The sequence below is a fragment of the Pseudomonas sp. EL_65y_Pfl2_R96 genome, from assembly GCF_963970905.1.
Taxonomy (GTDB): Bacteria; Pseudomonadota; Gammaproteobacteria; order Pseudomonadales; family Pseudomonadaceae; genus Aquipseudomonas.
Genome location: NZ_CAXAQH010000018.1, coordinates 1 through 56,654, shown reverse-complemented (window position 1 = coordinate 56,654; position 56,654 = coordinate 1). Strand labels below are relative to the sequence as shown.

The following is a 56,654-nucleotide window of genomic DNA, read 5'->3' as shown; positions in this document are numbered from 1 at the left end:
CGGGCATGGAAGCCACGATCCTGGCCCACGACATGCTGATCGCCGGCAGTGCCGATGTGGTGGTCGCTGGCGGCATGGAAAGCATGTCCAACGCCCCGTATCTGCTGGACCGTGCCCGCAGCGGTTACCGCATGGGCCACGGCCGGGTGCTCGATCACATGTTCCTTGACGGTCTGGAAGATGCCTACGACAAGGGCCGCCTGATGGGCACCTTTGCCGAGGATTGCGCTGAAACCAACGGCTTCAGCCGCGAAGCTCAGGACGCCTTTGCCATCGCCTCGACCACCCGCGCGCAGCAGGCGATCAAGGACGGCAGCTTCACGGCCGAGATCGTGCCGCTCACCGTGACCGTCGGCAAAGAGCAGGTGCTGATCAGTCACGACGAACAGCCACCGAAAGCCAAGCTGGACAAAATCGCCTCGCTGAAACCAGCGTTCCGCGACGGCGGCACCGTGACGGCGGCGAACTCCAGCTCGATCTCGGACGGCGCGGCGGCACTGGTGCTGATGCGTCGTTCCGAAGCCGAAAAACAAGGCCTGAAACCGCTGGCGGTGATTCACGGCCACGCCGCGTTTGCCGACACACCGGGGCTGTTCCCGGTGGCACCGGTGGGCGCGATCAAGAAGTTGATGAAAAAAACCGGCTGGTCCCTGGACGAAGTCGAGTTGTTCGAAGTCAACGAAGCCTTCGCGGTGGTGAGTCTGGTGACCATGACCAAACTGGAAATCCCCCACGAGAAGATCAACGTCCACGGCGGTGCCTGCGCTTTGGGTCACCCGATCGGTGCTTCTGGCGCGCGGATCCTCGTGACCTTGCTCTCGGCCCTGCGCCAGAAAGGCTTGAAGCGCGGCGTTGCAGCGATCTGCATTGGCGGCGGTGAAGCCACGGCCATGGCTGTGGAGTGCCTGTACCAGGGCTAACGCCAATCCCTGTGGGAGCGGGCTTGCCCGCGATGGCGGTTTCCTAGTCGGCAAGGATGTCGTCTGACAGATCGCTATCGCGGGCAAGCCCGCTCCCACAGGTCTTGCGTTTCAACTCGATTTTTAAGGACTTGGCATGATTCCCAATGACGAACAACTTCAGATCAGCGACGCGGCCCGGCAGTTTGCCCAGGAACGGCTGAAACCGTTCGCCGCCGAATGGGACCGTGAACATCGCTTCCCCAAGGAAGCCATCAGCGAGATGGCCGACCTGGGTTTCTTCGGCATGCTGGTGCCGGAGCAGTGGGGCGGTTGTGACACCGGTTATCTGGCCTACGCCATGGCCCTGGAAGAAATCGCTGCCGGCGATGGCGCCTGCTCGACCATCATGAGCGTGCACAACTCGGTGGGTTGCGTGCCGATCCTCAAGTTCGGCAACGACGACCAGAAAGAACGCTTCCTCAAACCGCTGGCCAGCGGCGCGATGCTCGGTGCGTTTGCGCTGACCGAACCGCAAGCCGGCTCCGACGCCAGCAGCCTGAAAACCCGCGCCCGGCTGGACGGCGATCACTATGTACTCAACGGCTGCAAGCAGTTCATCACCTCCGGGCAAAACGCCGGGGTGGTGATTGTGTTTGCGGTGACCGACCCGACTGCCGGCAAACGCGGGATCACCGCGCTGATCGTGCCCACCGATTCGCCGGGCTATAAAGTCGCGCGGGTCGAAGACAAGCTTGGCCAACATGCTTCCGATACCTGCCAGATCCTCTTCGAGGATGTGAAAGTCCCGGTGGCCAATCGACTGGGTGAGGAGGGCGAAGGCTACAAGATCGCCCTGGCCAACCTCGAAGGCGGCCGCGTCGGCATTGCCTCGCAATCGGTGGGCATGGCCCGCGCCGCGTTCGAAGCGGCCCGCGACTACGCCCGTGAGCGCGAGAGCTTCGGCAAGCCGATCATCGAACACCAGGCGGTAGCCTTCCGCCTGGCAGACATGGCCACCCAGATCGCCGTGGCCCGGCAGATGGTGCATTACGCGGCGGCATTGCGCGACAGCGGCAAGCCGGCGCTGGTCGAAGCGTCTATGGCCAAGCTGTTCGCTTCGGAAATGGCCGAAAAGGTCTGCTCCTCGGCGTTGCAAACCCTTGGCGGTTACGGTTACCTGAACGACTTCCCGCTGGAGCGGATCTACCGCGACGTGCGGGTGTGTCAGATCTACGAAGGCACCAGCGACATTCAGCGCATGGTCATTTCGCGCAATCTTTGAGAAGGAATCCACCTATGAACTACGAAACGATTTTGCTGGAAACCCACGGCCGCGTCGGGCTGATCACCCTCAACCGTCCGCAAGCGCTGAACGCGTTGAATGCCCAACTCGTCAGCGAACTGAACCACGCCCTCGATGGCCTGGAAGCCGATTCGAACATCGGTTGCATCGTGCTGACTGGCTCGAAAAAGGCCTTCGCCGCCGGTGCCGACATCAAGGAAATGGCCGAGCTGACCTACCCGCAGATCTACCTCGATGACCTGTTCAGCGACAGCGATCGCGTGGCCAACCGCCGCAAGCCGATCATCGCCGCAGTCAACGGTTTTGCCTTGGGCGGTGGTTGTGAACTGGCGTTGATGTGCGACTTCATTCTGGCGGGCGACAATGCCAAATTCGGTCAGCCGGAAATCAACCTCGGCGTACTGCCTGGCATGGGCGGCACCCAGCGCCTGACCCGTGCAGTGGGCAAGGCCAAGGCCATGGAAATGTGCCTGAGCGGGCGTTTGATTGATGCAGTGGAAGCGGAGCGTTGCGGCATTGTGGCGCGCATCGTGCCGGCGGATGAGCTATTGGAAGAAGCATTGAAAGTCGCGACGCTGATTGCCAAGAAGTCGCTGCCGATTGCGATGATGATCAAGGAAAGCGTCAACCGCGCCTTTGAAGTCAGCCTGTCGGAAGGCGTGCGCTTTGAACGTCGGGTGTTCCATTCGGCGTTTGCGACGCAGGATCAAAAGGAAGGGATGGCGGCGTTTATTGCCAAGCGTGAGGCGGAGTTCGTCGGCAAGTAACCCACACTGATCGTTCCCACGCTCTGCGTGGGAACGATCATGTCTGCGGCGACGCTCTAGACCAGGTAGTGCTTGAGCTCCCGGGCAATCACCATCCGCTGTATCTCGCTCGACCCTTCATAAATCTGCGTGATCCGCGCATCCCGGTAGTAACGCTCCACCGGGTAATCCTCCAGATACCCGTACCCGCCATGAATCTGTATCGCCGACGAGCAGACCTTCTCGGCCATCTCGGATGCAAACAGCTTGGCCTGTGAAGCCTCCGACAGGCACGGCTTGCCGGCACTGCGCAAGCGCGCGGCGTGCAGGATCAGCAAGCGCGCGGCGTTCAACCGGGTGTGCATGTCGGCCAGCATGTTGGCGATGCTTTGGTGCTCGATGATCGGCTTGTCGAACTGCACCCGATCCCGCGCGTAGGCCAGCGCCGCTTCGAATGCTGCCCGGGCGATGCCCAAGGCTTGCGCGGCGATGCCGATGCGGCCGCCTTCGAGGTTGGAGAGGGCGATGGCCAGGCCTTTGCCGCGTTCACCCAGCAAATTCGCCTCGGGAATCGTGCAATTGTTCAGGGTGACGGCGCAGGTATCGGAAGCGCGGATGCCCATCTTGTGTTCACTGCGGTCGACGATGAACCCCGCTGTTTCGGTCGGCACCAGGAACGCCGAGATGCCGCGTTTGCCCAGCTCCGGATCGGTCACGGCGAAAACGATCGCCAGTTTCGCCCGTTTGCCATTGCTGACGAATTGCTTGGCGCCGTTGATCACCCACTGGCCGTCGCGCAGTTCGGCGCGAGTGCGCAGGTTATGGGCTTCGGAACCGGCCTGGGGTTCGGTGAGACAGAAGCAACCGATGGCCTGGCCGCTGGCAAGGTCCGGCAGCCATTGCTGTTTCTGTTCTTCGGTGCCGTAATTGAGCACCGGCCCGCAGCCCACGGAGTTGTGGATACTCATCAGTGCGCCAGTGGCGCCATCACCGGCGGAAATCTCTTCCACTGCCAGCGCATAGGCCACGTAGTCGACGTAGGTGCCGCCCCATTCCTCGGGCACCACCATGCCCAGCAGACCCAGTTCACCCATCTTCGCCACCAGACCGTCATCGATCCAGCCAGCCTTTTCCCAGGCCTGTGCATGGGGCGCGATTTCGCCGCGGGCAAAATCCCGGGCCATGTCGCGGATCATCACTTGCTCTTCGCTCAATTCGATATCGTGCATGGTTCAGCTCCAGCTTGGGTCGAACCCGGTGAAAAAACTCGCTACGTGCTCGGCGTCCAGCGCCTGCAAGGTCGGCGGGTTCCAGCGCGGGTTCTTGTCTTTGTCGATCAGCAAGGCGCGCACGCCTTCGATCAGGTCGCCGCGTTCGAACCACTGGCGATCCAGGTGCAGTTCGAGGGCGAAGCACTGTTCCAGGCTCAGGTGCCGACCGCGCCGCAGCATTGCCAGGGTCACGCCCATGGCCAGCGGTGAACGGCTTTCCAGCAAGTCGGCGGTGGCCATGGCCCACTCATGGCTATCGGCGACGGTCACTGCACGCAGTTGTTCCACCATACTCGGCACATCGGGCAGGGCGAAGAAGTGATCGATAGCCGGGCGCAACGCAATTAATGGCGCATCGGGCAGTTGTTGCACGGCGAGTTTCGCCAGCACACCTTGAAGATCCTTGAGCGGCGTGTTGTGCCATTCGAGGTGATCGAGTTGCTCGTCCAGCGTGCCCAGTTTTTCGCTTTCCAGGTACCAGTCAGCGAGGCCGCAATAGAGCGCATCGGCGGCGCGAATCTGTACGCCAGTGACGCCGAGATAAATACCCAGCTCACCGGGAACGCGTGGCAGGAAGTGGCTGCCACCGACATCCGGGAAATAACCGATGGCCACTTCCGGCATCGCCAGACGGCTGCGCTCGGTGACCACCCGCAAATCGGCGCCTTGCACCAGCCCCATGCCACCGCCCAGCACAAAGCCGTCCATCAAGGCCAGGACCGGTTTGCGATAGTGATGGATGGCAAGGTCGAGGGCGTATTCCTCGACGAAGAAGTCTTCGTGCAGGGTGTCGCCGCTTTTGAAACTGTCGTACAGCGAGCGAATATCGCCGCCGGCACAGAACGCTTTCTCACCGGCACCGCGCAACACCACCGCGCGCACTTGCGGATCTTGTGCCCAGGCATCGAGCTGCTGTTGCAGGCTGCGAACCATCTTCAGGGTAATGGCGTTGAGGCCGGCGGGGCGATTGAGGGTGAGGTGACCGATGTGATTGCGAACCTCGGCCAACACTTCGTTTTGCGTGGCATCCATGGGCTGTGTTGTCGGGGATGAAACCTGAGCAGTCATCACTAACTCCCTGCTTTTATTGTTCTTTATAGAGAAGCTCGCGCGCGAGCGATGCTGGATCGTATCAGTGCAAATTTGTGATGTACAACCGGGATACGTGCAGGTGCTGCTTGCATTTTTACCTTAACGTAAAATCAAAAGATCGCAGCCTTCGGCAGCGCCTACATTGACCGCGTTCGCGTATGAACACCGATCACGCAGGAGCCACCGAAGGCTGCGATCGTTTGATCTTTCTTTTGATCTTCAACCCTTGCTGGAAAACACATCCCCGATGCTGCGCCGCTTGGCATGCAACTCACTGGCATGAATCAGTTGTTCGAGGTCTTCGGGGGTGACGTCGTAGAACGCTTCCATGTCGGTGAGGGCCAGTTTCAGATCCGCGGCAGTGATCGCCTGGCTGGCGGGGACGGGCATCATCGGCACCGGCTCAGCGGGACGTTTTGGGTAACGAATGCGCGTCAGGTTGTTGTACGCCAGTGCGCTGAACAGCATCGTCGAGCCACTGAGCATCACCGGGCCGAGGGCTTTCCAATCCAGGGCAATGGTCGCCGGGTCCGCCAGCACCAACAGCAATGCCAGCGCTCCGGCCGGCGGGTGCAGGCAACGCAGCCAGCACATCAGAATCAGCGACATGCCCGCCGCCAGGCAGGCGCTGCCGAGGGTGCGTCCGAGCACGTGAGCGACCAGCAACGAGACCACCCCGGCGCTCAAATAGCCGCCAAGTATCGACCAAGGCTGGGCGAGGGCGCCCGAGGACACAGCAAACAGCAATACTGCGGATGCACCCAGCGGACCGATCAGGTGCTGCGCCACTTCCATGCCAAATACCTGACTGCAGAGCCAGACGCTGAACATCGTTCCCAGCGACATGCCGATAGCGGCGCGGCTCCATTCTGAAGGACGGGTATTGATGGCGGCAGGTAACCAGCGAGCGAACATGAGGCAAACGATCCGTAGAAAAATCGAGGCAAAAAAAAAGGCTTAGCTGGGAGACCCAGAAAGCCCTTGAAGTAGTTCCAACTATTGGGGGAGGAACGCCGCACAGTGTGCCGATCATTCCAGATACTGACAAATTCATATTAATGCAGTTTCAGTGCATTATTTTTGCAGTATGGCCACCCGCCGACCACTCATGAAGCAGAGGAAACCGCCCATCGCCGTCAACGCACTCAGCGCATAGAACATGGTGGGCGCAGGCGTGTGCATCAGCAGGAAGCCGCAGATCACCGGGCTCAGCGCACCGCCGAGGGCCGCGAGGTTCTGCGCGCCGTAGTAGCTGCCACGCAGTTCTTCCGGGGCCAGGGTGTCGACGAAGAGGAACTCGGCCGGGTAAATGATCATTTCACCGAGAGTGAAAATGAACATCGCCACGCACCAACTCACGAGGCTGTCGGCCAGGCTGAAACCGATCAACCCGAGGATGAACAGGCTGGTGCCACCGGCAATCCAGTAACGCAGTTGTTCACGTTTGAGGAACCGGCCGATCTGGTATTGCAGCAAGATCACGCTGATGGCGTTGCAGGCGAGCAGGGCGGCCATGGTTTCCAGCGCTCGCTTGGAATCGTGGGTCACCAGCAGGTATTGCGACAGGTACAGGGTAAAACGACCGTGCACCACGGTGCTGAGCAGGCAGCCGCAGGTGAACATGATCAGTGTGCGGTCGTTCTTCAGGGTGATCAGGGTTTTGAGAAAGCTCTGGGGCTGGCCAATGGCGGGTGTCTGGGCCGGGTCTTTGGGAATCCCGCTCATCAGGAAAATACTGAAGAAGGCGATGCCACCGGCAATCAGGAACGGCGCCAGCGGCTGCACCCCGGCGATCACCACACCGAGCATGGGACCGGTGGCGTAGCCGATGTTGGTCAGGGTGTAGCGCAGCGAAAAGGCCTTGGCGCGCTGACCCACGGGCAGGTTTTCGCTGAGAATCGCCTTGGACCCGATCAGGAACAGCGCCGAGGCGGTTTCGGTGATCACCAGGGTGGCGGTGGTCAGGTACAGGTTTTGAGCGAACGTCAGCAACACGAAGCCGATGGCGCTGGAGAGCATGGCCAGGATCAGCAGTCGACGCTTTTCAAGGCGGTCGATAATGTAACCGCCGTAAAGGGCGAGCAGGGTGGCGATGAACACCGCGATGCCCAGCAGCAGGCCGACGTCCTGTTGGTTGAGGCCGAGTTTGTTGCTCAGAAACAGGGTGAGCAACGGGCTGGTAATGGCGCGGCTGACGACGATGGTCAGCGAAACGATCATCAAGCGGCGAATGACGAGGGAGTAAGTGGCCACGGTGGGGCAAATGTCCTTATTCAGATTCTGTGGTATCGACGCGATACCGAGTTGCTGCCAATCGCGGGCAAGCCCGCTCCCACAGGCTTTGTGTCGAGCATTTAATCGTGGCTCGACGTGAACCTTGTAGGAGCGAGGCTTGCCCGCGAAGAGGCCCGCACAGACATCGCAACATTCAAGTCTGCCACCGATTCAAGCGCTTCCAGCCGCCACAACTGCGCAAGCAATTCTTGCACTTGCTGTCGCGGCATCACCCGCCCCGCCAGGCTGAAAAACTTCTCCTCCAGCGCCTCATCGCTCAGCGGATTCCCCGGCGCACCCAACGGCACCTCAACACACAAACTAGCGTGCCGACCATCCACGGTCTGAACGCTGACCACAGGCTCGCCATCCTCCGACAGTCGCGGGTCGACTTCAAGGCGAATGCGCGACATCCAGTGTGCAATCCGCGGGTGGTGGCGCTGTTCGTCGTCGTAGGCCTCCAACCGGCAATGACCATGGACCAACCGGGCCGCGAGGGCATAAGGCAAGCTCATCTGCGCCGCCGCCAGGCCGTTGATGTCCTGACCGCCACACATGTCTTGCAGGAATCCGCACAACGAAACCTCAACGCCCTCGACCTGATCCGCGCAGACCTGCAATTGATTCAGCAACAGGCCCAATGCATCGATCGCCGAATGCGTTCCCCGACATGCCGCGTAGGGTTTGAGCGAGCAGCGGGCGAGTTTCCAGACCTGCCCCAGTTCGGCATCCAACGCCTCAGGCACGGCGGTATCCGCCGCTAGGGTCTTGAGAAAACCGCCCCAGACATCATCGAACAATTTGGTCGGCCCGGTGATGCCTTGTTGAGCAAACCGCGCCGCCAGCAATCCACCTTCGGCGGCCCGACCGCTGTGGAGTTTTTTGCTTTGCGAGCCGTCATGAATGAAGGCCCAAAGACCGCCACTGAAGCTACCGGCGATGCCCAGGGCCGCCAGGGTTTGCTGTGCATCCAGCCCCAGAATTCGCGCACTGGCCGCTGCCGCACCAAACACCCCGCACGTCGCCGTGGAGTGCCAACCGGCGCCGTTATGGGCCGAGTAACTGCCGCAGGCTTCGAGCACCCGACGGCCGATTTCGTAGCCGATCACTATCGCGGTGATCAACTCGCGGCCACTTACCGGTGTTTCAGAAACCGATAGCTCAGACATCGACACAGCGGCCATCACCGCCGGCAGCACCACTGCGCCGGAGTGGTCGCAGCCGCCGGTGTCGTCCAGTTCCAGGGCATGCGCGGCGATGCCGTTGAGCATGGCGGCCTGCGCCGCGCCGACCCGCTGATCAGTGCCCCAGATCAGCGTGCTGCCGGCTTCACCCTTGAAGACCTGACGCGCTTGTTTCGCCACGTCGCTGTCAGCCCCGGCCAGCGCCGCGCCGAAGGTGTCGATAATGTGCCGCCTGGCTTGTGCGACCAACGCGGGTGGTAAATCTTCAAAGCGAGTATCGACGCAAAACTGCGCCAGCCGCTCCATCCGCATCACCCCATCGTAGGCGCTGCCGAAGGCTGCGGTCTCTTGATCTTTCATACGCCGTAATCCCGATAATGACGTTCGTACACCGCCGCCGGGTGATCCTCGCTCACGGGCGCTGCCGACTCGGCCCACCATTGAGCGACCTCGGCCCCGGTGGCGATCCAGACGTCGTCGTGCTGTTGAATGCTCTGCAGCAATTCCCGCAACACGCCGATCCGTCCCGGCGTGGCGATGATTTCCGGGTGCAGCCGCAGTACGTAACACAGCCCGAACCGATGAAACCCGGCGAAGTCCATCTGCAGGTTGCCCAAGGTGTGGCTGTAGGAGGCGATGCGCGATTGCGCAGGCGGCACCGCCGGGCTGAGGTTAAAGGCGAAGTAGGGTTCGTCTTCCAGTTCGTAGTGCAACGGCAGCTCGATCACGTCGCATGCCGTCGGGTGAGCGAAGGGCAAATCATCGCCGCGCCATGACGAGGACCAGCGAATGCCGTGATCGCGCAACGCCTCGATGAAGCCCGGCGCACCGTTGCCGGCGGGGATGCGAAAGCCTGTCGGACGTTGACCGGTCAGCGCGCTCAAGGCCGAGCAGCCCTTGGCGACTTCGGCGCTTTGCTCGGCCAGCGTCAGGTTGTCGTAGTGCTGATGGCGATACCCGGCGCAGGCAATTTCATGCCCGCCGGCCAGGATCGCCCGGATGTGCTCCGGGTTTTCCTCGGCGACGATGCCGGGAATGAACCAACTGCTGGAAACGCCCAGGGCTTCGAACAATCCGAGCAAACGCTCCACACCGCGTTGCGTGCCGTAGCGCCACACCGATAAGGTCTTGTCGCGCCCGGTGACTTCCGGGGCCTGGGTGAGAATGCCGTGGATGTCGTTGTAATCGACGGTCAGCACCACGGCACAGCGGTAGCCGTCAGGCCAGGCAGTGGAATCAGCCATGATGATGCTCCTTCAGCCACCAGTGGGCGACGTCGCGGCAGGTGGCGAACCAGACGTCGTCGCGTTGGCGCATGTGTTCGAAGAGTTTTTCCAGCAACAGGATGCGTCCCGGTTTGCCGGTGATCTTGGGGTGGAACAGGGTGGTCAGGCACAGCCCTTCATCCATGGCGCCGTCGAACTCGCGGCACCAGTTGTCGAGGGTCAGCGCGTAGCTGGCCGTGCGGTCGAGCCCCGAGGGAAAGTCTGGCGCGCGGGTGTAGGCGAGGGAGGCGTAGTCGTCCATTTCCCAGCGACCGGGGATTTCCACCAACGGCGTGTCGAAACCCGGCACTTTCACCAGGTACGGCCGGTCGTCGCCGCGCATGCTGCTGGAATAGGTCACGCCGGCTTCCACCAGCATGGCCGGGGTTTCGGCTCGCCAGTCGCCGGATGGCGTGCGAAAACCTTCGGCGCGGATGTTCAGGTATTTCCAGAACACCTCGCGGGATTTGTTCATCACGTCCTTCTGCTGCTCCAGCGTCAGGGCGTAAAAGGATTCGTGTTTGTAGCCGTGGTACGCCACCTCATGCCCGCGCTCGACAATCGCCTGGCACTGTTTCGGCCAGTTTTCCACGACCCAGGCCGGAACGAAAAACGTGGTCGGGATCCGGAACTCATCCAGCACGTCGAGAATCCGCGGCAGCGCCCGATAGGGGCCATAACCACCAAAACCGAAATACTCGGGCTTGCGCCAGATCGAGCCGTTGAGCATCGCATCGCCGGTCGGGCCATCAAGGTCGAAGGCCAGGGCGAGGCAGGCTGTGTGCTGATCCGGCCAGGTCGGTTGTAGCGAGGAGGACATGTGGTGCTCCAACTATTTATAAGTAAACGCCAGACCCTGTGGGAGCGAGCTTGCTCGCGATGAGGCCGGTACATTCAACATGCGTGTCGCCTGACAGACCGCTATCGCGGGCAAGCCCGCTCCCACAGGTTTTTCGGTTGGCCACAAAATTGTGATCGACCCGGGTTCAGTGTGGGAGCGAGCCTGCTCGCGATGAGGGCGGTGCATTCAACATCTATGTCATCTGACAGACCGCTATCGCGAGCAGGCTCGCTCCCACAAAGGCATCACACCGATCCATTATTTCCCGGCGTTAATGGTCACGGTCTTGATCGCGCCCAGTTCCAGGTCCCACTTCTTCAGGATCGCCTGGTAGCTGCCGTCATCGACCATGCTCTGCAACGCGACTTTCACCGCTTCACTCAGCTCAGGCTTTTTCTTGCTCACGCCCAACCCGGTGAACTGCTTGGAAATCGGCAGGCCCACGGTTTTGTACATGTCCTTTTCCTGGGTCTTGAGGTACGGCAGGGTTTCGCTGCCCTGCATGGCCGCGTCGATGCGGCTCTGGCGCAGCTGTGCGCGGGCGTCGGCCGAGCCTTCGGTGCCGATCACGTTGATCGCAGGCTTGCCGGCGGCTTCGCAGTTGGCCTTGCTCCACGCGGCGATTTCCGCCGGGAAGGTCGTACGTCGGCTGGTGCCGACTTTCTTGCCACACAGGTCGATGATCTCGTTCGTTTCCTTGTTTTTCTGCAAGGTGTAGAACTGCGGACCGCTGGTGAAGTAGTCAACGAAGGTCACACTGGCCTGACGCTCGGCGGTGTCGGTCATGCCCGACATCACCATGTCCACGCGGTCGGTGGTCAGCGCGTTGATCATTTGCTCGAAGCCGGTTTCCTGCCATTTAATCTTCACGCCCAGACGTTCAGCCAAGGCGTTGCCCAGGTCATAGTCGAGCCCTGTAAGGGTGTTGGTGGCCGGGTCCTTGAAATCCATCGGCGGGTAGTTCGGCATGATTGCCACAACGACCTCGCCTTTGTCCTTGATGCTGGCCGGTAGCTCGGCGGCCCAAGTGAAACTGGAAGCCATAACGCCTGCGAGTACTGCGGGGATAACAAAATTCTTCATGGTCGTTCTCTTATGAGTGTTGTGAGGTCCGCTCTTGGTTTACGAGCCAGGGCCTAGGTTCGAACGGCAGAAATGAAGCTTTGGGTGCGTGGGTTTTGCGGACTTATTAGTATTTCTTCGGGGCTTCCAGCCTCCACGATCTGCCCGCCGTCCATGAACACCATGCGGTTGGACACCTCGCGAGCGAAGCCCAGTTCATGGGTGACGACGATCATGGTCATGCCGGTCTGCGCCAGATCTCGCATTACCGACAGCACCTCACCGACCAGTTCCGGGTCGAGTGCCGAAGTGGGTTCATCGAACAGCATCAGCTTGGGTCGCATGGCCAGCGCGCGGGCAATCGCCACCCGTTGTTGCTGGCCGCCCGACAGCTCGATCGGGTAGCTGTTGCGCTTGTCGGCCAGGCCGACGCGCGCCAGCAATTCCAAGGCTTCTTCGTGCGCTTCTTTGGGCGAACGCTTGAGCACCTGGCACGGCCCTTCGATGATGTTTTGCAGCACGGTCATGTGCGGGAACAGGTTGAAACGCTGGAACACCATGCCAGTGGCCAGGCGCTGACGGGCGATCTGCGACTCGTTGAGCTCGTGCAGCTTGTTGCCGGCGATGCGGTAACCCACCAGTTCGCCGTCGACCCACAGGCCGCCCTTGTCGATCTTTTCCAACTGATTCACGCAGCGCAGCAGGGTGCTTTTGCCGGAGCCGGACGGGCCGATGATGCACAGCACTTCGCCTTGCTCGACCTCGATGTTGATGTCCTTGAGCGCGTGGAAATGGTCGTAATACTTGTTCAGGCTCACGGCCTTGACGATGCTTCTCATGTGGGGGCTCCTCAAGAACGCTTGCCGGCGCCGCGAGCGAAACGACGCTCCAGACGGCTTTGACCAAAGGACAGGACGGTGACGGTGGCCAGGTACCAGATACCGGCGACGATCAGCAACTCCATCACGCGGGCGTTGGCGTAGTAGATGTTCTGGGCGTTGTAGAGCAGTTCCGAGTACTGGATGACACTCGCCAGGGACGTCATTTTCACCATGCCGATGAACTCGTTACCCACCGGCGGAATGATGATCCGCATGGCCTGGGGCAAGATGATCCGGCGCAGCGCTTGCAGGCGCGGCATGCCGATCGACTTGGCGGCTTCGTACTGCCCGGTGTCCACCGAGAGCAGACCGGCGCGCACCACTTCGGCGGTGTAGGCGCCCTGGTTGATGCTCAAGCCGAGGAGGGCGGCCACGAACGGCGTCATCAGGCTCACGGTGTCCATTTCGAACAGGCCGGGGATGCCGATGGTGGGGAAGATCAGCGCCAGGTTGAACCACAGCAGCAGCTGTAGGATCAACGGCGTACCGCGGAACAGCCAGGTGTAGGTCAATGCCACATAGCGCAGGATCGGGTTGGCCGACATGCGCATGATTGCCGTGATCACCCCGAAGACAATACCCAACGCCATCGCCAGCACTGCCATGACGATGGTGTTGAGCAGGCCCCACATAATTGCCTGTGAGGTCAGGAATTGGCCGATGTACGACCACTCGATCTTGCCTTCGGCGAAGGCCCGCACCAATCCTATGATCGCGATGACTATTACAGTGGCGAAAAAAATCCGTCCGTAGTAACGCCGTGGCACATGCTGGTACTGGGTGATATCGAACTGGTTTTCCGCCAGTTTGCGCTCCGCCTGGAGTCGTTCTGCCTGAGTCTGGCTCATGTTGTTTCTCCGTACGCCGCGCTCAATCAAGACGGCGTTTATGGTTTTTCAGGTTAAGCGCAATCCCTGTGGGAGCGAGCCTGCTCGCGATGGGGGCGGGTCAGTCAACATGGATGTTGAATGTAATACCGCAATCGCGAGTAGGCTCGCTCCCACAAGTTTTGCGCTCTGACTTAAAGACGGAAGCCCTGATAGTTCTCGGTCCACTGCTGCTGGGCGGCGAGGGCAGTCTTCAAACGGCCGATCTGCTCGCGCACCTGTTGCGGCGCGGTACCACCCCAGCCACTGCGGGCGGCGATAGCGGCTTCGAGGGTCAGGCTGTCACGCACTTCAGGCTTGAGGCGCGGATCGATCTCGGCCAGCAGCGCCGGGGACGCTTCCCACAATTCGATGTCATGCTTCTCGCAGGCCTGGACCAATGCGCCGGTGATTTCGTGAGCTTCCTTGAACGGCACGCCGCGCACCGCCAGCCAGTCGGCCACTTCGGTGGCGAGGGTGAAGCCCAACGGTGCCTGACGACGCAGCTCTTCAACGTTGACCTTCATGGTCGCAACCATCCCGGCCATGGCCGGCAGCACCAGCAGCAGGGTGTCGACGCTGTCGAGCACACCGTTTTTGTCTTCGCTGAGGTCACGGTTGTAGGACAGCGGCAGGGATTTGAGGGTCGACAGCAGACCGGTCAGGTTACCGATCAGGCGGCCGGCCTTGCCTCGGGCCAGTTCGGCGATGTCCGGGTTTTTCTTCTGCGGCATGATCGAACTGCCAGTGGCGTAGGCATCGTCCAGTGCGACCCAGCGAAACTGCCGCGACGACCACAGGCAGAATTCTTCGGCGAGGCGAGAAATGTTGATCCCGAGCATGCTGGCGATAAACAGGAATTCGGCAACGTGATCGCGGCTGGCCACAGCGTCGATGGAGTTTTCGCAAACACCGCTGTAACCCATTTCCTTGGCCGATTGCTGCGGCAGGCGAGCGATGGCGGAGCCGGCCATGGCCGCTGCACCGAGTGGCGACAGCGAGGTGCGCACATCCCAGTCCACCAATCGCTGCACATCGCGCAGCATCGATTGGGCGTGGGCCAGCAAGTGATGAGCGAAGACGATCGGCTGGGCCTGTTGCAGGTGAGTGAAGCCCGGGCAGATGCTTTCGACGTGTTGCTCGGCCTGCTCCACCAGTGCCTGCTGCAAGGCCAGCACTTCAACGGCCAAAGTACGGACGTGATCACGCAGGAACAGCCGCAGGTCGTTGGCGGTCTGGTCGTTGCGCGAACGGCCGGCGCGCAGCTTGCCGCCCAGTGCGCCGAGGCGTTCGGTCAGCAGGCGCTCGATGAAGGTGTGGACGTCTTCGTCGTCCAGCGTCGGCGCGATGCTGCCAGCACGGAAGTCATCACCGATGCGTTCCAGAGCGTCGAGCATGGTCTGGGTTTCCTGCTCGCTCAACAGCCCTGCGCGCTGCAATTCCCGGGCATGCGCCTTGGAGCCGGCGAGGTCGTACGGGGTGAGGCGAAAGTAGCGCTCGGGGCAACGGGACAGGGCCGCGAGAGCTTCGGAAGGGCCGCTCTTGAAGCGGGCACCCCAGAGACGGTCGGTGGTTTGAGACATTGTTGTTTTCCTCGTCATTGCTCGGAAGTTAAAAAATCGGGTGTCAGGCCAAAGAGCTTTGCCAGCAAGCCGGATCGCCGCACCGATCGCGCCTACAGGTCGAAAAGATTCAACCGGGCGTGGTTAGGCCAAAGCAGTTTTCAAGAGGGCAGTTACGAAGTGGCGAGAGCTGATCGAGGTGTCAGCTTTTAATAGTTCGAAATCAGTGAGTTGGCACTGATCTGTTGAATTTATTAACGGTTGCCAAGCCTTGTTTTCTGTGTTCATTATTATTGGTCGGCTATGTTTTTGTTGTTGGACACAGATTGTTGAATAGGGCACCTGAGGTAAATAAGCATTATGGAAACCCCACTTTCCAATTCTGGAAACCCGCCGCCAAAAACGGTACATCGGGCACCACTGGCCCTCAGCGGTCTGGACTTCAAACTGCTCAAAGTGTTCAAGGCCGTGGTCGAGGCCGGTGGTTTCAGTGCCGCCCAGAACGAACTGAATGTGGGCCTGGCGGCCATCAGCAAACAGATTTCCGACCTTGAAATCCGCATCGGCATGCGGCTGTGTACTCGAGGCCGAGAGGGGTTTCATCTGACCGAAGAAGGGCGTCTGGTGTATCAGGCCTCGATTGATTTATTTGCCTCGGTCGACAACTTTCGTGATCGGCTTAGTTCGGCGCAGAACGAACTTATTGGCGATCTTGGGGTAGGCGTTATTGACAATACGATCACAGATTCAAGCTCGCCGTTAGTTGCTGCGCTTAGAAAAATAAATGAAGAATCACCGAAAGTAAGATTTCAACTTCAGGCGTCTCAATTAGATGAGGTGGAAAGAGGCGTCGTCGAGGGACGGTTAGTGGCCGGGATCGTGCCGGTTTATCAGAAAAGAGAGGAGTTCGATTACTTCCCGCTCTATGAAGAGCGCTCGTACGTGTATTGCGCCGTCGGCCATCCTCTGTTCTCAATGCCAGAGGCGGACATGGGCGGCAATGTGCTGGAGGATTACGAGTGCATCAACCACCGCTACGCGATCCATCGGGACAAACTGAATTTTGCCCGCTACGACAGCTTTTTGGCCTCGGCGACTCAAGTGGAAGCCGTGGCGCTGCTGGTCAAGACCGGCCGTTTCGTGGGTTTTCTGCCCGAGCATTACGCCGCAACCCTGGTGGCCCAAGGACAGTTTCGGGCGGTGCGGCCGGACCTGATCAACATCGTCACGCCGTTCAATCTGATCCTGCGCCACAACACCGTGCGCAGTCCGCTGGTGAAGGCGTTTGCCCAGGCGTTGGGGGTGGATTTGAAGGCGCCGGCTTGAGGCTAACGCAGCTTCAAACGCATCGCACAGCGTCGCTCCCCTGGCAAACCGTGGTTGATTTCGTTGTTCAACACCGACGTTAAACGTGGGCCGATTTCAGCCGGGCTCAATGTTTCAAAGCCGAACCGCCGATAAAACGGTTCATTCCAGGGTAAGTCGCGAAACGTGGTCAAAGTCAGAGAGTGGAGTTTTCGTTTGTCTGCGTGTTCGAGTGCCGTTAACAACAACTTGCGGCCAGCGCCCTGGCCCTGAAACTGTTGCCTGACAGACAGTTCATGAATATGTAGCTCCATACCGGGCTTTATGTAGGAGCTGCCGCAGGCTGCGATCTTTTGATCTTGATCTTCAGCAACATCGAAGCGGCCAAAAAATCGCGACCTTCGGCAGCGCCTACAAGGGGGGCGTGTGCAGCAACACGAAATCGTTTTTATCGAAACGCCCACTCAACACTGGTTGCAAGTTGCCCAGGCGAGTGCCTTGCAGGGCCTTCAGGTCGTTGCGGTCCATCATCAACCAGGCCGGGCCGGGCAGGGCCTCCAGTTCCTGAATGGACTCTGTGAACACCGGTTGCAAATCCTGCTCGATATTGACCATGAACTTGATCGCCTTGGCGTCCTTGCCCATGCCGTGCAGCACCAGCGGCGCCGGGTCTTTCTGTACCTGTGCGAATGCCGCTCGACTGAAGGTTTGTGTGTCGTAAAGCTGACGCTCGACCGGTTCAAATACCAGGATGTACACCGACCACAGTGCCAGAACCGCGCAACAGGCCAACACCTCGGCCCGCCAGTGGGTGCGGAACCACGCCGTCAGCGCGATGATTTGCAGGGCTGCAAGCACGATCAATACCGGCACGAAGGCAGGCGGTTGTGCTGGCAGACGCCACAGAGCGATCAGCAATGCGACGATCAACACCCCCGGAATCAACGACCATAGCCCTTGCATCAAACCCCGCAACCAACCGAACACCCGACCCTGCGCCACCTGAAACGGGTACGCCGCAATGATCGCCGCCATGGGCAGCATCGGCAGCAGGTAACGGGCCTTTTTCGCTTGGGGAATCGATAAACCAATCATCACGATCAACCCGGCCGCCGTGCAGTATTGCAACAGGCGCAATGCCGGACCGGCCTGCCGTGGGTTCGTCAGCCAGACCGCGGCTAATGCCAGCAGCGCCAGCGGATAGGCGAGTGCATAGTTGCCTAACGACGCGGTGAAGTAATACAGCGAACCACTGACGCCTTCACTGCCGTCCATGCGCCCCATGAACTGCATGCGCACCACGTCCTGCATAAAGGCCGTTCCACCACTGGCTTCGGCCAGCCACAGTAATGCGCCGACGCACACCGGCAGCAACACCGCCGCCAACAGGCCAAAACCGAACAACCGCGACCATTGGCGATTGAGCAGGAAGTAGCTGCACAGCATGCCGGTGGGGATTACCAGCCCGATCGGCCCGCGAATCCCGAAACCTAATAACAGCAACGCAAAGATCAGCGGCCACCGACGGGGCATTGCGAAATGATCAGCGGCGTAACCGAGGTAGAACACCGAAAAGGCGACGGCCGCCAGCATCAGGTCCTGGGACACGGCACGGGTTTCAGTGACAAACGTACTGGTGAGCAACATCAGCGCGATGCTCAGCAGCGCCCAGCGTGTGGAGCAGGGCGCGAGCAACCGGTACATCAACGTGACGATCACCGCGGCGCCGATGGCGCTCGGCAACCAGGCGCTGAGGCTGTTGACCTGCCCGAACGGCAGCGACAGCAACCAGACGAACAACGTCGACAGCGCCGAGTAATCAGCATAGGGCTGGCCATAGGTGGTCGGGAAAAACGACGGCCCGTGGCGCAGCATCTCCTGGGCGAACAGCACGAACCGCGAATCGAAACCGATCGCCGTTTGCTGATACGCCCCGGCGATGAACAGCATCAGCGTCAGCAGCCCGAACCCTAAGGACTGCCGACGAATGCCGGGCGATACCGCACTCACGCGACGACTGAGGCCGCTGGCCATTGCTGATGGGGAATCGGTAACTTGCACGATTCACCGCGGCCCATCGGGAAGTACAGGAAACCGCTGCGGGCCAGGCGCTCGGCGTCGTACAGGTTACGCCCGTCGAAAATCACCGGTGCATTGAGACGTTGCTGGATCAGGTCGAAGTCCGGCGCCTTGAACTGCTGCCATTCGGTGCAGATGATCAACGCGTCGGCCCCCGTGAGGACCGATTCCGGCGTGCCCATGAGCATCAGCTTCGGTTCGTCAGGATAAAGCTGTTGGGTTTCCTGCATGGCTTCCGGGTCGAACGCCCGCACATTGGCCCCCGCAGCCCACAGCGATTCGAGCAGCACCCGACTCGGCGCATCGCGCATGTCGTCGGTGTTGGGCTTGAAGGCCAAGCCCCACACGGCGAAGGTCTTGTCGCGCAAATCACCCTTGTAGAAGGCATTGATACGTTCGAACAGTTTGTGTTTCTGCCGCTGGTTGATGGCTTCCACCGCTTGCAGCAGATCGCTGTTGCAATGGGCTTCTTCGGCGCTGTGAATCAGTGCGCGCATGTCCTTGGGGAAACATGAGCCGCCGTAACCGCAGCCGGGATAGATGAAGTGGTAACCGATGCGCGAATCGGCACCGATGCCCAGTCGTACCGATTCGATGTCGGCACCCAGGTGTTCGGCCAGTTCGGCGATCTGGTTGATGAAGCTGATTTTGGTCGCCAGCATGCAGTTGGCGGCGTATTTGGTCAGCTCGGCGCTGCGCAGGTCCATGAACATGATGCGGTCATGGTTGCGGTTGAACGGTGCATAGAGGTCACGCATCGCGTCGCGCACCTCATCGCCTTCACAGCCGATGATGATGCGGTCCGGGCGCCGGCAATCGGCCACGGCCGAACCTTCTTTCAAAAACTCCGGGTTGGAAACGATATCGAACTGCAATTGCCGGCCGGCCTTGAGCAGGTACTTTTCGATATGGGCGCGCAGCGTATCGCCGGTGCCCACCGGCACCGTGGATTTCTCCACCAGGATTACCGGCTGTTCACGATGACGCGCCACCGCTTCACCCACGGACAACACGTATTGCAGATCCGCCGAACCATCCTTCCAGGACGGCGTGCCGACGGCAATGAACAGCACCTGGCCATGTTGCACCGCGAATTTTTCGTCCGAGGTGAAGTGCAGCCGCTTGGCTTCCAGGCTTTCACGCACCAGGCTGGCCAGCCCCGGCTCGAAGATGCTGACGTGGCCCTGTTGCAGCAACGCAACTTTTTTCTCGTCAATGTCCATGCACACCACGTCATGGCCGACTTCAGCCAGGACGGCAGCTTGCACCAGGCCAACATAACCGCTACCAAATACACTGATTTTCATGAAGCACTCCTGATAGTGGGCGCGCGAGCAGGTCGAGAGTTGATAGTGATAACGCCGAGGATGACCAGCGCCACCCCCAGGGTTTTTGAAAGACTGAAGGCTTCGTTGAACAACGGCAGGCTGGCAGCCAGCACATACACCAGCGCGTAGCTGATGCTCAGCAGCGAATAGGCCCGGCCCAGGGGCAAATCCCGCAGGGCGGCGAGCCAGGTAAGCATCGACACGGCATAGGCGAGAATGGCGGCCAGCACGACGGCCACGGAGGACACATTGATGCTGCCGTTGCTCAAGGCAGGTAACCATTGTTCGGGATGCGGCAAGCGGGTCATGCTCCAGCGCATGCCCAACTGTGCGGCGCTGCCCAGCAGCACGCTGCACAGGGCGAAGGCGATTCCGCGACGCAGGCTCATGCCTGCTGCCCCAGCAACGCCACGCCAGCGATCACCAGCGTCACGCCGAGCCAGTGACGGCGGTCGATGGTTTCGTGGAAGACGAAACGGGCGACCAATGTGATCAACACGAAATTCAGGCTGAGCATGGGATAGGCGACGCCGACTTCGAGGCGCTGCAACACCAGCAACCAGACCAGCAAGCCCAACCCCAGAGAGACGAGCGCCAGCCACAGCCACGGCGAGCGCAGTTTCTCGCCCCAGCCCGAGGTCTTGCCACGCCAGCTTTCCACGGCGTACTTCTGGGCGATCTGGCCCAGGCAAGTCAGCAGGCAGGCGGTCAGTAGCAGCAACAGGCTCATGACGCGTCCCGAGGGAAGATCAGAATCACCAGGTTGCCTTGTTCATAACGTTTGCCATCCTTGGGCAGCCGTTCGATTTCTTGCAGTTCGTCATCCCCCTTGACCCGCATCACCACGCCGACCGAGCCACTCTGGCGCGCTTCACGCATCCACTGTTGTACGTGCTCGAGATCGACCCGCTGCTGCATTGCGTCGGGATCAGGATAAGCGAGGCCGTATTTCAATTCGCCTATCGTGTTGTACAACGCCACCTCCGGGCGTTTCAAGCGCCAGGCCAGGGCCGAGGCAGCGCCCAGGTCGTTGCTCAATAGCTTGTCAGTCTGCGCCAGTTCCGGGGCGTGCTGGAGGATGAACTGGTCGGGCATCTTGTTCGCCACCACCGAATCCGGCATGCCGGCCGGCAGCACGCCGATCAGCAGCAAACTGCCGAAGGCCGGTGCCGCCCAGCATTGCAAGGGACGGAAGGCTTGCAGCAGATTGGCCATGATCCAGCCGATCAGCCCGATGAACACCAACACCAGGTTGTGCAGTTCGTGGGTGTACAACGGTTTTTTCAGTTGCAGCCAGACCAGCGCAATCAGGACGATCAGGCCCAGCGTCAGGTTCAGCAGGCCATTGATCCCCAGCACTCGGCCCTGTTCCAGCTTCAGACGATCCGCCAGGGTATGACCCAGCAGCAACGCCAGGGGCAGCAGGCAGGGAATGATGTAGGTCGGCAGCTTGCCGTTGCTCAAGCTGAAAAAAACCAACGGCATCAGCAGCCATAGCAGCAGGAAAGCGATACTGGCTTGACGCCGGGTCTGCCAGGCCTGTTTCAGCGCCGATGGCAGCAACGCCGCCCATGGCAGGCTGAACGCCACCAGCAGTGGCAGGTAGAACCACCAGGGGGCATCGTGTTGGGCGTCATCCCCGGCGAAGCGGCGAATGTGTTCGTGCCAGAAGAAGAACCGCCAGTAATCGGGTTCCTGTGAGTGCACCGCCAGGGCCCAAGGCAGGCTGACTGCGATGGCCACGACGATCGCCAACGGGCCGTAAACCAACAGTTCACGCCAGCGTTTTTGCCAGAGCATCCAGGGCAGGGCGACCAGCACTGGCAACAGCCAGGCGAGAAAACCCTTGGTCATGAAGCCCATGCCGCAGGCCAGCCCCAGCACCGTCCAACCGAGCAGACGCGGGCCACGGTTGACGCTGTCCAGCGCAAACCACAAAGCCACCAGACTCAGATTGACCCAGAAGGTGAATTGCGGATCGAGGTTGGCGTAACCCGCCTGGCCGGCAATCACGGTGAAGCTCATGTACAACAGCGCGCAGGCGAAACTCTTGCGCGGCTCGCTCCACAGCCGGTGGGCGATCAGGTAACACAGCAACACGCTCAGCCCGGTGCTCAGCACCGAGGCGATACGCACGCCAAACAGATTGTCGCCAAACAGCGCCTGGCCGATGGCGATCATCCAGTAGCCCGCGATCGGTTTTTCGAAGTAACGCAGGCTCATGAAGTGCGGCGACACCCAGTTGCCGCTCAGGAGCATGTCTTGGCTGATCTGGGCGTAACGGGTTTCGTCGGGAATCCATAGGCCGTGAGAGCCCAGCGGCAACAAGTACGCCAGCGCCAGAACGACCAGTAATAACGGTAATGCCCAAGGTTTGCTCATGCGCCTTGGACCCCTAGCCAGCCTTCACGCCCCTCAAGGGTGCCGCGTACGACCCGGCCCTTCGGCAAAGTGGCGGGGGCCTCGGGCAGCAGATCGCCCAAGGGTTGGAAGTGAATGTCACGTTGGCGAGCATCGGCCAGTAGCTGGCGAAAATCGTTGGCCATCAGAATCCCTTCTACTTCGGCATGGATAGTGTAGACGTTGAGTTTTTGCGGGGAAAACCGCTCAAGAATGAAGGTGTTGAAGTCTTTGGCTGCGACGGTCGGGCCGACCACCTCATCGAAGGTCGGCAGGTCCACCGGAATCTGCGGTGCCCCCGAACTGCCATCGGCCAAGGTCGGCCGGAACAGGCCCTGGCCTCGACAATCGCTGTTGTAGCGAAAGCCGAAACCCTGCTTGGCCTCGATCACACGCTCGTCCGCACGCCAACCGGCGGACGCCGAGCATTCGACTTTTTGCCCGAGGATGTCACTGAGGCTGTCGACGCCACGGCGAATCTGCTCGATCAGTTGCGCCTGGCTCCAGCGTCCGGCATTGGCCTGCCAGCCGTGGTGATCCCAGGCGTGCAGGCCGACTTCATGCCCGGCCGCCTGGGCCTGACGCATCAGGTGCCCGAGGTCGCGACCGATCGGTTTGCCCGGCCACGCGGTGCCGGCTAGCAAAATGTCCCAGCCATACAGGCCGGCAGCATTGGAACGAAGCATCTTCCAGAGAAACTGCGGACGGATCAGGCGCCACAAGTGGCGCCCCATGTTGTCTGGTCCGACGCTGAAGAAAAACGTCGCCTTGACCTGTGCTTCATCGAGCATTTCGAGTAACCGAGGCACCCCCTCACGGGTGCCTCGGTAAGTGTCGACATCGATTCGAAGGCCTGCCTGCGTCAACGTTTTTTGTCCGCGATTTCGAGCATGGCTTCGCGCAAGAAGAAGTCCAGCGTGTTGCCGATGGTCTCGCTCATCTCCACCGTAGGTGCCCAGTCAAGCAGACGCTTGGCGTTGGCGATGCTCGGTTTGCGGTGAGACACGTCCTGATAGCCCGTGCCGTAAAAAGCCTTGCTTTCCACATCGCGGAAACCGGCGAATGGCGGGAAGTTGTCACGCAGCGGGTGAGCCTCGAACTGACGCAGCAGTTCTTCGCCCAACTGGCGAATGCTGGCTTCGTTGTCCGGGTTGCCGATGTTGATGATCTGACCGTTACAGGCGTCGTTGTCGTTGTCGATGATCCGCGCCAGGGCTTCGACGCCATCGGCGATGTCGGTGAAACAGCGTTTTTGCTCGCCGCCGTCGAACAGGCGAATCGGCGTGCCTTCCACCAGGTTCAGGATCAACTGGGTGATGGCCCGGGAACTGCCGATGCGCGCCGAGTCCAGACGGTCCAGGCGTGGTCCCATCCAGTTGAAAGGGCGGAACAGGGTGAAGTTCAGGCCTTTCTGGCCGTAAGCCCAGATCACCCGGTCGAGCAGCTGCTTGGAGATCGAGTAGATCCAGCGTTGCTTGTTGATCGGCCCGACCACCAGGTTGGAGCTGTCTTCGTCGAAATTGGCGTCCTGGCACATGCCATAGACTTCGGAGGTCGACGGGAAGATCACGCGCTTGTTGTATTTGACGCAGTAGCGAACCAGTTTCAGGTTTTCTTCGAAATCCAGTTCGAATACGCGCAGCGGATTGCGGGTGTATTCGATCGGCGTGGCGATCGCCACCAGTGGCAGGACCACGTCGCATTTCTTGATGTGGTATTCGATCCACTCCGAGTGGATGCTGATATCGCCTTCGACGAAGTGGAAATTCGGATGGCTGCGCAGGCGCTCGATGGCGTCCGAGCCGATGTCCAGGCCGTACACTTCATAGCGGTCGTCACGCAGCAGACGCTCGGACAGGTGATTGCCGATGAAGCCGTTGACGCCAAGGATCAGCACTCGGGTGCGACGCGGTGCACGGCCCGATTCGGCGCCACGCAGCACCGAGCCATCGACCAGCCCCAGTTCGTTGGCCAGTTGCGGGCCGCTCAGGTACAGACCGTTGTCGTTACGCTGGCCGGCGTTGATCACCAGCGAGTCTTCACCGCAGGCGATCCGCAACGGGTCGACGCTGATGACCCGGCCCGGGGCCTGGCCTTCGTTGCCCTTGACGACGTCGGCGCTCCAGACAATCAGCTTGTGCTCGCCCACGGCACAGAACGCACCCGGGTAAGGTTGGGTCACGGCACGCACCAGATTGAACAGCTCTTCGGCCGGTTTTTTCCAGACCAGTTTGCCGTCCGCCGGGGTGCGACGGCCAAACACCGTGGCTTTGGATTCGTCCTGTGGGGTTTCGCTGGTTTTGCCTTGAAGCAGTGCGGGCAAGGTGTCGCGCAGCAGATCGCTGGCGGCCAGGCGCAATTTGCCGTGCAGGGTCAGCGCGGTGTCGGTGCGCTCGATCGCCACCCGTTGCTGGGCGATGATTGCGCCGGCGTCGGCACGATTGACCATGCGGTGCAGGGTCACGCCGGTTTCGGTTTCACCGTTGACCAGCACCCAGTTGGCCGGTGCCCGGCCACGGTAACGCGGCAGCAACGAGCCATGCAGGTTGAACGCGCCTTTGCTGGCCGTGGCCAGCAGCGGTTCGCTCAGCAGATTGCGGTAGTAGAACGAGAACAGGTAATCGGGGTTGAGCTTGCTGATGCGCTCGATCCACAGTGGGTGATTGGCGTCTTCCGGGGCGTGAACCGGGATGCCTTTGCGGGCGCACAGTTGGGCAACAGAGCCATAGAAGGCGTTTTCCTTCGGATCATCGGCGTGGGTGAACACGGCGGCAATCTCGAAACCCGACTCGAGCAGGGTTTCGATGCCGACACAGCCAATATCGTGATAGGCGAAGACAACAGCTTTTACACTCATGAGAGAACCTGATCTGAAGAAGTGGAAGTGAGACCGTCAACGGTGACAACGGGAGCAGGGGCAGCGGGGGTGCTACGCAGAACCTTTTCGATGAAGAACCGTGGGCGTGCCCGAACGTCGCTGTACATGCGGCCCAGGTACTCACCCAGCAGGCCCATGCCGATGAATTGCCCACCGGTGAAAACGAACAGCACGGCGAACAGGACGAACGTACCGCCGCCGGCCCAGCCGGCACCGAAAACCATGCGCAGCACAACCAGCGCGATGGCGAACAGCACGCCGAGCGCCGCCATGCCGAAACCAACGATACTCAGCAGGCGCAGTGGCGTAGTCGTCATGCAGGTGATCAGGTCGAACATCAGGTTGATCAGGCGCATCGGGCTGTATTTGGATTCGCCGTGTTCGCGCTCGGCGTGGGTTACCAGAATTTCGGTGGTGTGCCGGGCGAAGCTGTTGGCCAGGATCGGGATGAAGGTGCTGCGTTCGCGGCAGGCGAGCATGGCGTCGACGATGGTCCGGCGATAGGCGCGCAGCATGCAGCCGTAATCGGTCATGGCGACGCCGGTGGAGCGCTGCACGGCCAGGTTGATGAGCTTCGACGGCCAGCGACGCAAGGCCGAGTCCTGACGGTTGTTACGCACCGTGGCAACCACGTCGTAGCCCAGTTCGGCCTGAGCCACCAGCCGCGGGATTTCTTCCGGCGGGTTCTGCAGGTCGGCGTCGAGGGTGATGACTACATCGCCCTTGCACTGTTCGAACCCGGCCATGATCGCCGCATGCTGGCCGTAATTGCGGTTGAGAATGACCGCCACCACCGGGCTGCACTCGCGACTGGCAGCGTCCTCGAGGATTTGCGCCGAGTTGTCGCGGCTGCCGTCGTCGACCAACACAATTTCGTAGTCCTGGTGCAGTTGCTGGCACGCCGCTTCGGTGCGCCTAAGCAACTCGGGCAGGCTGTCTTGCTCGTTGTAGACCGGGATGACGATTGATACGCAACGGATCGGATAAGGTTTCACAGGCTTCTGTCCAGTGTTTTTTCAATGGCGCCGACGACACGATCGACATCATCGGTGGTCATATCGGGGAACAACGGGATCGAACACAGCCGCGCCGAATTCCATTCGGTGTTGGGCAGGTAGATGTTGGGGAAACGCTGGCGGTAGTAGGTGTGCAGGTGGGTAGCGATGAAGTGAATGCCGGTGCCGATGTTCTGTTCCTGCAAGGCCTTCATGAACGCCTCGCGGTCCAGCCCGCAACGTTCGGTGTCGATGCGCAGGATGAACAGGTGCCAGGCGTGCTGCTGGGCATACGCTGGAATGGCCAGCGGCTGCACCGGCAAGCCTTCGAGGCGTTGCAGGTAGGTCTGGGCCAGTTCCGTGCGCTTGGCGTTGATCGCGTCCAGACGTTCCAGCTGCACCAGGGCGATAGCCGCGTTGATGTCGGCCAGGTTGTACTTGAAGCCGGGCTCCATCACCTGGGCCTGGGGTTTGCGGCCGTGGGTCAGGCGGTCATAGGCGTCGACGCCCAGGCCATGAAACTTGAGCATGCGCACCCGAGTGGCCAGCGCTTCATCATCGCTGACGAACATCGCGCCTTCGGCGCAGGTCATGTTCTTGATCGCATGGAAGGAGAAGATCGCCGTGCCCTGAGCACCGACGTGCCGACCTTTGTAGAAGGTGCCCGCCGCGTGAGCCGCGTCTTCGATAACAGCGATGCCGTGTTTGTCGGCCAGTGCGTAGAGCGGATCGAGGTCGAATGCCGCGCCGGCGTAATGCACCGGAATGATGGCCTTGGTGCGCGGCGTGATTGCCGCTTCGATGCTCGCCAGGTCGCTCATCAAGGTGCCGCGGTCAACGTCGACGAAAACCGGCGTCGCGCCGAGCAGGCAGATCATGTTGGCGGTCGACACCCAGGTCTGCGACGGTGTGATGACTTCGTCGCCGGGACCAATGCCCAATGCCAGTAACGTGATATGCATGCCACCGGTGGCCGAGGACAATGCGACGGCATGCCGACAGCCGACATAATTGGCGAAGTGTTCTTCCAGTTGCAGGTTTTTCGGCCCGGTAGTGATCCAGCCGGAGCGCAGTACTTGCTCTACCGCAGCAATTTCTTCCTCGCCGATACTGGGGCGAGAGAAGGGGAGAAACGCCTGACTCATGGGCACCTCGGAACTGAAAAAATAAATAGCCTGGCAGGCGAAAATGTTGGATCCAAGATCAGCGTAGACGATAAAACAAAAGCGGCATCAAGCAGTTGCCAGAAATTAGTGATAAATCACATTGCTTGATTTTTCTTGTCGTGACCGGCAGGTTCGACGCTATCAAGGCGCCATCTCGTATCCATTGAGGTTAAGCGCGATTTTGTGAAAGGAACATGAAAACCCGGTAGGTGATTCGTTTATTTGAAACCCATACAGGCACTGTTCAGACTTCTACCGTTTATCGCGCTTTTTGTAGGAGAGGGCGTACAGAAGTGTCCGCCTTAATGGACTTGTGCTGCGTTGCTTAGTTGTTTTTTGAACAGTTTTTATTCAAGGCGATTTCGTTTGACTGACCTGTTACCGATTCAATCGCTTAATAACCAACCCGTTAACCCCAATGCCAGTCAGTCAAGACGCGGTCCATGTAGGAGCGGTCTTAAGGTTCGCTCAGTACATGGGCATGGCCGATGGTCGACACATGAACCTCGCTGCCAGCGGGTGGCGCGTGCATGCCGGAACTGCGCACCAGCAATGAACGCCCCGGGCGTTCTGCCGCTGCCAACGACTGCAATTCCACGGTCAAGGTGCAGGTGTTACCACCGAAATCGCATTCGGTGACCACACCGCGACAGCCGTCCGATTGCGCCAGCCCCTGGGGTGCGCTGGTCACCTGAAGTTGCTCGGGGCGCAGCATGATTTGCGCTGATTTGTTATTTCTGTGGTTGTTGACCGGTATACGACCCAGATCGCAATGGGCCCAGCCCGCTTCGATTCTGGCCGGCATGACCACGGCATCCCCGAGAAACAGGGCGGTTTGTTCATCGTCGGGATAGCGGTAAAGGTCCAGCGGATGACCGGATTGCACTAACCGGCCCTGACGCATCACCGCCAACTGATCGGCGAACGACAATGCTTCACTTTGATCGTGCGTCACCAGAATGGTCGTGACACCGGCGTCTGCCAGAAGCCGTGCGACCAATTTGCGCATGGCGGCGCGTAAGCCGGTATCGAGCGCCGAAAACGGCTCATCCAGCAACATCAACCGTGGTTGTTGCGCCAGGGCCCGGGCCAGCGCGACACGCTGTTGCTGGCCACCGGAGAGTTCATGCGGCCAACGCTTGGCCATGCTCGAATCCAGTGCCACGCTGTCCATCAACTCTGCGACACGTTCCTGCTTGGCAACGCCCTTGGCCGCAAGCCCGAAACCGATGTTGGCGGCTACGGTCATGTGCGGGAACAGTGCCCCATCCTGCGGAACATAGCCGATCAACCGCTGATGCGCGGGTACCTCGTGGGTGCTGTCGACCAGCATCTGGCCATTGAGCGAAAGGCTGCCAGAGTCCGGGAATTCGAAGCCGGCGATCATTCGCAGCAAGGTGGTCTTGCCCGAACCGGACGGGCCGACGATAACCGTACGGCTTCCTGTCGGTACCGACAGGCTGATGTTCTCCAGGGCTCGGTGAGAACCGTAGGACTTGCAGATCGAGTGGAGTTCAAGAGCGTTCATCGGCCAGCCGTGCGTTTGGATTGGTGATAAAGAAGTCCGGTCAACGGAAGCGACAGCAGAATCATGAGTAAGGCATAGGGCGCAGCGGCGGCATAGTCGATTTCACTGGTCATCGCCCAGAAACCGGTGGCCAGGGTGCGCGTGCCATTGGGGGCGAGCAGCAGGGTCGCGGTCAACTCATTGCTGACCGCCAGAAACACCAACGCGGCGCCAGCGGCAGCACCGGGTGCGGCCAGACGCAGAGTGATCAGCCACAACGCCCGACCGGGCGAACGGCCGAGGCTGCGGGCCATGTTCTCCAGCTCCACCGGCGCCTGGGCGATGCCCGCGCGCAAACTCACCAGGGCGCGGGGCAAAAACATCAGTAAATAAGCCAGCAGCACCGTGACGGTGGTCTGGTAAATCGGCCGGGCAAAATGAATCGTCAGGGTCACCAATGCCAGCGCAACGACGATCCCCGGTAACGCGCTGGTAATGTAGTTGCAGCTTTCCAGCACGCGCTGCAACGGGCTCGGCGAGCGAATCGACAGCCAGGCAATCGGGATGGCCGCGCAGGTGGTAATGAGTGCACCGGCAGCTCCGAGCGTGAGCGTTTGCTGTAGCGCCGGCAGAAGTTCGCTTAAGTGCCAGACTTGCGCGCCACCGGCTATCAGCCACTTGCCAAGGGTGATCAACGGCACACCGAGTGCCAGAACACAGGTCATTCCTTGCAGCATGAGCGCGAGCAGGGTGGTGCGTACATTCAGGCGCACGATCCTTTGTTCGCGCGCGCTTCCCGACCCGACCCGGGCGTAACGCGCCGTGCCGCGGGCAGCCGACTCGGCCGTCAGCATGGCCAGGCAGCAGAGTGCGAGGACGCCGGCCAGCATATTGGCGGCAGGACCGTTGAAGGTGGACTTGAACTGATCGAAGATGGCCGTGGTGAAGGTGTCGAAGCGGATCATCGCGTACAGACCGTACTCGGCCAGCAGGTGCAGCCCCACCAGCAAGGCACCGCCGCAAATGGCCAGGCGCAATTGCGGCAACACCACGCGAAAAAACACCGCCCAGGGCTTGAGCCCCAACGACTCGGAGACATCTTCGATGGCCGGGTCGAGCCGGCGCAAAGTCGCCGCTATCGGTAGGTAAAGAAACGGGAAATAGGCGATGACCGAAACCAGAACGCCGGCAAACAGCCCATGAATCGGTGGGACCAGACTGACCCAGGCATAGCTGTGCACGAATGCCGGTACCGCCAGCGGCGCCGTCGCCAACAGCGACCACCAACGCCGCCCCGGCATGTTGGTGCGTTCCGTCAACCAGGCCAGGGCCAGCCCGAGTGCGATGCACAAGGGAATGGTGAGCAACACCAGCAACACGGTGTTGATCAGCAACTCGCCGACGCGTGGGCGCCATACCAGCGTCACAAGCGTCGCCCAGCCTGTCTGCACCGACACGCCGATGACGAAAGCAATCGGCAGTAACGCCAGCAACGACATCAGCACCGATAAACCAATCACCCATGCGCCACCGCGGCCCGCGAAGACGCCGCGAGAACGTGCGCGCAAGTTTGCAGAGGTCGGCGCAACGACCTCCGCCGGTAGAGTTTCGGGAAGCAATTTAGAGCAACCCGGCCTGGGTCATCAGCTCTACCGCCTTTTTGCTGTCGAGTTTCGAGACGTCGACAGTCGGGGCGTCGAGTTGCTGCAACGGTACCAGTTTCGGATTGGACTCTGCGTTTTTGCCCACGGCGTATTCAAACGAGTTGCCAGTCTTGAGAATCGCCTGGCCGTCTTTGCCGGTAATCCATTTCAGGAAGGCCTGGGCCTGTTCCTTGTGTTGGCTGGAAGCCAGAACACCGCCACCGGACAGGCTGACAAAGGCACCTGGATCCTTGTGTTTGAAGTAGTTCAGCGAGGTGTTCTTGCTGTTTTCGCCAGTCTTGGACTGATCGACGAAGCTGTAATAGTGATAGATCACGCCGCTGTCGATCTGACCGGCATTGACCGCCTTGAGCACAGCGCTGTTGCCCCGGTAGGCAGTGAAGTTGGTTTTCATGGCTTTCAACCAGTCGAGGGTAGCGGCTTCACCCTTGAGCTCCAGCACGGCGGCGACGATGGCCTGGAAGTCGGCACCGGCCGGCGAAGCGGCCCAGCGGCCTTTCCAGTTCGGCGCGGCGAGGTCCATCAGCGATTTTGGCAAGTCCGCTTCGGCCAGCTTGCCCGGGTTGTAGACGAACACCGTGGAGCGTGCGGCAATCCCTACCCATTTGCCATGCGCCGGACGATAGGCCGCGCCCACTTGTTCCAGCGTGGTCGGTGCAACCGGCGCAAACAGCCCCGCGTTGTCGACCAGCACCATGGCCGGGGAGTTTTCGGTCAGGAACACGTCGGCCGGGGAGCCTGCACCTTCCTGCACGATCTGATTGCCCATCTCGGTGTCGTCGCCATTGCGCACGGTCACTTTGATGCCGGTTTCCTTGGTGAAGCCTTCGACCCAGGATTTGGTCAGGCTTTCGTGTTGAGCGTTGTAGACCACGATACCGTCAGCCTGCGCGGCGGCATACACGTGACCGGCGCTGAGGAAAGCAGTGGTCAGCAATGCTTTTTTAAGGAACGAGGGGATGCGGGAAATCATTCTGTAGACGGCTCCTGTTTTTTTAGTCAGCACGCGCGGATTCACTAGCGGAACAATGCGAATCATTTGCATGTTTGAGTCGCCGCGAATGTAGAGCGCCAAATGAGAAAAAAACGTCAAAAAAACCTTCAATAGATGTCATTTTGATTTCAACGGAAAAACCCGAACCGACGCTGTAGCGGACAAATTTCCAACGATATTGTCGATCAGAATAAGGTTTTCTGTAGGGAGGACCACGTCAGGGTTGGCTTAGCGGGAATATCAGAATCTCCAGGTTGCCGCGCTGGTAACGCTTGCCATCGATGGGCAACAGCTCGACTTCCTGTATTTCCGCGACACTGTTAACCCGCATCACCACGCCGACCGCGCCTTTTTTGCGGGTCGTCCCAGAGGCGGCGGGGTGGGGCAACAAGTTATTGGACGTCATGACTCGACCTTGGCACAGAAGGAGGTTATTCCGCTCGGTGCACGCTTGAACTAGCGAAACTTCTTACATAAAGCAACGCAATAACGATTTGGACTACAGAAGTTGCGCCAGCCATCTAATGGTTACGGACTAGTTATAGTCCGCCCGAACAAAAACACTTTCTTGGTATCGACGTTTCTTGCCACGGTTATTGTTTCAAGGCTTTATCGTGCAACAGCGTCTGCCAGTCAGTGGCATTCACAATGCCGAGTACCTGAGGTTGCCCATCGGCGGTAATTTGCACGAACAAGGCACTGCCATACTCACTGGTCGTCGCGTGCTCGAAACCGGTCTGGGCTTCGAAATCGCTGATGCAACCGCTGTGCGTGACCAGCACCAGATTTCGATGGGCTTGCTTGTGCGCCACCACATCGTTACGCAGGGTTTTGCCACAACTGACCAGCCAGTCCTGGGTAACCGCGTCTTTGCCGAACATGTAGTGCGAGGTTTGCGCCGTGCGGGTAGCCGGGCTGCTCAACACATCGGTCTGCGCCATGCCCAACTGCATAAAACCTTGCCCCACGGCTGTTGCGGCAGCACTGCCGATTTGAGTAATGCCGTCGGCGGGGCCAAGGCACGGGTTGCCGGAGCGGTCGCAACGCTCGGCATGACGAACCAGCACCACCACTTCACCGGCTTGCCAGCGATGGGCCAGACTGCTGGTCACTCCGGATCCGGCAGTCCCCAGATTGACCGGAGATCTGGGCCACCAGACAAACCCCATCACCAGCGCGGCGATGACCAGAGCCGCCGCTACTGCAACCAGTTTGATGAGCCGCGATGTAATGATTCGTGCCGTTGGCAGTTTGCGCGATACATAATTAACCACGTTTTGTTCATCCGTCGGTACGCAATAGAGAACAACTTTCAAATACGACCCTGCGTAACAACGCTTGAAGGGCAATGGAAAGACACTAGTTCAAGGCAGGTGTCGGAGTAGTGAAAGGGATGTGAAAATTTTGCGTAGAGGAATTTAACTGCTTATTTGGTTGGTTGGCTGTTGCAACACTTGTCTTGTACACCACGTACAGTGGTCGCCGGGTGGACCCATCAGCCGGAGAAGGACGAACTGTTTTTCATCCAGGACGGCCCGGGGGCGATGGCGCTGGATACAGAACTGGCGGCGCTTGCACCGGGTTTTCAGGAAATCCTCTACGCGGGTACGAAGTACTACGCCATGGTGAACATGGTGGGCGGTCGCAAATATGTTTTGTTGCGAGACCGGCGAAGCGTCGAACAGCGTGAACAGGTGCTGTTCTCGGTGGTGGTCGTCGGGTTCGTCTTGAGCAGCCTGCTGGCGGTTGTGTTGGGGCGGTTGCTGGCCAGGCGCGTGATGGCGCCAGTCATTCGTCTCGCGCGCCAGGTACGTCATCGCGATCAGTTGCTGGAAATGGCCCCTGCGCTTCATCCCGACTATGCGGTTGACGAAGTGGGAGAGCTGGCGCTGTCCTTCGATCAGACCCTGGGCCGGTTACGTGAGGCGCTGGGCCGGGAAAAACGCATCGAGTTCATCTACGACGACGAACACATTTCGTCGGATCGCCATAACGTGACGTTCCTGCAATCGGTCATGGGCAATTTGCTGCGCAATGCCTGGCATTACACCGATCACGGCTACATCCGCCTGACCTTGCGGGCGCACGGTTTCAGCGTCGAAGACAGCGGCATAGGCATCCCGAAAGAAAAACGCCATGCGATGTTTCAACCCTTCGTTCGCGGTGACGAGCGCCGGGGAGAAGGCCTGGGGCTAGGCCTTTCATTGGTCCAGCGGATTTGTACCCATCAGAATTGGCGAGTGGAACTCAGTAGCCTTCAGCCCAACGGCTGTTGTTTCACCGTTGAGCTGGAAGGCGCCTGATGACCGTTATTTGACCGCTGGACAGTTTCTCGATGTGCTGGCGGCGGCCTGGCTGATGGTGGCAGCCAAGCGTTTCACATTGTTCTGATGGGCCACCACCAGGTCATCGATACTCGGGCCGGAAGGGGTCTGCAAGGTGCTGCGGCAGGTGACCGATGCGGCATCGCCTTCGCCGAGATTGCGCAGGCGCCATTTGACGTCGATCAATGCGTACTGACCGGGTATCGAATCAAAACGCTGAACCTCCAGTCGCAACGATACTTTGCGCTGCGGGTTACTGTTGACCAATTGATCGACCAGGGCACTGCGCAATTCATCCGACAGGCTCGCGCCCCACCATTGTGTTTCGAGGATTGCCAGGCCGGCATTGCCCTGACGAATGACGATCTGCGGGCGGTCGACCTGGGGCGGCACTGTGATGCTTTCGATCTGGATGTCCGCTGCGCCGCTTGCACCACTCGGATGAGCCGGGGTCAGGGTGTGGAATTGAATCGGATCACTGCGGCAAGCGGTGAGCAACAACAACAACAACAACAACGCAGTGACCAGCGTGATCTTCAGCGAAAAAGCCATGGTGTAGCTCCTGTGGTCAGTTGCGCGGTGGCCCTTGCAGATCCATCGGCGCGGCATTGTCGGGGCGGCCGCGAATCAGCGATTCCGGATGCCGGCCCATGTAGTCCGAGAGTTCACGCAACGAGCGTGACATGCGTCCGAGTTCGTCCAGGGTCTGTCTCAGTTGTTCCCTTTGCGGTGAGTCCTCGGCGAGGGTCGAGCTGGCCGATTGCAAGGTCTTGCTGACGTCCGCCAGGGTGGTTTGCACGCCGGGCAGGGTCTTGGCGTTGAACTGGGCGAGGCCTTTGCGCAGTTCGACGAGGTTGCTGTCGAGGTTGCCGGCAATGCGTTCGATGGGCAGCTGGTTGATCTTGTTGATCATGCTCTCGAGTTTCTCCTGCAACTGCTCGAGGCTGCCGGGAATGGTGGGAATAATGACGGGGCGGGCGGTCGGATCGAACACGACTTTCTCTGCTTTGGGGTAGAAGTCGAGCGCGATGTAAAGCTGACCGGTCAACAGATTGCCGCTGCGGGCCTGGGCTCGCAGGCCGTTGTCGATGAAGCTGCCCATCAGTTTTATGCTGGCGGCTTCGTCATTGGGATCATGATTCAAGGCCTTAAGCATCTTGGTGTGGGCCTGGCCGAGTCGTTGCGGGTAGATCACGATGCCGACATTGAGCGGAAAGCTGCGTTTCTTCGCGTCGAAATCCAGATTGATCGCCACGACTTTGCCAATTTCGACACCGAGGAATTCCACCGGTGCATCGACCTTGAGCCCGCGCAAGGCCTGATCGAAACGCAGGCTCAGGTACTGTGCCTTGCCGTTGGGCGGGGCCAGAGCGGTTTGCTCATCCTCGAACAGGTCGAAGGTATTATCCTCGACGGCCGCTTGATCGTTGGGGCTGTATTCCGGCGCGCGGAACGCGATGCCGCCCACCAACAGGGCCGACAGGGACTCGGTCTTCACCGCAAAACCGTTGGCGCCAACATTCACATCAATACCACTGGCGTTCCAGAACCGCGTATTTTCGGTGACATAGGCATCGTTGGGCGCGTGGACGAAAACTTCGATGTTCACCCCTTTGCCGTCGGCATCCAGCGCATACGCCACCACTTGCCCGACCGGGATCTTGCGGTAATAAACGGGGGAGCCGATGTCCAGCGAGCCGAGGTCCTGAGTGTGCAGCATGAAGCGTTTGCCCGGCTCGCCGTAGGTAATGGGCGGCGGGTTTTCCAGCCCCGTGAAGTGTTTGGAACGGGCATCGGCCTGGCCGATGTCGGCACCAATGTAATCACCCGAGAGCAAGGTATCGATGCCCGAAACGCCGCCGGCACCGATACGCGGCCGCACGACCCAGAACTGCGAGTCTTTACGAGTAAAGCTTGCAGCCTGTTTGTCGAGCTGGATCGTGGCGCTGACGCTTTTCTGGTCGCCGCTCAGTTTCACCTCCGAGACATGGCCGATGACCACGTTGCGGTATTTGACCTCGGTCTTGTTGGCCGTGAGACCGCTGCCGGTCTTGAACGTGACAGTAATGGTCGGACCTTCCTGCATCCAGCTGTGCACCACCAGGGAAATGCCCACCAGCACGGCAACGATCGGCACGATCCACACCAGCGACACGCTGAAGCGACGGGTCTTGATAGCGGCCTGGCCGGGGGCTTGCGGCACGTCAGTGGCTTGGGACTTCATCCGTGAGCTCCTCATTGGGTGGGTTGTTCAGCTCTGTATCCCAGATCAGTCGCGGGTCGAAACTCATCGCCGACAGCATGGTGAACACCACCACCAGACCAAAGAACAGAATGCCCTGGCGCGGTTCGATATCGCCCAGGGCCTGGAATTTCACCAGTGCCGCGACCAACGCGACGACAATCACGTCGAGCATCGACCAGTAGCCGATCAGCTCGACGAAACGGTAAAGCTTCGAACGTTCCTTGCGAGCCCAAAGGCTGCCGCGTTGCACGGTGATCAGCAGTAGGGAGAGGGCAACGAACTTGATGCCCGGCACCGCGATGCTGGCAATGAAAATGATCAGGGCAATGTCCCACGAACCGTGTGCCCAGAACTCCAGCACACCACTCATGATAGTGCTATCGGAACCGTTGCCGAACAGGCTGGTGTTCATGACCGGCAATAGATTGGCCGGGATATAAAACACCAGTGAGGCCAGCAAATAGGCCCATGTGCGGGTCAGTGAGTTGGGTTTACGGGCATGCAGTGGCGCGCCGCAGCGTTCGCACTCTTGAGGTTGATCGGTCATGTCACAGGCCATGCCGCAGCTGTGGCACAGGCACAGGTTGAGTTCGCTGGCGAGCGGCGGCCTGTTCATAGGCTGTCCCACAATTCACGCACATCGCGCCCGGCGATGCGGATCAGCAACAGGCTGAGGACGGCCAGGGCAAACAGGCCGATGCCGGGCAACACATCCAGCAACCCGGCGAGTTTGAACACCGCGACCATGGCCCCCAGCAGGCAGACCTCCAGCATGCTCCAGGGCCTGAGGGTTTCCAGCCAGCGCATGCACAGCTTGAAGCCGGGCGAGCGTCGGGAGGTGAGGGCGAAGCTCAACACCCAGATCAGCAGGAGCAGTTGGAACACCGGTGCGATGATGATGGAAATCGCCGCCACCAGTGCAATAAAAGTAATTGGCCCCTGGCTCAGCGCCATCACCGAATCCCAAAGCGTCGCACTGTTTTTCATGCCCTTGAGGCTGATGCTCATGACCGGATAGAAATTGGCGAAAGTCCACAGCACCGCCGCCGTGAAGCTCAGCGCCAGACGCTGTTGCACCGACAAGCCGTTGTAGCGCTGAAGCACGCCGCCGCAGCGGGTGCAGAGGGCTTTTTGATGTTTGGCGAGCGTGACTTTTTCATAAACGCAGTCGCAGTGCTCGCAGATGATCAATGAGTCAGTCGTCGCCATGGGCCGCACTCGCCGGGTGGCAGAAAAGTCAGAGCACCTCCTCAATATAGAAGTGACTTGCGATTGAGCAAATTAAATGGCTGTTCAAGAGGATGGGGGCATGAAGTCTGATCGACCGCGTCATCGTTCTTCGCGAGCAAGCCCGCTCCCACAGGAGGGTGTGATCTCATGTGAGCGCGGGTTTTTCAGACACTGAGCAGCAGGAACTCGCGCTCCCAGGAACTGATCGCGCGTTTGAAATTTTCGTGCTCGGCCCGCTTGACCGCGACATAACCCCGGACGAATTTGCTACCCAGGTAACGCTCGATGGTTTCGCACTCTTCCATGCGGGTCAGGGCGTCCTCGATGGTGATCGGCAGGCGCAGGTTGCGCCGCTCGTAGGCGCGGCCCTGCACCGCGGCACTCGGTTCGACCTTTTCGACCATGCCCAGATAGCCGCACAACAGGCTCGCGGCGATCGCCAGATAAGGGTTGGCGTCGGCGCCCGGCAAGCGGTTTTCCACGCGCATGGCGTCCGGGCTTGAGGTCGGCACGCGCAGGCCGACGGTGCGGTTTTCTTCGCCCCATTCGACGTTGACCTGCGCCGAGGTGTCGGGAAGGAAGCGGCGGAACGAATTGACGTTGGGCGCGAACATCGGCAGCACTTTGGGGATGTACTTTTGCAGGCCGCCGATGTGGTGCAGGAACAGTTCGCTCATCTGCCCGTCGGCATCGGCGAAGATCGGCTGACCGGTGGCGATGTCCACCACGCTTTGATGGAGATGCATGGCGCTGCCAGGCTCGTCGCCGATGGGTTTGGCCATGAAGGTCGCGGTGACGTTGTGCTTGAGTGCCGCTTCGCGCAGGGTGCGTTTGAACACGGTGATCTGGTCCGGCAGGTCCAGCGCATCGCCGTGGCGGAAGTTGATTTCCATCTGCGCCGGGCCGTCTTCGTGGATCAGCGTGTCGAGGTCCAGGCCCTGGAGTTCGCACCAGTCGTAGACGTCTTCAAACAGTGGGTCGAACTCGTTGGCGGCGTCGATGGAAAACGATTGGCGACCGCTTTCCGCACGGCCCGAACGCCCCAGTGGCGCTTTGAGCGGCAAGTCCGGATCTTCGCAGCGTTGGGTGAGGTAGAACTCCATTTCCGGCGCGACAATCGGCTTCCAGCCTTTGTCGGTGTACAACTGCAGCACTTTCTTCAGCACGTTGCGTAGCGACAGTTCGATGGGGTTGCCGAACTTGTCGAACGTGTCATGGATCACGATGGCGGTCGGCTCGATCGCCCACGGCACCACGTATACCGCGTCGGCTACAGGCTTGCAGACCATGTCGATGTCGGCCGGGTCGAGCAAGTCGTAGTAGATGTCGTCGTCGACAAAGTCCCCGGTTACCGTTTGCAACAACACACTTTCCGGCAGGCGCATGCCTCGCTCATGCAGGAACTTGTTGGTGGGTGCAATTTTGCCGCGAGCAATGCCGGTCAAGTCGCTGACCACACACTCGACCTCGGTAATCTTGTGATCTTTCAGCCACGTGAACAGCTAATCGAAAGGGACATTCATAAAGACCTCATCGTTGGTTCGATTGACGCCAGGGAGGGTGGCTCCATCCACCGGACACTTCCCCTGTGGCGCGTTGACGACTATCTTGGGTGAGCCGTGGCGTTCCATCTATCCACTTTAAGCAGCACCAAAACGCACCAAACGAGTGCGTAAGGTCACTCCCATGACAGCGTGCAATCCGTTACAGGTTCAAGCCTTCAACACCGCCGACGTGGCCGAGCAGATCCGCGCCACACCGGGTTGGGTGCAGCACTATCAGCAGATGTCTGCGAGGCATTTCGCCGGGCGGGTGCGCTATCTGGACTTGCAAGGCGTGGAGATTTACGAGGAGCAGATGAACAACGCGCTCTTCAGCCGCTGGTTGAGCGGCACGTTGACGCGGCTGGCGCAGACGCTGGATCCGCCGAGCAAAGAGGCGTTGACCCAACAGTTACTGGAGGACTGTTTGTACATCCTCGATAACGCCTGTGTGTGCCTTGATCACGCCAGCTTGCAGCGCCGGGCCGAAGAGCGAAAGATCATGAAGCGCGTCGCCGAATGGGCCGCCGATACCCCGGAAGAAACCCTCAATTTGCTGGAATTGTCCCAGCTGGCCGGGGTTTCGCTGCGCCAATTGCAGCAGGCGTTCAAAGCGTATACCGGGATGTCGCCCACGCATTGGTTACGCTTGCGCCGGCTCAACAGTGCGCGCCGTGAGTTGCTCAGCCGTACGGCCAGCAATACGATGGTCGCGCAAGTGGCGATGCATTGGTCGTTCTGGCATTTTGGGCGATTTTCCAGCAGTTATCGAGCGTTGTTCCAGGAGCTTCCCAGCCAAACGCTCGCCCGCAAACACAGTGGACCTTGTCGGAGGTCATCATGAGTCGGTTATCGTCTTTCAGCTTGTGTTTCGTAATGTCGATGGTCTATACGCAGGTTCAGGCCGAAACGGTCACGCCCTTGAAAGGGCAGACTTCGCAACAAATCCAGCTGGACATCAACGATTGCCGCAATATTGCGGCCAGTCAGAGCGCCTCAAGTCCGCCACCTTCTTCGGGCGGGCGCCTGCGCGGTGCGGCGGTGGGTGCCGCCGCGGGCGCTGCGGGCGCCGAAGTGCGAGGACGTCAGCATGATGAGTTTTACGAACAGGCCAATGACGATGTGAAACAGGACTATCGCCAGAACCGTGCCGGGCAAACCGCGGCGGCGGGCGCGGTGGTCGGTGGCTCGCGTCAGCGTCAGGAGCGCCGGGCGCAGGAACAGACCAACGCGGCAGCCAGTTCAACGGCCTATACCGGTTGCCTCCAAGGGCGGGGTTATCAGGTCACCCCGTGAGTGTCAGTGACGCCCGGATTGCGCTGCCGCTGATCGAGTAGATGAACCATCAGGCAGGCATAGAGCGTTACGGCGATGAATAGCCCCATGCGCACGGCAAAGGCTGTGTACACGTCCTTGCCCGCAGCACTGTCTTGAACGGACTGACCCAATAGAATAATCATCGTCATCAGGCTGTTGAGCCAGAGCCCGGGGCTAAATCGCGTGGGACTCAAGGCATACAGCTTGCGCGCCAGTAGCAGGCCAAACAGCAGCATCCACAAAAAGAACATCCAGAGGTGAACAAACAGACTGAGGGCACACCAGAACAGGATTGCCAGCAGACCACCGAACAACGTTGAACCCACCAGTTCACGACCGGCATTGCGGGCGGTCATTGTCGAACTCTGCTGACCGAGACTGACAGCCTTGAGAATGATGGGTAGATAACTGGCCGGGTCGATCAGCACCAAGAGGAATGTCGGTAGCACAATCAGGGTTGCACGCAACGCCAACCGGCCGACGTCTGCGGCCGGCAGGGTAGCGGCGGCGGGTGGCGGCGGGGCATCGACCGGTTCGGGAAATAGCCAGTGACTTAAAGCCGATACCATGACGGCGAGGAGCAAACCCTTGACCAGTGCGCCGATGACCATCATCGCCAAGTCGAAATCGGCAACGCCGGCTGAGGAGATCATGGTCAGGCCAATCACCAGGAAAGTGACGACCAGGTTGCTACCGCCGCGCAAACCAAAAAGGAAGGCCAGGAACAGACTTGCGCCAATCAGCAGCACACCGCTGACCGGGTAATAACGCAGGACAGGAATCAACAACAGGCCGACGCCAGTGGTCAACATAGCGATCAGTGCGAGCATCAATCCGGCCTTGAACGGCAGAGGCCGATTGAGCGTGGCCAACAGCAACACGGCGAGCACCGGCGCGAGAAACGGGATCGGCAAACCCAGGCCGAAGCTGGCCGCCAGGCACAACGCCGTGCCTGTGGCCAGACGTAGCGCGCGCTGAACCCTGGGCGTGCGCTTGGCAGGCACGCTCTTAATAGGCATAGCTCAGCCAGCTCATTAGCCCCACAAACAAACGCCCAAGCAGGTTCAGCGGGTTGTCTTGGGTTGGGAACGCCATCACTTCAGCCTGCCCACCAGCACGGATGGAACGGATGGCGCGGCTGTTACGCAACGTGTTCATGGAGTCCTCGGTAAACTCGATGATCACCGGAAAACGTTGGGCCGGACGCAGCCAGTCGCGGCTGTTCTGCACACTGGGGAGGCTGCCGGGCGAAGTGGGCTGACCGACGCTGACACCGTAGCCGACACTGCGCACACGGCCCTCGAAAATCTTCCCCGGCAGGGCATCCAGAACAATCGAAACGGGGGTGTCGACCTCGACCAGGCCGAGGTTGTTTTCGGTCATGTCCGCGCTGATCCATACATCGTGGATGGCAATCAGGGTCATGACCGGGCCGCCGGCAGCGGCGAACTGTCCGACATCGGTGCGCAGATCGGTGATCAGTCCCGCCGACCGTGCGTGTATCTGCGTGTTGGACAAGTCCAGCTCGGCTTTTGACAATGCCGTGGCGGCGCTGCGCAACAGCGCGTTGTCTTCCTCGCTGCCGCCTTCCTGTTCCCGTGCCCGCTGAACTTCGGCACGGGCCGCGGCGACCTGACTGACGGCCTGTTCACGGGTGGCCCGAGAGACTTCGAGCAGGCGCACGGAAATGGTGCCGGGATCTTCGCGGTACAAGCCTTCAAGACGCTTATTGTCCTGCCGTGCCTTGAGTTCATTGGCCTGGGCGGCGCGTAAATTGGCTTGAGCCGAAGCAATACCGGCGGTGCTGGCACCGATCTGGCGGCGTGTCGATTCGAGGTCCGCGCGTGCACGGTCGACGGCAATTTGGTACGGCTGCGGGTCCACCTCGAACAGGACTTCACCCGCCTTGACGTCCTGGTTGTTGCGCACATTCACACGGGTCACCCGGCCAGCGACTTCGGCGGCCACCGGAATGACAAAGGCACCCACGCGAGCCTGTTGCGTATACGGTGTGAAACGGTCAGCCAACAAGTACCAGGCCAGGCTTAATACGATCAGCAGCATCACCCATGTGATGCCTTTTTTTGCGGAATCGGCGGCAGGCTCGGGAGCCTTGGGAGAGGGCGCCTCAGTGACGGGCGGCGAGGGTTCAGTCATTGGCTTTGACCTTCTGGCTCGGGATAGGAGGCTTGCGAAGGGGCCGGCTCACTCAGCAGGTTGCCCCAGTCCGTGCGTTGTTCCATTTGCTGGCGAGTGCCTGGATCGATTATCGGCCGTGCGCTGTACCACCCACCGCCCAAGGCTTTGTACAGGGCAATCAGGTTGCTCACGGCATTGCTGCGGCTGAGCAGGTAATTGTCCTGCTGCTCGAGCAGGGCGCGTTGAGCATCCAGTACGCGCTGGAAGTCCGAGTAGCCTTCCCGGTATTGGGTGCTGGCCAGGCTCAGCGAACGCTTGGCGGCGACCTGCGCTTCCCGCAGGATGCGCTCGCGTTCCAGTGATTTGGTCAGGCCGCTGGCGGCGTCATCGGCTTCCCGTGCGGCCTGGCGGACTTTGTCGCGGTAAACCTCGATCAGCTGCTGCAACCGCGCATCCTGCACTCGCACATTGTTGCTGATCTGGCCGTGGTCAAACAGGTTCCAGCGCAAACTGGGACCGCCGATCAGGTCCAAGCTGTTGGAGCTACCTTTCAGCGAATCGGTCGTCCAGACGATACTGCCCAACAAGGTCAGCGACGGATAGAAGTCGGTTTCAGCCACACCGATCAGTGCCGACTGGGCGGCGACATTGAGTTCGGCAGCGCGCACGTCCGGTCGACGCAACAACAGGCTGGCCGGCACGTCTTGCAGCACGGCTCGGTCAACCAGCGGGATCAACCCTGTGTTTTCGAGCAATTGGGGCAGGGCGCTGGGTGGCCGGCCGATCAGCACGGCCAACGCGTTGCGGGTGCGCAGTACTTGCGCCTCAAGGTCCGGAATGCTGCTCAAGGTGCCCAGGTACTGGGTCTTGGCTTGTTGCAAGTCGAGTTCGGCACTCTGGCCGCTGTTGAAGAGTTTCTCGGTGATCTCGAAGTTGCGTTTTTGCTGTTCGGCGTTTTCTCGCGCAACGCGTAAACGCGCTTCGGTGGTGCGCAACGAGAAGTAAGTATCGGCCACCTGAGCCCGCAGCAGGACAAGTACATCTTCATAGTTGGCTTGAGCCGCGAAGTAGCTGGCATCGGACGACTCGATGGCTCGACTGAAACGCCCCCAGAAGTCCAGTTCCCAACCGATGTCAAAGCCCGCACTGTGCTGCCAGAAATGGCTGTCTTGCGGGTTACTCCCGCCGGATTGCTGGCGGTTGAAGTACAGGCTGTCGGCGCTGGCCTGTTGCAGTTGCGGATAGCGTCCGCTTTGGGCAATCCCCAACTGGGCACGGGCTTCCATGACGCGAAGGCCGGCAATTTTCAGGTTTGAATTGTGCGCGTCCGATTCGGCGATCAGCGCGTCGAGGACCGGGTCGGCGAACACTTGCCACCACTGGCGAACATCGGGATTGAGGCGTCTTTGGCTGGCCTGTTCGAGCGCAGGGCTGCTCCAGCGTTTTGTCCACGCCTCGCCCGGGGCCTGAAAATCCGGTCCCAGACGCACGCAACCGCCAAGGCCGAGGACGCCCAGCAGAAGTAGCCGACCCAAGCGCGTCAGCATCGCTGCACTACAAGTAGGTCACGGGAAAACCTCATCCGAGCGTCCCCAAGTATTGAAATGCCCTGACTATTAGGCTTGAGCTACACAAACCCTGCAGGAGCGAGGCATTAGGGCTTGAACCGGTTCGCTTAGGTTAGTACAGCCCGGACAAACACAAGGTCATATTGGACGATCATGGCACCGACCAACTGCTACGCTTCTGAAAGCTATTCATTCGGGCCAAAAAAGAAGGGTACGAAGACCATGAGCAGCCCCTTGGACGAGCCGCGGATGTGCCCGGCCCAAAGATCGCGGCACTGACAGGCATCCTGTTTATCAGCAACAAGATTCTGTTGATCCTCGCCATTGCGGTCATGGGCAAGTCCGGTTTTCAGCAACTCAAACGCAGCGTGTTTGGTTACGTCTCCACGCTTGCACCGACCGCCGACCTGGAAGTAGGCCCGTTTCGCCATAGAATTGGCATGGTGATGTTTTGCCTGCCACTGATCTCATCGTTTCTCGAACCTTACGTAGACACGCTTTGGCCTGGGCTGAGACCGAACCTCTGGCAAGCCCAGGCGTTGGGCGATGCCATGTTGATCGGCAGCTTTTTCGTATTGGGCGGGAATTTTTGGGAGAAGGTCCGTGCCTTGTTTATCCGCACGGCGCGTGTCGTGAATACCAGTACAGTGTGAATCGTAAAACACCACCGGGAGCATCTGCGCAATGACAAAAGAGGGACTCGATACACACAGGCCTGATGCTCTGGCAGTCGTTGCCGCACTCAACCTGGAACCCCACATGGAAGGTGGTTTCTACCGCAGAACCTTTCAGGCGGATCACCGCGCCATGGTTGAAACCGAGGGCGGTCGGCGTTACTTGCTGACCTCCATCTATTACCTGTTGACCAGGGATTCGCCGATTGGCCACTTTCACCTGAATCAATCCGACATCGTGCATTACTACCATCTGGGCGACCCGATTCAGTACAGCCTGATTTCCCCGGACGGCACATTGAAAACCGTGGTGATGGGCAGTGATGTTATTGCGGGGCAGTGCTTGCAGCTGCATGTGCCGGGCGGCGTCTGGAAGGCTTCGCAACTGATGGATGGCTCGGCGGGCTACGGCTTGATCAGTGAAGCCGTATCACCGGGGTTTGATTACGCGGATATGGAGTTGGGGACCCGGCGCAAGCTCGGCGAATCGTTTCCCGAGCATTCGCAATTATTTGAAAAGCTGACCCAGGATCAGGGGGCAGAAATGATCCCGTGATCGATCGCGTATTTTACGAGGGCGGCGGGTTTGTCGATGTTGAGCTTGCGGCGGATGCTCAGGCGATGGGTTTCCACCGTCCGGACACTGATGTCCAGCTCGCGAGCCATTTTCGATGATCCCGCCGACCAGAGCGCAGTGATTCACGCCTCCAAGGTGGTGTACACGCTGTACACCGACATGTTCCGCGGTTTGCCGCGTGACGGGGAGAACGTGCATGCGCCTGTCTGACGCTCGAGTGGTATTGACCGGTGCCAGCGGCGGCATCGGCCTGGCGATCGCAACTGCGCTGTGCGCCAGCGGGGCCCAGGTATTGGCGGTGGCTCGGCATCGGGAACCGTTGCAACCCTTGCTCGAACGCTACCCACAACAACTGTGCTGGCTCAGCACCGACCTGACCTTGCTCACCGAGCGGCACAAAGTATTGGCCGCCGCCGAAGCCACTGGCGGTATCAATCTGCTGATCAATGCCGCCGGGATCAATCACTTCGCCATGCTCGAACAGCTGGATGACAGTGATATCAACGCGATGCTGGCGGTGAACATCAGCGCGCCGATCTGCCTGACCAAAACCTTGCTGCCACTGCTCAAGCAAGCCGAGAGCGCGATGGTGGTGAACGTCGGGTCGACCTATGGCTCGATCGGCTATCCCGGTTATGCCAGTTATTGCGCCACCAAGTTCGCTCCCCGCGCCACCTGAGCACGATCGTCTTTTCGAGCGTTTCTATAGCCGCAAAAATGATCGGGGGGCAGGGCTGGGACTGACCATCGTGCAGGCCATCGCGGCCCGCTTGGGGGGACAGATCCGATTGGAGAATCGCAGCTCTGGAGGTCTGCGGGCCACCTTGGAAATCTGGCGATTTTAGCCTGAGTGTTCACATTTAAAGCGAAGCTTTTGGTCAAACTACAAGCGCATGATGCAAGTTTTGGCGCATTGCGGCCAGAGCCACCTATGCTCTGAACAAGGTCATCGATCAATGTCAGCTGGAGCATGGTCTGGCTCGGCGATATGCCGTTGGGGCAGAGCAAACCCACATCAGGCACACGAACTTCCGGTCAGTTCGATAATGCCTGGATTCAAGCCATTTGACCGGAAACATGACCTGGCGCTTCTGACGCCCTGCAACCGAAAAAATGACTTAAACCATGGAGCACACACCACTATGAACTTGTCCCGAAAACTGTTTATTGGCGCTGCACTGGCCAGCCTGCTACTGGGCGGTTGCACCTCGAAAGTCACCGAGCGTGAGCAGTATTCCGGCTTCCTGTCCAACTACAACAACTTGCAAGAGGTCACCACCACCAGCGGCGAAAAAGCCATGCGGTGGGTGAGCCCGTCCTGGAATCCAAATGCCTATAACACCGTGGCCTTCAACAAGCTGGAGCTCTACCCGGCGCCCAAGCCGAACGAGCGGGTTAACCGGCAAACCCTGGACGAGTTGCAGAACTACATGACCAGCAAGGCCAAAGGCGTTCTGGGCCAGAAATATCGGGTTGTGTCGAGCGCAAAATCAGCACCTGCCGGTTCAAAGACCTTGATCATGCGCGCGGCGATCACCGGGGTGAATGCCGAAAACGAAGGCATGAAGTGGTATGAAGTGGTTCCGATCGCCGCCGTCGTGGGAGGTGTTTCCGCTGCCAGTGGTCATCGTGATCAGGAGACCACTCTGTTCATTGAGGCGGAGTTTGTCGACGCCAGCAGCAACCAGACCGTGGCCAAAGTCGTGCGCAAGGTCTTTGGCAGCACACTGGAAAACACCAGCCAGAAAGTCACCACCAAGGATTTCAAAGTGGCGATCGACAAGCTGACCAGTGATTTGCAAGCTTTCATCAAGTAACTGAAAGTAATGCGTCAGCAGGTTTTTTGAGATTGGGCGGAGAAAGATCAGAAACCCGCTGCCATAGCTTAAGAAAATGACACCGGGATTCGTTGTCGTACCTATCACCCCTCATGCAGAAGGATCGCTTCTGCATGAGGGGAGCAACGACTTCATCCCGGCGTGGGCAAGCCTCGCTACTCCTGATCAGCAGTGACCATCTTCCAACTGTCATCTGGATCAAAGCGCTTCATCGACTGAGCCAATTTTTCACTATTGGGTCCCAAGTCTTTTTCGAACACCTGTCCTTCATGACTGATCATAAAACTCATCACCCCGGTGTCATCGTATTTTGCCGGCCAGGCGACCAGTGCAAAGCCTCGGCTCATCTGGTCACCGATGTAGTAGCTGTAGGCGCCACCAGGTGCCGAAGGACCTTGGCCATCGAGGATGCGGAAGTGGTAACCATGCCAGTCTTCGCCGGCAATGGTATTGCCGAACGAGGGACCTAACGGGCTGATCTGACCGCTATCGTCGTCTGCCCAATAGAGTCCATCGTGCTTGCCGGGGGTGCTGAAGAGATTCTGCGCGTACTCGAGTGCGCCATCGCCATCACGATCCACTGACGCATAGTCCATCTGGGCATCATGATAGGTCAGCACCGATTGCAATGCGGCGAGTTCATTGCGGCCAATTCGACGCGCACGGACTTCAGCGCTACCGGCCTTGATGTCGAAGTGCCAACCGTTTGCGCTTTTTATCATGGGTATGGGCAGTATCCAATGATCACTGCCGACCGAAAGGATCGCCTTGCGGTCGTTGGTTTTTTCAATGGCGTGTTGCTCGCGGTATTGCTTCAAAAACGCATCCACATCACTGCGCTGCACGCCATTACGCGGAATGAAACTGCGCCATTCATGACCCAGCAGCTCTGTCAGGCGTGCCTGATCGACATGTTCCGTGCCCAGTGCTTCGACGAACGCTTGAGCGGCCTTTTCGGGCGTTGTAAATGCCTGCTGTGCCGTAACAATGCACGACCACGCCAGGCCGGCAACTATCGCCAGGACATAGGGGAGCAAGCCCATGAGTGCCTTCACTCGAGGATTGTTTTTCAACGACGGCCCCCCCTTTGACGCGCAGGTGGATTGGACGGCCGACTGACCTGATGGCTGGCTGGTCGCGAGGCGCTGGGGCGCTGGGCGGATGCCTGGCTGGCCCGGCCACGACTGGCTTGTGCGTTGACCTGGGACGGTGAACGCGCGCCGGCGAATGCATTGTTGCGAGCACTGCCTGGACTGGCGGATGGCTGTCTTTTCGTTGTTTGGCGTGCCTGCGTGTTGCTCTGTGCGCGCTGATTCACCTGAGTGCTCTGTTTTCTGGGCTGCTGACTCTCCCGAGTGTTTCTGGCAGTGTTCTGGCTCCTGTCAGACGACTTCGGTCTGTCTGTACCTGCTCGATTGCCAGCCGAGATACCGGACTGGGCATTGCGCGCTGAATCACGGGCTTCGCGGTTGCTGGTGGCAGGTCGTTCGATACCGTGCTTGTCCATTGAACCACGGGCTTTTTCACGGGCCTGGGCTCGCTGAGCATTGTCCCCTCGATAGGCCTCACGCTGATTGGCGCCGTCCAGTTGTCGGCCGTACTGTTCGCGGCTCCTGCTGTCTCGATAGGGAACGCCATCGCGATGAGCGGCGTTGTGCTGCCACTTGTTCTGATTATTGGTGATCTGATTATTGCGATTGATGTTGTTGTAGCGTTCGACGTTGATGTCGACATCGTTACCGCCCCAGTTACTTTCACCCCACAACGAGCCGATGATAGCCACACCGGTACCAAACGCCAGCCCAGCCATCAATGCTGAACCTGGGTAATAGGCTGGCGGCGGTGGATAGTACGCGGGAGGCGACGCCGGATAGGGCCAGGTGCCGTAGGTTGTTGTCGGGTTATAACTGGGTACGTAAACCACCTGCGGATCAGAGGGCTGAATGATGACAGTGGAGGTGCTGCCGGCAGAGGCCGGTGCCGCGACAGGCTGAACCGTCACGTTCTGATATTGATTGCTCTGCAGGTTGCCAGCTGCTTGCGCCTGATGACGCAAACGTTGCACGCCCACCATGACATCGTCAGGCTGCGCCAGGAAGGCGTCACCCAGGCGTTGCACCCAGACGGGATCCTGTCCCAGCATTGCCAGAACTTGTGGGAAGGCGACCAGCGACTGCACGCTCGGATCCCAGGGCTGGCTCGCCACTTGTTTGACTGCATCATCGCCCTTGGCGTCCGGGTGTGCTTTAGACCAAGTTACCGCCTCGGCGACTTCTCCGGGGTACGTGGTGGCCATCAGTACCTGGGCCAGCAGCGGGTCCGGGTAAAGCGCAATGGGAGCCAGCACTTGATCCAGCTGCTCTTGGGTAAACACGACATCTTTGTTCGGCGTCGTGACGGGCGCTGTATTGCCAGCTTTTACTGTCGCGGTTGGGGTCGCATCCAATGACTGCGCCAGACAGGAAGATCCGCTCAAAAACAGGGCAGCTGACACCGCGTAAAATAATGGAATGTGCATTGCACCCCCATGTGATCAGGCAGGTTGGTCAAACAGAGAATCCGGTTTATTCGAAGTGTTCGGGATTGACCGGGTCCCCCGACTTCCTGTTCATCTGTACTCGCACATCTTCGAACATCAAATCGTAGTGCTTGTGAATCGAGCCGATGTTGCTGTACGCCTTGGGAATGCCGTACTTCTCGGCAATTTTCGTCACATTGCTGGCGAAGTTGTAGGCCTGATCCTTGGGCAGGAAGAACGGTTCGTTCAGCGCCTTGTCCTGGATGCTGCCATGCATGGTGAACAGCATCCCTTTGCCTTCCTTAGGGTCCTGGCTGACTTCATAGTCGATATACACGTCGTAGCTGACATCATCCTTGTTCAGCGCATGACGCTCGATGTGCAGGTGACCGGGTTCGAACGTGGCCATTGGCGTTTTCTCCTTCGAAGGCAGTGGAAAGGGGGCAGACGTTATATCTGCCCGCCGTGTCTTTATAGGTAGAGGATGCCGGGTTTCTCCGTACTGATACGAGTGCCGGCCTTGCCCTGGACGATCGCTTCGATGTCCTGGAGTGAGCCGATTACCGCTACTTTTCCAGTATGGCGGGCGAACTCGCAGGCCGCCTGGACCTTTGGCCCCATGGAGCCAGCCGCGAAACCGAGTTTTTCCATTTCATCCGGGTGCGCCTGGGCGATGGCTTTCTGGGTCGGTTTGCCAAAATCGATGAACGCCGCGTTGACGTCGGTGGCGATCACCAATAGATCGCTTTCAAGCTGTTCGGCCAGCAGCGCCGAGCACAGGTCCTTGTCGATCACCGCTTCCACGCCTTGCAATTTGCCGCTGGCGTCGTACATCGTCGGGATGCCGCCACCGCCGGCGCAAATCACGATGCTGCCTTTGTCCAGCAGCCACTTGATCGGGCGGATTTCGAAGATGCGTTTGGGTTTCGGGCTGGCGACCACACGACGAAACTTGTCGCCGTCCGGGGCGATGGCCCAGCCTTTCTCGGCGGCGAGTTTCTCCGCTTCAGCCTTGGTATAGACGGGGCCGATGGGTTTGCTGGGCTTCTGGAACGCCGGGTCGTTGGGGTCGACTTCGACTTGGGTCAGCAGGGTGGCGAACGGAACTTCGAAGTCCAGCAGGTTGCCCAGTTCCTGTTCAATGATGTAGCCGATCATGCCTTCGGTTTCAGCGCCCAGCACGTCCAGCGGATAAGGGCTGACTGAGGTGTAGGCCGCCGCTTGCAGCGACAGCAGGCCGACCTGCGGACCATTGCCGTGAGCGATCACCAGTTGGTTGCCGGGATGGACCTTGGCGATCTGTTCGGTAGCGGTCCGGATGTTGGTACGCTGGTTGTCCGCGGTCATGGGTTCACCCCGGCGGAGCAGGGCGTTACCGCCCAAAGCAACGACGATACGCATAATGCAGTCCTTCTCAGCAGAGGTTGCGGGCGATTTGGCCCCGGTTGGAACTCGGTCAATGTGGGACTTTGTTCCTGCAGGAGGAACCGGATCGATCCTTAGAGATCAGCCAGGGTCGACACCAGAATCGCCTTGATGGTGTGCATGCGGTTTTCCGCTTGCTCGAAGGCGATGCAGGCGGGCGACTCGAACACGTCGTCGGTCACTTCGATGCCGTTGCTCAGGTTCGGGTATTGCTCGGCAATCTCTTTGCCGACCTTGGTGTCGCTGTTGTGAAAGGCCGGCAGGCAGTGCATGAACCTGGTGCGCGGGTTGCCGGTGGCTTTCATCAGGTCGGCGTTGACCTGGTACGGCAGCAATTGCTTGATACGCTCGCCCCAGGCGCCCACGGGTTCCCCCATCGATACCCAGACGTCGGTGTGGATGAAGTCCACACCTTTGACCGCAGCTTTCGGGTCTTCAGTGAGGGTGAGGCGCGCGCCGCTTTCCTCTGCATATTTTTTACAACGGGCCACCAGGTCATCTGCCGGCCAGAGGGCTTTTGGCGCAGCGATGCGCACGTCCATGCCCAGTTTGGCGCCGATCAGCAGCAGCGAATTGCCCATGTTGTTACGCGCATCGCCGAGGTAGGCGTAGCTGATTTCGTGGATCGGTTTGTCGCTGTGTTCACGCATGGTCAGCACGTCGGCGATCATTTGCGTCGGGTGGTATTCATCGGTCAGACCGTTGAACACCGGCACGCCGGCAAACTTGGCCAGCTCTTCGACAATTTCCTGCTTAAAACCCCGGTACTCGATGGCGTCGAACATCCGTCCCAGCACGCGAGCGGTGTCCTTCATGCTTTCCTTGTGACCGATCTGCGAAGAGCTCGGGTCGATGTAGGTGACGTGGGCACCCTGGTCATGGGCGGCGACTTCGAAGGCGCAACGGGTACGGGTAGAGGTTTTTTCGAAGATCAGCGCGATGTTGTTGCCTTTGAGGTGCTGCTGCTCGGTGCCGGTGTATTTGGCGCGTTTGAGGTCGCGGGAGAGGTCCAACAGGTAACGCAATTCGCGAGGGGTATGGTGTTCCAGGCTCAGCAGATTGCGGTTGTGAATGTTGAAAGCCATTTTCGATCTCCTTTGATTTCGGTTGTCCCCTCGGCCGCACTCGATAAGTGGGCCGAGGTGGGCAAATTAATAGTCGATAGGGTCGCGAATGATCGGGCAGGTCATGCAGTGGCCACCGCCACGCCCGCGACCGAGTTCGCCAGCGGTGATGGTGATGACTTCTATGCCGGCCTTGCGCAGCAGGGTGTTGGTGTAGGTATTGCGGTCGTAACCGATGACCACGCCCGGCTCCACGGCCACCACATTGTTGCCGTCGTCCCATTGCTCGCGTTCGGCGGCGAAGCTGTTGCCGCCGGTTTCGACGACACGCAGGGCGGGTAGGTTAAGGGCCTGGGCTACGGTGTCGAGGAAGCTGGTTTCTTCGCGGCGGACGTCGACGCCGCCCGGTTTGCTGTCGTCAGGGCGCAGGCTGAAGGCGACGATCTGCTTCACCACTTCGGGGAAGATCGTGACCAGGTCGCGGTCGCAGAAGCTGAATACGGTGTCCAGGTGCATCGCCGCGCGGGATTTCGGCATGCCGGCGACGATCACGCGTTCCACCGCTTTGTTCTTGAACAGGTTGACCGCTAATTGTCCGATGGCCTGGCGGGACGTGCGTTCGCCCATGCCGATCAACACCACGCCGTTGCCGATCGGCATCACGTCGCCGCCCTCAAGGGTGGCGCTGCCGTGTTCCTGATCCGGGTCGCCGTACCAGATCTGGAAGTCGGTGCTGGTGAACTGCGGGTGGAATTTGTAGATGGCGGTGGTCAGCAGGGTTTCCTGACGGCGTGCCGGCCAGTACATCGGGTTGAGCGTCACGCCGCCGTAGATCCAGCAGGTAGTGTCGCGGGTGAACTGGGTGTTGGGCAGCGGCGGCAGAATGAAGCTGGAATGACCGAGAAATTCGCGGAACATCTGAATGGTCTTGCCGCCGAAACTGTCCGGCAGGTCATCGGCGGAGACGCCGCCAATGAGGAATTCGGCAATCTTGCGCGGCTCCAGGCTGCGCAGCCAGGAACCGGTTTCGTTGACCAGCCCAAGGCCGACCGAGTTGGCGGTGATCTTGCGCTCCAGAATCCAGTCCAGCGCTTCTGGAATCGCGACGATATCGGTCAACAGGTTGTGCATTTCCAGCACGTCGACGTTGCGTTCGCGCAACTTGGTAACGAAATCGAAATGGTCGCGTTTGGCCTGGGCGACCCACAGCACATCATCGAACAGCAGTTCGTCGCAGTTGTTCGGGGTCAGCCGCTGATGAGCCAGGCCGGGGGAACAAACCATGACTTTGCGCAGCTTGCCGGCTTCGGAATGGACGCCGTACTTAACTTTCTCCTTGGTCATTGCCGTGTTCCTCCAGATGACAAATTATTCGGTGGTTAAAGGGTCAGGAAGCCGTCCTGCCGTCTGTAGGCAGCCACCGGAGCGCCCGCGACAACGGCGGCGAAAATAAGCTTCTCGACGTTGGTGAAACCGGTTTGATGACTTCAAGCCTGGCCTTGGCGAACAGGATCGCGCCGGGCACATACAGCCGGGGGGAACCGATCATCGAACCGCCCACCCAAGCAACCAGTGCGCCGAGTTTCGATTTTTCGGTGGATTCAGACATTGCATGACTCCAATGCAGGGCAAAAAAACAGGTTAAGTTCGTTAACTGTTCAATCAACTGCCTTAGATCAATAGCATGGCAACGTTTTATTGCTAACTACACTTACCCACCTTCAATAAAAAATGCACTGTTAAAGCGGTATTTAAACGCTAGTTTACTTTCTTGTTTTGGCAAGTATTTATTTCTGCTTTCTGGGTGTCGCGATCTTATTTGTAATTAGCGGAAAAACAGAGGGTTTGTCCGCCTCCATATAGTGATTAGCTATAAATAAAAATGACCTTAATTCAATGCCAATAGCTAAGCGTTATTACGCTTTGCTTGTTAAATTAAAACAATTATATGACGTTCCCGCAGTGGCAATCGCACTAGGCAGAGCGAGCTCAGCACGTCGCAGGCCGTCCATTTTCTGGTGATGACGCGGGGTCAAGGAGGCGGCGCACATCAAGAAAACTCCAAGGGGGGAGGGCATCTCCAGAAAGTCCGCGTCTGTCATGCTTTTATCTGTTCAATAAAAACCATCGTGGCGGGCCTTTTGCGGCAAACAAATCACCAAGTTTCTATTTCATGCTTACTTTTTTGTCATAGACCTTGCCAGTCTTGATAGTTGCAAGTCTTACCCAATAAACCTTTGCTTGAAAAAGTAATCATTCATGCCCGATGCGTATGAATTAAGAGTCGCCGGAGGGCTGAGGTGCTTTGTGACTATTAAGTAGTCTGATGAGGGCAAAAATTAAGAGCATGCCAATGTTTTGTTTTTCTTTTTCCAAGCCGTTAAAAGGCCACGCTGCCTGCCCGCACGATAGCCAGTGCGAACTTGGCCACGATGACGCGGGCTAGCAAATTTTGTCTTACCGAGCCCGATATCTAAGGTAGCGCATAGACCTTGAACAGTTTCTTGGCCGTGTCGCCGACGCCTCCCAGGTGGTTGTCGTATGCCTGCTCAATCTCGCCTGATCGGTACATTTCACTCAGCGTGGTGTCGACCAGCAAACGGAAATTTTCGTCGTCTCGATCCACCGTCATTGCAGTCGGTGCGTACTCAAAAATACGCTCCAGTAGAACCAGATTTCCTGCGAAGTACTGTGTGCTGAGGCGATTCTGGAGCATTATGCGTTCAGCGAAAAAGACATCGGCTTTGCCTTCGTCAAGCAGTTTAAGGCCTGCGTCAGCGTTCTCGACCGTGACCAGGGTCGCCACCACACCGAGTAATTTCATCTTCTCACGGATCCAGTCCTCGGTGATTTCGCCAGCGGTAGCGGCATAGGTTTGGTTGGACAGCCCATGGTTGATGGTCGCTCGCCAAGTCGGCCCGGTATAGGCAACTTTTCCGTTAAGTACATTGAGCAACGCTTCTGGTGCGTCCTTACGCACCACTGCCGACAGGCCGGCCGTGTAGATCGGCACCGAGTAGCTCACAGTCTTGCGCCGCTCCAGTGTGGGCAGTGTCGGTGTACAGAGTATGTCGACCTTGCCCGAGCTGACGGCATACGCCTGATCGGTGTTGGTGACGGGCTGGTAGCGTATTTGCAACCCGGGCAAACCCAGTTCGGTCTTGACCTTGTCGGCGATTTTCAGACAAAGATCAATGGCATAACCGCTGACTTTATCGCCCGCCTGGGAGCTAAAAGGTGCATAGCCTGGCAGATAGCCGAGGGTGAAGGTGTTACTCGCCCGCACGCGTTCAAGGGTATTGGCATCGGCCAATACAGGTACCAGCGTGAGCAGGCTGGCGAGCAGCAGGTTGTTGGCTTTGGTCAGTTTTACGTTCATATCCTGGTTCCCCGAATTCAGATGTCTGTGCAGTCCTGAAGACAACGGCTAAGGATTGCCGGCCCTGGTCTGAACGGTTTGAGTCTCACCGACAAAACGCTTGGCGAGGAAGCCATAGAGCAGGTAGCCGAATGCAAGGACGAGGGTGCCGCCGAACACGGCGTCTTTGCCGCAGGCATACAGGGCGTATAAGGAATAGGCCACGGCAACCAGTAACAATGACGTGTTGCGGGTGTATATGCTTGCACTGACGTTGGCTTTGTACATCATGACCAGCAAGCCGGTGGCCGCCGTCACGTAGGGGATCAGGTTGGTCACTGCCGCCAGGCTGACGAGCTTTCCGAACTGGGCGCTGGCATTGGGCGAAATGGTCGACAGCGCCATCAAGGTCTGCAATACACCGCAGACGAGCATGCCGACAATGGGCGCATCCAGCGCGCTGACCTTGCTGAACAGTTTTGGGAACATTCCCTGGTCAGCCGTCATCTTGGCCGTTTGCGCCAGGGTGAACTGCCAGCCCAGCAGCGAACCAACACAGGCCATCACCGCCAGCGCCATGATGATGTTGCCGACTGTAGGGTTGAACATGTGCGCATAGACGAGCGCGAAAGGGGCCGATGAATTGGCCAGTTCGGCATTGGGTATGATGCCCTGAATAACCGTCGTCGACAGCACATAGACCACGGCCGCACCCAGCGTGCCGAGCAGGCAGGCCAGCGGCACGGTGCGTTTGGGATCTTCCACGGCATCGGAGGCTTGCGCGGCCGACTCCATGCCGAGGAATGCCCACAGGGTCAGGGGAATCGCCTTGCTGATGGCTTCGGAGATGGGCAGGTTGTTCGGGTTCCAGGCGGCAGCCAGCACATCAGGCTTGAACCAGAACCAACCGATGATGCTCAAGCCGGCCACCGGGATGATCACACCCCAGACGGTAATCGCACCGATCTTGCCCGTGATGCTGGGGCCACCAAAGTTGGCCACGGTGGTTAACCAGAGCAAGCCGACCGTTCCGATGAACAGCGGAATGGCGCCACTCCCCAGCCAGGGTACGAACGATGTCATGTACCCCACTGCGGAGATGGCGACCGCCACGTTGGCGATAGCCAGCGAAAGGAAGTACAGATACGAGCAGAGGAAGAACCCTGATTTTGCGTGCGCCTCTTCGGTGTAGGCGGATAGCCCGCCTGAGCGCGGACAGTAGATGCCGCATTGGGAAAAGCAGTAAGCGATGGCCATGGAACCGACGGCAG

The 56,654-nt window shown here is 59.4% G+C and carries 50 protein-coding genes and 8 pseudogenes (1 of these 58 running past the window's edge); 14 read left to right on the top strand and 44 right to left on the bottom strand.

Annotated elements, in window-relative coordinates; translation table 11 throughout:
* From AACY49_RS18530 to AACY49_RS18520, 3 genes are all read left to right on the top strand, one after another.
* Positions 1 to 920, top strand: partial view of an acetyl-CoA C-acyltransferase gene (locus AACY49_RS18530; RefSeq protein ID WP_339525588.1) — the 3' portion only. 280 nt of this gene lie to the left of the window's left edge; the window shows 920 of its 1,200 coding nt (coding positions 281–1,200); the start codon falls outside the window, past its left edge; its stop codon occupies positions 918 to 920.
* A 136-nt stretch (positions 921 to 1,056) separates the two neighbouring features.
* Positions 1,057 to 2,184 (top strand): acyl-CoA dehydrogenase, encoded by a 1,128-nt coding sequence (locus AACY49_RS18525; RefSeq protein ID WP_258700530.1) that lies wholly within the window; start codon positions 1,057 to 1,059, stop codon positions 2,182 to 2,184.
* A 14-nt stretch (positions 2,185 to 2,198) separates the two neighbouring features.
* Positions 2,199 to 2,972 carry an enoyl-CoA hydratase gene (locus AACY49_RS18520; RefSeq protein WP_339525585.1) on the top strand — a complete coding sequence of 258 codons (774 nt, stop codon included), beginning with the start codon at positions 2,199 to 2,201 and terminating at the stop codon, positions 2,970 to 2,972.
* Between the two features lie 56 nt (positions 2,973 to 3,028).
* Here AACY49_RS18520 and AACY49_RS18515 read toward each other — a convergent pair whose 3' ends face one another.
* From AACY49_RS18515 to argH, 11 genes are all read right to left on the bottom strand, one after another.
* Entirely contained in the window at positions 3,029 to 4,180 is a 1,152-nt protein-coding gene (locus AACY49_RS18515) for an acyl-CoA dehydrogenase family protein (protein WP_258700532.1), read from the bottom strand.
* A gap of 3 nt (positions 4,181 to 4,183) precedes the next feature.
* The gene (locus tag AACY49_RS18510; protein ID WP_339525584.1) at positions 4,184 to 5,290 is read right to left on the bottom strand and encodes an enoyl-CoA hydratase/isomerase family protein; all 1,107 of its coding nucleotides are present in this window, start codon (positions 5,288 to 5,290) and stop codon (positions 4,184 to 4,186) included.
* A 243-nt stretch (positions 5,291 to 5,533) separates the two neighbouring features.
* Entirely contained in the window at positions 5,534 to 6,229 is a 696-nt protein-coding gene (locus AACY49_RS18505; RefSeq protein ID WP_339525583.1) for an HPP family protein, read from the bottom strand.
* A gap of 159 nt (positions 6,230 to 6,388) precedes the next feature.
* Positions 6,389 to 7,567, bottom strand: a complete 1,179-nt coding sequence (locus AACY49_RS18500) for an MFS transporter (RefSeq protein WP_339525581.1) — start codon at positions 7,565 to 7,567, stop codon at positions 6,389 to 6,391.
* Between the two features lie 101 nt (positions 7,568 to 7,668).
* Positions 7,669 to 9,132 carry an MmgE/PrpD family protein gene (locus AACY49_RS18495; RefSeq protein WP_339525579.1) on the bottom strand — a complete coding sequence of 488 codons (1,464 nt, stop codon included), beginning with the start codon at positions 9,130 to 9,132 and terminating at the stop codon, positions 7,669 to 7,671.
* A complete protein-coding gene (locus AACY49_RS18490) occupies positions 9,129 to 10,016 on the bottom strand; it encodes a polysaccharide deacetylase family protein (RefSeq protein ID WP_339525577.1) in 888 nt (295 codons plus the stop codon). Before AACY49_RS18490 ends, AACY49_RS18495 begins: the two co-directional genes overlap by 4 nt.
* Positions 10,009 to 10,857, bottom strand: coding sequence for a polysaccharide deacetylase family protein (locus AACY49_RS18485; protein WP_258700545.1), 849 nt, complete (start codon positions 10,855 to 10,857; stop codon positions 10,009 to 10,011). Before AACY49_RS18485 ends, AACY49_RS18490 begins: the two co-directional genes overlap by 8 nt.
* A gap of 279 nt (positions 10,858 to 11,136) precedes the next feature.
* Entirely contained in the window at positions 11,137 to 11,961 is an 825-nt protein-coding gene (locus AACY49_RS18480; RefSeq protein ID WP_258700546.1) for an ABC transporter substrate-binding protein, read from the bottom strand.
* A 53-nt stretch (positions 11,962 to 12,014) separates the two neighbouring features.
* A complete protein-coding gene (locus AACY49_RS18475; RefSeq protein WP_223484254.1) occupies positions 12,015 to 12,779 on the bottom strand; it encodes an amino acid ABC transporter ATP-binding protein in 765 nt (254 codons plus the stop codon).
* Positions 12,780 to 12,790: 11 nt separating this feature from the next.
* Positions 12,791 to 13,669, bottom strand: coding sequence for an amino acid ABC transporter permease (locus AACY49_RS18470; protein WP_105346141.1), 879 nt, complete (start codon positions 13,667 to 13,669; stop codon positions 12,791 to 12,793).
* A 173-nt stretch (positions 13,670 to 13,842) separates the two neighbouring features.
* Positions 13,843 to 15,270 (bottom strand): argininosuccinate lyase, encoded by a 1,428-nt coding sequence (argH, locus tag AACY49_RS18465; protein WP_258700547.1) that lies wholly within the window; start codon positions 15,268 to 15,270, stop codon positions 13,843 to 13,845.
* Between the two features lie 339 nt (positions 15,271 to 15,609).
* On the opposite strand from argH, the gene AACY49_RS18460 reads away from it, so the two are divergent.
* Entirely contained in the window at positions 15,610 to 16,575 is a 966-nt protein-coding gene (locus AACY49_RS18460) for a LysR family transcriptional regulator (RefSeq protein WP_339525570.1), read from the top strand.
* Positions 16,576 to 16,577: 2 nt separating this feature from the next.
* On the opposite strand, the gene AACY49_RS18455 is transcribed toward AACY49_RS18460, so the two are convergent.
* The 15 genes from AACY49_RS18455 to AACY49_RS18385 form a co-directional block, all read right to left on the bottom strand.
* Entirely contained in the window at positions 16,578 to 17,018 is a 441-nt protein-coding gene (locus AACY49_RS18455) for a GNAT family N-acetyltransferase (RefSeq protein WP_339525569.1), read from the bottom strand.
* Positions 16,966 to 18,588, bottom strand: coding sequence for an ArnT family glycosyltransferase (locus tag AACY49_RS18450; protein WP_339525567.1), 1,623 nt, complete (start codon positions 18,586 to 18,588; stop codon positions 16,966 to 16,968). Before AACY49_RS18450 ends, AACY49_RS18455 begins: the two co-directional genes overlap by 53 nt.
* Entirely contained in the window at positions 18,561 to 19,940 is a 1,380-nt protein-coding gene (locus AACY49_RS18445; RefSeq protein ID WP_339525565.1) for a UDP-glucose dehydrogenase family protein, read from the bottom strand. The genes AACY49_RS18450 and AACY49_RS18445 overlap by 28 nt, the downstream gene beginning before the upstream one ends.
* Positions 19,937 to 20,350, bottom strand: coding sequence for a 4-amino-4-deoxy-L-arabinose-phosphoundecaprenol flippase subunit ArnF (arnF, locus tag AACY49_RS18440; protein ID WP_339525563.1), 414 nt, complete (start codon positions 20,348 to 20,350; stop codon positions 19,937 to 19,939). Before arnF ends, AACY49_RS18445 begins: the two co-directional genes overlap by 4 nt.
* Positions 20,347 to 20,691: a 4-amino-4-deoxy-L-arabinose-phosphoundecaprenol flippase subunit ArnE gene (gene arnE / locus AACY49_RS18435; RefSeq protein ID WP_339525561.1), complete on the bottom strand. Its 345-nt coding sequence runs from the start codon at positions 20,689 to 20,691 to the stop codon at positions 20,347 to 20,349. The genes arnF and arnE overlap by 4 nt, the downstream gene beginning before the upstream one ends.
* The gene (gene arnT, locus AACY49_RS18430) at positions 20,688 to 22,343 is read right to left on the bottom strand and encodes a lipid IV(A) 4-amino-4-deoxy-L-arabinosyltransferase (RefSeq protein ID WP_339525559.1); all 1,656 of its coding nucleotides are present in this window, start codon (positions 22,341 to 22,343) and stop codon (positions 20,688 to 20,690) included. Before arnT ends, arnE begins: the two co-directional genes overlap by 4 nt.
* Entirely contained in the window at positions 22,340 to 23,227 is an 888-nt protein-coding gene (arnD, locus tag AACY49_RS18425) for a 4-deoxy-4-formamido-L-arabinose-phosphoundecaprenol deformylase (protein ID WP_258700555.1), read from the bottom strand. The genes arnT and arnD overlap by 4 nt, the downstream gene beginning before the upstream one ends.
* On the bottom strand, positions 23,224 to 25,218 hold the full coding sequence (gene arnA, locus AACY49_RS18420; protein ID WP_339525557.1) for a bifunctional UDP-4-amino-4-deoxy-L-arabinose formyltransferase/UDP-glucuronic acid oxidase ArnA: 1,995 nt from the start codon (positions 25,216 to 25,218) through the stop codon (positions 23,224 to 23,226). The genes arnD and arnA overlap by 4 nt, the downstream gene beginning before the upstream one ends.
* The gene (gene arnC, locus AACY49_RS18415) at positions 25,215 to 26,234 is read right to left on the bottom strand and encodes an undecaprenyl-phosphate 4-deoxy-4-formamido-L-arabinose transferase (RefSeq protein ID WP_339525555.1); all 1,020 of its coding nucleotides are present in this window, start codon (positions 26,232 to 26,234) and stop codon (positions 25,215 to 25,217) included. The genes arnA and arnC overlap by 4 nt, the downstream gene beginning before the upstream one ends.
* Positions 26,231 to 27,379, bottom strand: a complete 1,149-nt coding sequence (gene arnB, locus AACY49_RS18410; RefSeq protein ID WP_339525553.1) for a UDP-4-amino-4-deoxy-L-arabinose aminotransferase — start codon at positions 27,377 to 27,379, stop codon at positions 26,231 to 26,233. The genes arnC and arnB overlap by 4 nt, the downstream gene beginning before the upstream one ends.
* A 478-nt stretch (positions 27,380 to 27,857) precedes the next feature.
* Positions 27,858 to 28,928, bottom strand: coding sequence for an ABC transporter ATP-binding protein (locus tag AACY49_RS18405; RefSeq protein ID WP_258700559.1), 1,071 nt, complete (start codon positions 28,926 to 28,928; stop codon positions 27,858 to 27,860).
* The gene (locus tag AACY49_RS18400) at positions 28,925 to 30,406 is read right to left on the bottom strand and encodes an ABC transporter permease (RefSeq protein ID WP_445262649.1); all 1,482 of its coding nucleotides are present in this window, start codon (positions 30,404 to 30,406) and stop codon (positions 28,925 to 28,927) included. The genes AACY49_RS18405 and AACY49_RS18400 overlap by 4 nt, the downstream gene beginning before the upstream one ends.
* 121 nt (positions 30,407 to 30,527) lie before the next feature.
* Entirely contained in the window at positions 30,528 to 31,544 is a 1,017-nt protein-coding gene (locus tag AACY49_RS18395; RefSeq protein WP_320390585.1) for an iron ABC transporter substrate-binding protein, read from the bottom strand.
* 238 nt (positions 31,545 to 31,782) lie between these two features.
* A complete protein-coding gene (locus AACY49_RS18390; protein ID WP_339525678.1) occupies positions 31,783 to 31,971 on the bottom strand; it encodes a hypothetical protein in 189 nt (62 codons plus the stop codon).
* A 187-nt stretch (positions 31,972 to 32,158) separates the two neighbouring features.
* A complete protein-coding gene (locus AACY49_RS18385) occupies positions 32,159 to 32,839 on the bottom strand; it encodes a histidine phosphatase family protein (RefSeq protein ID WP_339525548.1) in 681 nt (226 codons plus the stop codon).
* 138 nt (positions 32,840 to 32,977) lie between these two features.
* Between AACY49_RS18385 and AACY49_RS18380 the strand changes: the two are divergent.
* Positions 32,978 to 33,868: pseudogene (locus AACY49_RS18380) on the top strand (sensor histidine kinase); the annotation flags it as partial.
* Positions 33,869 to 33,874: 6 nt separating this feature from the next.
* Here the strand turns inward: AACY49_RS18380 and AACY49_RS18375 are convergent.
* The 5 genes from AACY49_RS18375 to AACY49_RS18355 all read right to left on the bottom strand — a co-directional run bounded on the left by AACY49_RS18375 (position 33,875) and on the right by AACY49_RS18355 (position 38,866).
* Positions 33,875 to 34,441, bottom strand: a complete 567-nt coding sequence (locus tag AACY49_RS18375) for a PqiC family protein (RefSeq protein ID WP_339525544.1) — start codon at positions 34,439 to 34,441, stop codon at positions 33,875 to 33,877.
* A 16-nt stretch (positions 34,442 to 34,457) separates the two neighbouring features.
* Complete coding sequence (locus tag AACY49_RS18370; protein ID WP_339525542.1) at positions 34,458 to 36,113, bottom strand: PqiB family protein; 1,656 nt, start codon at positions 36,111 to 36,113, stop codon at positions 34,458 to 34,460.
* Positions 36,094 to 36,750 (bottom strand): paraquat-inducible protein A, encoded by a 657-nt coding sequence (locus tag AACY49_RS18365; RefSeq protein WP_339525540.1) that lies wholly within the window; start codon positions 36,748 to 36,750, stop codon positions 36,094 to 36,096. Before AACY49_RS18365 ends, AACY49_RS18370 begins: the two co-directional genes overlap by 20 nt.
* A complete protein-coding gene (locus AACY49_RS18360; protein WP_339525538.1) occupies positions 36,747 to 37,343 on the bottom strand; it encodes a paraquat-inducible protein A in 597 nt (198 codons plus the stop codon). Before AACY49_RS18360 ends, AACY49_RS18365 begins: the two co-directional genes overlap by 4 nt.
* Before the next feature lie 185 nt (positions 37,344 to 37,528).
* Positions 37,529 to 38,866 (bottom strand): glutamine synthetase family protein, encoded by a 1,338-nt coding sequence (locus AACY49_RS18355; RefSeq protein WP_339525673.1) that lies wholly within the window; start codon positions 38,864 to 38,866, stop codon positions 37,529 to 37,531.
* Positions 38,867 to 39,050: 184 nt separating this feature from the next.
* On the opposite strand from AACY49_RS18355, the gene AACY49_RS18350 reads away from it, so the two are divergent.
* The gene (locus AACY49_RS18350; RefSeq protein WP_339525536.1) at positions 39,051 to 39,749 is read left to right on the top strand and encodes a helix-turn-helix domain-containing protein; all 699 of its coding nucleotides are present in this window, start codon (positions 39,051 to 39,053) and stop codon (positions 39,747 to 39,749) included.
* Positions 39,746 to 40,201 (top strand): hypothetical protein, encoded by a 456-nt coding sequence (locus tag AACY49_RS18345; RefSeq protein WP_339525534.1) that lies wholly within the window; start codon positions 39,746 to 39,748, stop codon positions 40,199 to 40,201. The genes AACY49_RS18350 and AACY49_RS18345 overlap by 4 nt, the downstream gene beginning before the upstream one ends.
* Here AACY49_RS18345 and AACY49_RS18340 read toward each other — a convergent pair.
* The 3 genes from AACY49_RS18340 to AACY49_RS18330 are packed head-to-tail and all read right to left on the bottom strand — an operon-like array spanning position 40,186 to position 43,908.
* A complete protein-coding gene (locus tag AACY49_RS18340; RefSeq protein WP_339525532.1) occupies positions 40,186 to 41,241 on the bottom strand; it encodes a DUF2955 domain-containing protein in 1,056 nt (351 codons plus the stop codon). The two genes, AACY49_RS18345 and AACY49_RS18340, sit on opposite strands and share 16 nt — an antisense overlap.
* Positions 41,231 to 42,379: an HlyD family secretion protein gene (locus tag AACY49_RS18335; protein WP_339525530.1), complete on the bottom strand. Its 1,149-nt coding sequence runs from the start codon at positions 42,377 to 42,379 to the stop codon at positions 41,231 to 41,233. Before AACY49_RS18335 ends, AACY49_RS18340 begins: the two co-directional genes overlap by 11 nt.
* Complete coding sequence (locus AACY49_RS18330) at positions 42,376 to 43,908, bottom strand: TolC family protein (protein ID WP_339525528.1); 1,533 nt, start codon at positions 43,906 to 43,908, stop codon at positions 42,376 to 42,378. The genes AACY49_RS18335 and AACY49_RS18330 overlap by 4 nt, the downstream gene beginning before the upstream one ends.
* Positions 43,909 to 44,159: 251 nt before the next feature.
* Here AACY49_RS18330 and AACY49_RS18325 point away from each other — a divergent pair.
* A pseudogene (locus AACY49_RS18325) lies at positions 44,160 to 44,582 on the top strand (transporter suffix domain-containing protein); the annotation flags it as partial.
* Between the two features lie 31 nt (positions 44,583 to 44,613).
* Positions 44,614 to 45,159, top strand: a complete 546-nt coding sequence (locus tag AACY49_RS18320) for a cupin domain-containing protein (protein ID WP_258700574.1) — start codon at positions 44,614 to 44,616, stop codon at positions 45,157 to 45,159.
* Here AACY49_RS18320 and AACY49_RS18315 read toward each other — a convergent pair.
* Positions 45,135 to 45,278, bottom strand: a pseudogene (locus tag AACY49_RS18315) (LuxR C-terminal-related transcriptional regulator); the annotation flags it as partial. The gene AACY49_RS18320 and the pseudogene AACY49_RS18315 sit on opposite strands and share 25 nt — an antisense overlap.
* Here AACY49_RS18315 and AACY49_RS18310 point away from each other — a divergent pair.
* The 5 genes and pseudogenes from AACY49_RS18310 to AACY49_RS18290 form a co-directional block, all read left to right on the top strand.
* A pseudogene (locus AACY49_RS18310) lies at positions 45,229 to 45,390 on the top strand (biliverdin-producing heme oxygenase); the annotation flags it as partial. The pseudogenes AACY49_RS18315 and AACY49_RS18310 overlap by 50 nt on opposite strands.
* A pseudogene (locus AACY49_RS18305) lies at positions 45,377 to 45,850 on the top strand (SDR family NAD(P)-dependent oxidoreductase); the annotation flags it as partial. The pseudogenes AACY49_RS18310 and AACY49_RS18305, both read left to right, overlap by 14 nt.
* A gap of 7 nt (positions 45,851 to 45,857) precedes the next feature.
* A pseudogene (locus AACY49_RS18300) lies at positions 45,858 to 46,025 on the top strand (ATP-binding protein); the annotation flags it as partial.
* A gap of 61 nt (positions 46,026 to 46,086) precedes the next feature.
* Positions 46,087 to 46,275 (top strand): annotated as a pseudogene (locus AACY49_RS18295) (transporter); the annotation flags it as partial.
* 47 nt (positions 46,276 to 46,322) lie between these two features.
* Entirely contained in the window at positions 46,323 to 46,997 is a 675-nt protein-coding gene (locus AACY49_RS18290) for a DUF3313 domain-containing protein (protein ID WP_258700576.1), read from the top strand.
* Positions 46,998 to 47,173: 176 nt separating this feature from the next.
* Here the strand turns inward: AACY49_RS18290 and AACY49_RS18285 are convergent, their stop codons facing one another.
* The 9 genes and pseudogenes from AACY49_RS18285 to potE form a co-directional block, all read right to left on the bottom strand.
* Positions 47,174 to 48,061 carry a DUF2950 domain-containing protein gene (locus tag AACY49_RS18285; protein WP_339525671.1) on the bottom strand — a complete coding sequence of 296 codons (888 nt, stop codon included), beginning with the start codon at positions 48,059 to 48,061 and terminating at the stop codon, positions 47,174 to 47,176.
* Between the two features lie 26 nt (positions 48,062 to 48,087).
* Complete coding sequence (locus AACY49_RS18280) at positions 48,088 to 49,536, bottom strand: DUF3300 domain-containing protein (RefSeq protein WP_339525524.1); 1,449 nt, start codon at positions 49,534 to 49,536, stop codon at positions 48,088 to 48,090.
* 46 nt (positions 49,537 to 49,582) lie between these two features.
* Positions 49,583 to 49,945, bottom strand: coding sequence for a DUF5064 family protein (locus AACY49_RS18275; protein WP_258700578.1), 363 nt, complete (start codon positions 49,943 to 49,945; stop codon positions 49,583 to 49,585).
* Positions 49,946 to 50,007: 62 nt separating this feature from the next.
* Positions 50,008 to 50,937 carry a carbamate kinase gene (gene arcC, locus AACY49_RS18270; RefSeq protein ID WP_258700579.1) on the bottom strand — a complete coding sequence of 310 codons (930 nt, stop codon included), beginning with the start codon at positions 50,935 to 50,937 and terminating at the stop codon, positions 50,008 to 50,010.
* A gap of 98 nt (positions 50,938 to 51,035) precedes the next feature.
* On the bottom strand, positions 51,036 to 52,046 hold the full coding sequence (locus AACY49_RS18265; RefSeq protein ID WP_339525520.1) for an ornithine carbamoyltransferase: 1,011 nt from the start codon (positions 52,044 to 52,046) through the stop codon (positions 51,036 to 51,038).
* A gap of 66 nt (positions 52,047 to 52,112) precedes the next feature.
* Entirely contained in the window at positions 52,113 to 53,369 is a 1,257-nt protein-coding gene (arcA, locus tag AACY49_RS18260) for an arginine deiminase (RefSeq protein WP_339525518.1), read from the bottom strand.
* Between the two features lie 35 nt (positions 53,370 to 53,404).
* Positions 53,405 to 53,565, bottom strand: a pseudogene (locus AACY49_RS18255) (arginine-ornithine antiporter); the annotation flags it as partial.
* 933 nt (positions 53,566 to 54,498) lie between these two features.
* Positions 54,499 to 55,404 carry an amino acid ABC transporter substrate-binding protein gene (locus AACY49_RS18250; RefSeq protein WP_339525516.1) on the bottom strand — a complete coding sequence of 302 codons (906 nt, stop codon included), beginning with the start codon at positions 55,402 to 55,404 and terminating at the stop codon, positions 54,499 to 54,501.
* 48 nt (positions 55,405 to 55,452) lie between these two features.
* On the bottom strand, positions 55,453 to 56,654 hold a 1,202-nt coding region (gene potE / locus AACY49_RS18245), incomplete at its 5' end, for a putrescine-ornithine antiporter (protein WP_339525514.1).

Bases quoted from the DNA above. Each gene is read 5' to 3' on its own strand.
- AACY49_RS18525 (WP_258700530.1), top strand. From the start codon at position 1,057: ATGATTCCCAATGACGAACAACTTCAGATCAGCGACGCGGCCCGGCAG.
- AACY49_RS18520 (WP_339525585.1), top strand. From the start codon at position 2,199: ATGAACTACGAAACGATTTTGCTGGAAACCCACGGCCGCGTCGGGCTG.
- AACY49_RS18515 (WP_258700532.1), bottom strand. From the start codon at position 4,180: ATGCACGATATCGAATTGAGCGAAGAGCAAGTGATGATCCGCGACATG.
- AACY49_RS18510 (WP_339525584.1), bottom strand. From the start codon at position 5,290: ATGACTGCTCAGGTTTCATCCCCGACAACACAGCCCATGGATGCCACG.
- AACY49_RS18505 (WP_339525583.1), bottom strand. From the start codon at position 6,229: ATGTTCGCTCGCTGGTTACCTGCCGCCATCAATACCCGTCCTTCAGAA.
- AACY49_RS18495 (WP_339525579.1), bottom strand. From the start codon at position 9,132: ATGAAAGATCAAGAGACCGCAGCCTTCGGCAGCGCCTACGATGGGGTG.
- AACY49_RS18490 (WP_339525577.1), bottom strand. From the start codon at position 10,016: ATGGCTGATTCCACTGCCTGGCCTGACGGCTACCGCTGTGCCGTGGTG.
- AACY49_RS18485 (WP_258700545.1), bottom strand. From the start codon at position 10,857: ATGTCCTCCTCGCTACAACCGACCTGGCCGGATCAGCACACAGCCTGC.
- AACY49_RS18480 (WP_258700546.1), bottom strand. From the start codon at position 11,961: ATGAAGAATTTTGTTATCCCCGCAGTACTCGCAGGCGTTATGGCTTCC.
- AACY49_RS18475 (WP_223484254.1), bottom strand. From the start codon at position 12,779: ATGAGAAGCATCGTCAAGGCCGTGAGCCTGAACAAGTATTACGACCAT.
- AACY49_RS18470 (WP_105346141.1), bottom strand. From the start codon at position 13,669: ATGAGCCAGACTCAGGCAGAACGACTCCAGGCGGAGCGCAAACTGGCG.
- argH (WP_258700547.1), bottom strand. From the start codon at position 15,270: ATGTCTCAAACCACCGACCGTCTCTGGGGTGCCCGCTTCAAGAGCGGC.
- AACY49_RS18460 (WP_339525570.1), top strand. From the start codon at position 15,610: ATGGAAACCCCACTTTCCAATTCTGGAAACCCGCCGCCAAAAACGGTA.
- AACY49_RS18450 (WP_339525567.1), bottom strand. From the start codon at position 18,588: ATGGCCAGCGGCCTCAGTCGTCGCGTGAGTGCGGTATCGCCCGGCATT.
- AACY49_RS18445 (WP_339525565.1), bottom strand. From the start codon at position 19,940: ATGAAAATCAGTGTATTTGGTAGCGGTTATGTTGGCCTGGTGCAAGCT.
- arnF (WP_339525563.1), bottom strand. From the start codon at position 20,350: ATGAGCCTGCGTCGCGGAATCGCCTTCGCCCTGTGCAGCGTGCTGCTG.
- arnE (WP_339525561.1), bottom strand. From the start codon at position 20,691: ATGAGCCTGTTGCTGCTACTGACCGCCTGCCTGCTGACTTGCCTGGGC.
- arnT (WP_339525559.1), bottom strand. From the start codon at position 22,343: ATGAGCAAACCTTGGGCATTACCGTTATTACTGGTCGTTCTGGCGCTG.
- arnA (WP_339525557.1), bottom strand. From the start codon at position 25,218: ATGAGTGTAAAAGCTGTTGTCTTCGCCTATCACGATATTGGCTGTGTC.
- arnB (WP_339525553.1), bottom strand. From the start codon at position 27,379: ATGAGTCAGGCGTTTCTCCCCTTCTCTCGCCCCAGTATCGGCGAGGAA.
- AACY49_RS18405 (WP_258700559.1), bottom strand. From the start codon at position 28,928: ATGAACGCTCTTGAACTCCACTCGATCTGCAAGTCCTACGGTTCTCAC.
- AACY49_RS18400 (WP_445262649.1), bottom strand. From the start codon at position 30,406: ATGTCGTTGCTGGCGTTACTGCCGATTGCTTTCGTCATCGGCGTGTCG.
- AACY49_RS18395 (WP_320390585.1), bottom strand. From the start codon at position 31,544: ATGATTTCCCGCATCCCCTCGTTCCTTAAAAAAGCATTGCTGACCACT.
- AACY49_RS18390 (WP_339525678.1), bottom strand. From the start codon at position 31,971: ATGACGTCCAATAACTTGTTGCCCCACCCCGCCGCCTCTGGGACGACC.
- AACY49_RS18375 (WP_339525544.1), bottom strand. From the start codon at position 34,441: ATGGCTTTTTCGCTGAAGATCACGCTGGTCACTGCGTTGTTGTTGTTG.
- AACY49_RS18370 (WP_339525542.1), bottom strand. From the start codon at position 36,113: ATGAAGTCCCAAGCCACTGACGTGCCGCAAGCCCCCGGCCAGGCCGCT.
- AACY49_RS18365 (WP_339525540.1), bottom strand. From the start codon at position 36,750: ATGAACAGGCCGCCGCTCGCCAGCGAACTCAACCTGTGCCTGTGCCAC.
- AACY49_RS18360 (WP_339525538.1), bottom strand. From the start codon at position 37,343: ATGGCGACGACTGACTCATTGATCATCTGCGAGCACTGCGACTGCGTT.
- AACY49_RS18350 (WP_339525536.1), top strand. From the start codon at position 39,051: ATGACAGCGTGCAATCCGTTACAGGTTCAAGCCTTCAACACCGCCGAC.
- AACY49_RS18345 (WP_339525534.1), top strand. From the start codon at position 39,746: ATGAGTCGGTTATCGTCTTTCAGCTTGTGTTTCGTAATGTCGATGGTC.
- AACY49_RS18340 (WP_339525532.1), bottom strand. From the start codon at position 41,241: ATGCCTATTAAGAGCGTGCCTGCCAAGCGCACGCCCAGGGTTCAGCGC.
- AACY49_RS18335 (WP_339525530.1), bottom strand. From the start codon at position 42,379: ATGACTGAACCCTCGCCGCCCGTCACTGAGGCGCCCTCTCCCAAGGCT.
- AACY49_RS18330 (WP_339525528.1), bottom strand. From the start codon at position 43,908: ATGCTGACGCGCTTGGGTCGGCTACTTCTGCTGGGCGTCCTCGGCCTT.
- AACY49_RS18320 (WP_258700574.1), top strand. From the start codon at position 44,614: ATGACAAAAGAGGGACTCGATACACACAGGCCTGATGCTCTGGCAGTC.
- AACY49_RS18290 (WP_258700576.1), top strand. From the start codon at position 46,323: ATGAACTTGTCCCGAAAACTGTTTATTGGCGCTGCACTGGCCAGCCTG.
- AACY49_RS18285 (WP_339525671.1), bottom strand. From the start codon at position 48,061: ATGGGCTTGCTCCCCTATGTCCTGGCGATAGTTGCCGGCCTGGCGTGG.
- AACY49_RS18280 (WP_339525524.1), bottom strand. From the start codon at position 49,536: ATGCACATTCCATTATTTTACGCGGTGTCAGCTGCCCTGTTTTTGAGC.
- AACY49_RS18275 (WP_258700578.1), bottom strand. From the start codon at position 49,945: ATGGCCACGTTCGAACCCGGTCACCTGCACATCGAGCGTCATGCGCTG.
- arcC (WP_258700579.1), bottom strand. From the start codon at position 50,937: ATGCGTATCGTCGTTGCTTTGGGCGGTAACGCCCTGCTCCGCCGGGGT.
- AACY49_RS18265 (WP_339525520.1), bottom strand. From the start codon at position 52,046: ATGGCTTTCAACATTCACAACCGCAATCTGCTGAGCCTGGAACACCAT.
- arcA (WP_339525518.1), bottom strand. From the start codon at position 53,369: ATGACCAAGGAGAAAGTTAAGTACGGCGTCCATTCCGAAGCCGGCAAG.
- AACY49_RS18250 (WP_339525516.1), bottom strand. From the start codon at position 55,404: ATGAACGTAAAACTGACCAAAGCCAACAACCTGCTGCTCGCCAGCCTG.